At 61.2% G+C, this 55,813-nt stretch carries 52 protein-coding genes and 1 pseudogene (2 of these 53 running past the window's edge); 22 read left to right on the top strand and 31 right to left on the bottom strand.

Annotation, left to right across the window (positions count from 1 at the left end; translation table 11 throughout):
* From LIY45_RS11495 to LIY45_RS11485, 3 genes are all read left to right on the top strand, one after another.
* Positions 1–1,286: the 3' portion of a SidA/IucD/PvdA family monooxygenase gene (locus LIY45_RS11495; protein ID WP_226476390.1), read on the top strand. It extends 52 nt beyond the left edge of the window; 1,286 of the gene's 1,338 nt are visible here — the last part of the coding sequence; its start codon lies off the left edge, out of view; the stop codon is at positions 1,284–1,286.
* A 68-nt stretch (positions 1,287–1,354) separates the two neighbouring features.
* On the top strand, positions 1,355–2,575 hold the full coding sequence (locus tag LIY45_RS11490; RefSeq protein ID WP_017476886.1) for a putative DNA modification/repair radical SAM protein: 1,221 nt from the start codon (positions 1,355–1,357) through the stop codon (positions 2,573–2,575).
* Positions 2,572–3,405, top strand: coding sequence for a TIGR03915 family putative DNA repair protein (locus tag LIY45_RS11485; RefSeq protein ID WP_226476389.1), 834 nt, complete (start codon positions 2,572–2,574; stop codon positions 3,403–3,405). Before LIY45_RS11490 ends, LIY45_RS11485 begins: the two co-directional genes overlap by 4 nt.
* A gap of 117 nt (positions 3,406–3,522) precedes the next feature.
* Here LIY45_RS11485 and LIY45_RS11480 read toward each other — a convergent pair whose 3' ends face one another.
* The 7 genes from LIY45_RS11480 to LIY45_RS11450 form a co-directional block, all read right to left on the bottom strand.
* Entirely contained in the window at positions 3,523–4,020 is a 498-nt protein-coding gene (locus LIY45_RS11480; protein ID WP_003208571.1) for an Lrp/AsnC family transcriptional regulator, read from the bottom strand.
* Positions 4,021–4,032: 12 nt separating this feature from the next.
* Complete coding sequence (locus LIY45_RS11475) at positions 4,033–4,878, bottom strand: ATP-binding cassette domain-containing protein (protein WP_226476388.1); 846 nt, start codon at positions 4,876–4,878, stop codon at positions 4,033–4,035.
* A gap of 3 nt (positions 4,879–4,881) precedes the next feature.
* Positions 4,882–5,595: an ABC transporter permease gene (locus LIY45_RS11470; protein WP_226476387.1), complete on the bottom strand. Its 714-nt coding sequence runs from the start codon at positions 5,593–5,595 to the stop codon at positions 4,882–4,884.
* Positions 5,592–6,293 (bottom strand): ABC transporter permease, encoded by a 702-nt coding sequence (locus LIY45_RS11465; RefSeq protein WP_063028536.1) that lies wholly within the window; start codon positions 6,291–6,293, stop codon positions 5,592–5,594. Before LIY45_RS11465 ends, LIY45_RS11470 begins: the two co-directional genes overlap by 4 nt.
* A 160-nt stretch (positions 6,294–6,453) precedes the next feature.
* Positions 6,454–7,233 (bottom strand): ABC transporter substrate-binding protein, encoded by a 780-nt coding sequence (locus LIY45_RS11460; protein ID WP_226476386.1) that lies wholly within the window; start codon positions 7,231–7,233, stop codon positions 6,454–6,456.
* Positions 7,234–7,607: 374 nt separating this feature from the next.
* The gene (locus LIY45_RS11455) at positions 7,608–8,654 is read right to left on the bottom strand and encodes an ornithine cyclodeaminase (protein WP_226476385.1); all 1,047 of its coding nucleotides are present in this window, start codon (positions 8,652–8,654) and stop codon (positions 7,608–7,610) included.
* An 11-nt stretch (positions 8,655–8,665) separates the two neighbouring features.
* Positions 8,666–9,592 carry an arginine deiminase-related protein gene (locus tag LIY45_RS11450; protein WP_226476384.1) on the bottom strand — a complete coding sequence of 309 codons (927 nt, stop codon included), beginning with the start codon at positions 9,590–9,592 and terminating at the stop codon, positions 8,666–8,668.
* 299 nt (positions 9,593–9,891) lie between these two features.
* Here LIY45_RS11450 and LIY45_RS11445 point away from each other — a divergent pair, with 299 nt between their 5' ends.
* Positions 9,892–10,788 (top strand): GNAT family acetyltransferase, encoded by an 897-nt coding sequence (locus LIY45_RS11445; protein ID WP_226476383.1) that lies wholly within the window; start codon positions 9,892–9,894, stop codon positions 10,786–10,788.
* Positions 10,789–10,927: 139 nt separating this feature from the next.
* On the opposite strand, the gene LIY45_RS11440 is transcribed toward LIY45_RS11445, so the two are convergent.
* From LIY45_RS11440 to LIY45_RS11420, 5 genes are all read right to left on the bottom strand, one after another.
* Entirely contained in the window at positions 10,928–11,947 is a 1,020-nt protein-coding gene (locus tag LIY45_RS11440) for a branched-chain amino acid aminotransferase (protein ID WP_169389183.1), read from the bottom strand.
* Positions 11,948–12,189: 242 nt separating this feature from the next.
* Positions 12,190–13,569 carry a dihydrolipoyl dehydrogenase gene (gene lpdA, locus LIY45_RS11435; RefSeq protein WP_226476382.1) on the bottom strand — a complete coding sequence of 460 codons (1,380 nt, stop codon included), beginning with the start codon at positions 13,567–13,569 and terminating at the stop codon, positions 12,190–12,192.
* 3 nt (positions 13,570–13,572) lie between these two features.
* Positions 13,573–14,856: a dihydrolipoamide acetyltransferase family protein gene (locus tag LIY45_RS11430; protein ID WP_226476381.1), complete on the bottom strand. Its 1,284-nt coding sequence runs from the start codon at positions 14,854–14,856 to the stop codon at positions 13,573–13,575.
* On the bottom strand, positions 14,857–15,915 hold the full coding sequence (locus tag LIY45_RS11425; protein WP_226476380.1) for an alpha-ketoacid dehydrogenase subunit beta: 1,059 nt from the start codon (positions 15,913–15,915) through the stop codon (positions 14,857–14,859).
* Position 15,916: 1 nt separating this feature from the next.
* Positions 15,917–17,152, bottom strand: coding sequence for a 3-methyl-2-oxobutanoate dehydrogenase (2-methylpropanoyl-transferring) subunit alpha (locus tag LIY45_RS11420; protein WP_226476379.1), 1,236 nt, complete (start codon positions 17,150–17,152; stop codon positions 15,917–15,919).
* 195 nt (positions 17,153–17,347) lie between these two features.
* Here LIY45_RS11420 and LIY45_RS11415 point away from each other — a divergent pair, with 195 nt between their 5' ends.
* From LIY45_RS11415 to LIY45_RS11400, 4 genes are all read left to right on the top strand, one after another.
* Positions 17,348–17,830: an Lrp/AsnC family transcriptional regulator gene (locus LIY45_RS11415; protein ID WP_017476898.1), complete on the top strand. Its 483-nt coding sequence runs from the start codon at positions 17,348–17,350 to the stop codon at positions 17,828–17,830.
* Positions 17,831–17,954: 124 nt separating this feature from the next.
* Complete coding sequence (locus LIY45_RS11410) at positions 17,955–18,182, top strand: hypothetical protein (RefSeq protein ID WP_226476378.1); 228 nt, start codon at positions 17,955–17,957, stop codon at positions 18,180–18,182.
* Between the two features lie 178 nt (positions 18,183–18,360).
* On the top strand, positions 18,361–19,986 hold the full coding sequence (locus tag LIY45_RS11405) for a methyl-accepting chemotaxis protein (protein WP_226476377.1): 1,626 nt from the start codon (positions 18,361–18,363) through the stop codon (positions 19,984–19,986).
* 33 nt (positions 19,987–20,019) lie between these two features.
* Entirely contained in the window at positions 20,020–21,234 is a 1,215-nt protein-coding gene (locus tag LIY45_RS11400; protein WP_226476376.1) for an HD-GYP domain-containing protein, read from the top strand.
* 7 nt (positions 21,235–21,241) lie between these two features.
* Here the strand turns inward: LIY45_RS11400 and LIY45_RS11395 are convergent, their stop codons facing one another.
* Positions 21,242–22,105: an MBL fold metallo-hydrolase gene (locus LIY45_RS11395; RefSeq protein ID WP_226476375.1), complete on the bottom strand. Its 864-nt coding sequence runs from the start codon at positions 22,103–22,105 to the stop codon at positions 21,242–21,244.
* Between the two features lie 86 nt (positions 22,106–22,191).
* On the opposite strand from LIY45_RS11395, the gene LIY45_RS11390 reads away from it, so the two are divergent.
* Genes LIY45_RS11390 through LIY45_RS11380 form a run of 3 tightly spaced genes read left to right on the top strand, consistent with a single transcriptional unit; the run spans position 22,192 to position 24,649 of the window.
* Positions 22,192–22,527, top strand: coding sequence for a metalloregulator ArsR/SmtB family transcription factor (locus tag LIY45_RS11390; RefSeq protein WP_010166774.1), 336 nt, complete (start codon positions 22,192–22,194; stop codon positions 22,525–22,527).
* Between the two features lie 52 nt (positions 22,528–22,579).
* Positions 22,580–23,824, top strand: a complete 1,245-nt coding sequence (locus tag LIY45_RS11385) for an FAD/NAD(P)-binding oxidoreductase (protein ID WP_226476374.1) — start codon at positions 22,580–22,582, stop codon at positions 23,822–23,824.
* 9 nt (positions 23,825–23,833) lie between these two features.
* A complete protein-coding gene (locus tag LIY45_RS11380; RefSeq protein WP_226476373.1) occupies positions 23,834–24,649 on the top strand; it encodes a sulfite exporter TauE/SafE family protein in 816 nt (271 codons plus the stop codon).
* 38 nt (positions 24,650–24,687) lie between these two features.
* Here LIY45_RS11380 and LIY45_RS11375 read toward each other — a convergent pair whose 3' ends face one another.
* Positions 24,688–25,353: a response regulator transcription factor gene (locus tag LIY45_RS11375; protein WP_017476905.1), complete on the bottom strand. Its 666-nt coding sequence runs from the start codon at positions 25,351–25,353 to the stop codon at positions 24,688–24,690.
* 237 nt (positions 25,354–25,590) lie between these two features.
* On the opposite strand from LIY45_RS11375, the gene ercA reads away from it, so the two are divergent.
* The 6 genes from ercA (at position 25,591) to LIY45_RS11345 (ending at position 33,248) form a co-directional block, all read left to right on the top strand.
* The gene (ercA, locus tag LIY45_RS11370) at positions 25,591–26,754 is read left to right on the top strand and encodes an alcohol dehydrogenase-like regulatory protein ErcA (RefSeq protein ID WP_003207798.1); all 1,164 of its coding nucleotides are present in this window, start codon (positions 25,591–25,593) and stop codon (positions 26,752–26,754) included.
* Positions 26,738–28,108, top strand: a complete 1,371-nt coding sequence (locus LIY45_RS11365; RefSeq protein ID WP_226476372.1) for a hybrid sensor histidine kinase/response regulator — start codon at positions 26,738–26,740, stop codon at positions 28,106–28,108. Before ercA ends, LIY45_RS11365 begins: the two co-directional genes overlap by 17 nt.
* Positions 28,109–28,187: 79 nt before the next feature.
* A complete protein-coding gene (locus LIY45_RS11360) occupies positions 28,188–29,666 on the top strand; it encodes a DASS family sodium-coupled anion symporter (RefSeq protein WP_226476371.1) in 1,479 nt (492 codons plus the stop codon).
* A gap of 294 nt (positions 29,667–29,960) precedes the next feature.
* The gene (locus LIY45_RS11355; protein WP_226476370.1) at positions 29,961–30,314 is read left to right on the top strand and encodes a hypothetical protein; all 354 of its coding nucleotides are present in this window, start codon (positions 29,961–29,963) and stop codon (positions 30,312–30,314) included.
* A gap of 133 nt (positions 30,315–30,447) precedes the next feature.
* Complete coding sequence (locus tag LIY45_RS11350; protein WP_226476369.1) at positions 30,448–32,106, top strand: MFS transporter; 1,659 nt, start codon at positions 30,448–30,450, stop codon at positions 32,104–32,106.
* Positions 32,103–33,248: an HlyD family secretion protein gene (locus tag LIY45_RS11345; RefSeq protein WP_226476368.1), complete on the top strand. Its 1,146-nt coding sequence runs from the start codon at positions 32,103–32,105 to the stop codon at positions 33,246–33,248. Before LIY45_RS11350 ends, LIY45_RS11345 begins: the two co-directional genes overlap by 4 nt.
* Positions 33,249–33,371: 123 nt before the next feature.
* On the opposite strand, the gene LIY45_RS11340 is transcribed toward LIY45_RS11345, so the two are convergent.
* From LIY45_RS11340 to LIY45_RS11295, 10 genes are all read right to left on the bottom strand, one after another.
* Positions 33,372–34,229 (bottom strand): aldose 1-epimerase, encoded by an 858-nt coding sequence (locus LIY45_RS11340; RefSeq protein WP_226476367.1) that lies wholly within the window; start codon positions 34,227–34,229, stop codon positions 33,372–33,374.
* Between the two features lie 128 nt (positions 34,230–34,357).
* On the bottom strand, positions 34,358–35,638 hold the full coding sequence (locus tag LIY45_RS11335; RefSeq protein WP_017476913.1) for a TRAP transporter large permease: 1,281 nt from the start codon (positions 35,636–35,638) through the stop codon (positions 34,358–34,360).
* A complete protein-coding gene (locus LIY45_RS11330; RefSeq protein WP_226476366.1) occupies positions 35,639–36,166 on the bottom strand; it encodes a TRAP transporter small permease in 528 nt (175 codons plus the stop codon). It abuts the gene before it with no gap.
* 67 nt (positions 36,167–36,233) lie between these two features.
* Positions 36,234–37,205 carry a TRAP transporter substrate-binding protein gene (locus LIY45_RS11325; protein WP_226476365.1) on the bottom strand — a complete coding sequence of 324 codons (972 nt, stop codon included), beginning with the start codon at positions 37,203–37,205 and terminating at the stop codon, positions 36,234–36,236.
* Between the two features lie 51 nt (positions 37,206–37,256).
* Positions 37,257–38,132 (bottom strand): SMP-30/gluconolactonase/LRE family protein, encoded by an 876-nt coding sequence (locus LIY45_RS11320; protein ID WP_226476364.1) that lies wholly within the window; start codon positions 38,130–38,132, stop codon positions 37,257–37,259.
* Between the two features lie 30 nt (positions 38,133–38,162).
* The gene (locus LIY45_RS11315) at positions 38,163–38,984 is read right to left on the bottom strand and encodes an NAD(P)-dependent oxidoreductase (protein WP_226476363.1); all 822 of its coding nucleotides are present in this window, start codon (positions 38,982–38,984) and stop codon (positions 38,163–38,165) included.
* Positions 38,985–39,290: 306 nt separating this feature from the next.
* Positions 39,291–40,559 (bottom strand): OprD family porin, encoded by a 1,269-nt coding sequence (locus LIY45_RS11310; protein ID WP_226476362.1) that lies wholly within the window; start codon positions 40,557–40,559, stop codon positions 39,291–39,293.
* A 148-nt stretch (positions 40,560–40,707) separates the two neighbouring features.
* Positions 40,708–41,565 carry a copper homeostasis membrane protein CopD gene (gene copD / locus LIY45_RS11305; RefSeq protein ID WP_226476361.1) on the bottom strand — a complete coding sequence of 286 codons (858 nt, stop codon included), beginning with the start codon at positions 41,563–41,565 and terminating at the stop codon, positions 40,708–40,710.
* Between the two features lie 3 nt (positions 41,566–41,568).
* Positions 41,569–41,934, bottom strand: a complete 366-nt coding sequence (gene copC / locus LIY45_RS11300; protein ID WP_003207825.1) for a copper homeostasis periplasmic binding protein CopC — start codon at positions 41,932–41,934, stop codon at positions 41,569–41,571.
* A gap of 23 nt (positions 41,935–41,957) precedes the next feature.
* A complete protein-coding gene (locus LIY45_RS11295; RefSeq protein ID WP_226476360.1) occupies positions 41,958–42,401 on the bottom strand; it encodes a GNAT family N-acetyltransferase in 444 nt (147 codons plus the stop codon).
* A gap of 143 nt (positions 42,402–42,544) precedes the next feature.
* On the opposite strand from LIY45_RS11295, the gene LIY45_RS11290 reads away from it, so the two are divergent.
* On the top strand, positions 42,545–43,165 hold the full coding sequence (locus LIY45_RS11290; RefSeq protein ID WP_003207828.1) for a TetR/AcrR family transcriptional regulator: 621 nt from the start codon (positions 42,545–42,547) through the stop codon (positions 43,163–43,165).
* Positions 43,166–43,284: 119 nt separating this feature from the next.
* Here the strand turns inward: LIY45_RS11290 and preA are convergent, their stop codons facing one another.
* From preA to hydA, 3 genes are all read right to left on the bottom strand, one after another.
* Positions 43,285–44,559, bottom strand: coding sequence for an NAD-dependent dihydropyrimidine dehydrogenase subunit PreA (preA, locus tag LIY45_RS11285; protein ID WP_226476359.1), 1,275 nt, complete (start codon positions 44,557–44,559; stop codon positions 43,285–43,287).
* Positions 44,559–45,926 carry an NAD(P)-dependent oxidoreductase gene (locus tag LIY45_RS11280; protein ID WP_226476358.1) on the bottom strand — a complete coding sequence of 456 codons (1,368 nt, stop codon included), beginning with the start codon at positions 45,924–45,926 and terminating at the stop codon, positions 44,559–44,561. The genes preA and LIY45_RS11280 overlap by 1 nt, the downstream gene beginning before the upstream one ends.
* Before the next feature lie 162 nt (positions 45,927–46,088).
* A complete protein-coding gene (gene hydA / locus LIY45_RS11275; protein ID WP_226476357.1) occupies positions 46,089–47,528 on the bottom strand; it encodes a dihydropyrimidinase in 1,440 nt (479 codons plus the stop codon).
* Between the two features lie 601 nt (positions 47,529–48,129).
* Between hydA and LIY45_RS11270 the strand changes: the two genes are divergently transcribed.
* Both LIY45_RS11270 and LIY45_RS11265 read left to right on the top strand, forming a co-directional pair.
* Positions 48,130–49,617 carry an NCS1 family nucleobase:cation symporter-1 gene (locus tag LIY45_RS11270; RefSeq protein ID WP_226476356.1) on the top strand — a complete coding sequence of 496 codons (1,488 nt, stop codon included), beginning with the start codon at positions 48,130–48,132 and terminating at the stop codon, positions 49,615–49,617.
* A gap of 179 nt (positions 49,618–49,796) precedes the next feature.
* Entirely contained in the window at positions 49,797–51,080 is a 1,284-nt protein-coding gene (locus tag LIY45_RS11265; protein WP_226476355.1) for a Zn-dependent hydrolase, read from the top strand.
* A gap of 144 nt (positions 51,081–51,224) precedes the next feature.
* Here the strand turns inward: LIY45_RS11265 and LIY45_RS11260 are convergent.
* A pseudogene (locus LIY45_RS11260) lies at positions 51,225–51,452 on the bottom strand (hypothetical protein); the annotation flags it as partial.
* Between the two features lie 476 nt (positions 51,453–51,928).
* Between LIY45_RS11260 and LIY45_RS11255 the strand changes: the two are divergent.
* Both LIY45_RS11255 and LIY45_RS11250 read left to right on the top strand, forming a co-directional pair.
* On the top strand, positions 51,929–52,267 hold the full coding sequence (locus LIY45_RS11255; RefSeq protein ID WP_226476444.1) for a polymorphic toxin type 44 domain-containing protein: 339 nt from the start codon (positions 51,929–51,931) through the stop codon (positions 52,265–52,267).
* Between the two features lie 109 nt (positions 52,268–52,376).
* Positions 52,377–52,697: a hypothetical protein gene (locus LIY45_RS11250; RefSeq protein WP_226476354.1), complete on the top strand. Its 321-nt coding sequence runs from the start codon at positions 52,377–52,379 to the stop codon at positions 52,695–52,697.
* A gap of 223 nt (positions 52,698–52,920) precedes the next feature.
* Here the strand turns inward: LIY45_RS11250 and LIY45_RS11245 are convergent, their stop codons facing one another.
* The 3 genes in view from LIY45_RS11245 to LIY45_RS11235 are tightly spaced (each overlapping or abutting the next) and all read right to left on the bottom strand, a layout consistent with a single transcriptional unit that may run on beyond the window.
* On the bottom strand, positions 52,921–54,339 hold the full coding sequence (locus LIY45_RS11245; protein WP_226476353.1) for an efflux transporter outer membrane subunit: 1,419 nt from the start codon (positions 54,337–54,339) through the stop codon (positions 52,921–52,923).
* Positions 54,323–55,489 (bottom strand): efflux RND transporter periplasmic adaptor subunit, encoded by a 1,167-nt coding sequence (locus LIY45_RS11240; protein WP_226476352.1) that lies wholly within the window; start codon positions 55,487–55,489, stop codon positions 54,323–54,325. Before LIY45_RS11240 ends, LIY45_RS11245 begins: the two co-directional genes overlap by 17 nt.
* A protein-coding gene (locus LIY45_RS11235) for an efflux RND transporter permease subunit (RefSeq protein ID WP_226476351.1) crosses the window boundary here: on the bottom strand, positions 55,479–55,813 show its end. 2,887 nt of this gene lie beyond the right edge of the window; only the last 335 of its 3,222 coding nucleotides appear in the window; its start codon lies beyond the right edge, outside the window — the gene reads right to left on this strand; it ends in the stop codon at positions 55,479–55,481. The genes LIY45_RS11240 and LIY45_RS11235 overlap by 11 nt, the downstream gene beginning before the upstream one ends.

Raw genomic sequence — 55,813 nt, 5'->3', positions numbered from 1 at the left:
TCGGCCCTTCGAACCTGGCGCTGGCCATTGCCTTGCAAGAGCGCGAGAAAGCCCAGGGCAAGCTGGACGTGCTGTTTCTCGACAAGCAGGCCGACTACCGCTGGCACGGCAACACCCTGGTGGCCCAGAGTGAGTTGCAGATTTCCTTCCTCAAGGATCTGGTGACCCTGCGCAACCCCACCAGCCCATATTCTTTCGTCAATTACCTGAAAGCCCACGGGCGCCTGGTGGACTTCATCAACCTGGGCACCTTCTATCCGTGCCGCATGGAGTACAACGACTACCTGCGCTGGGTCTCCGGGCAGTTCCAGGCGCAAAGCCGTTACGGCGAGGAAGTGCTGGCCATCGAGCCGATCCTGCATCAGCAGCAGGTGGAGGCGCTGCGGGTGATTTCCCGGGATGCCCAGGGTGAACAGCATGTGCGCACCACCCGCTCGGTGGTGGTCAGCGCCGGTGGTACGCCGCGTATTCCGGCGTCGTTCAAGGCGCTCAAGGATGACGGGCGGGTGTTCCATCACTCCCAGTACCTGGCGCGCATGGCCCAGCAGCCGTGTGTCGACGGCAAACCGATGCGCGTCGCGATCATCGGTGGCGGCCAGAGCGCGGCCGAGGCGTTTATCGACCTCAACGACAGTTTCCCTTCGGTGCAGGTGGATATGATCCTGCGCGGTTCGGCGTTAAAACCTGCCGATGACAGCCCGTTCGTCAACGAAGTGTTCTCGCCGGAGTTCACCGACCTGGTGTTCCAGCAGAACGGCAGCGAGCGCGAGCGCCTGGTCAACGAGTACCACAACACCAACTATTCGGTGGTGGACCTGGACCTGATCGAGCGCATCTACGGGATTTTCTATCGGCAGAAAGTCTCCGGCATTGCCCGTCACGCGTTCCGCACCCTGACCACCGTGGAAAAAGCCACGGCCGGGCCGTTGGGCGTCGAGTTGGCATTGCGCAACAACGCCACCGGCGAGACCAGCCTCAACCATTACGACGCCGTGGTGCTGGCCACCGGTTACGAGCGCCAGATGCACCGCCAGTTGCTGGCACCGTTGGCCGAATACATGGGCGACTTCGAAGTCAGCCGTGACTACCGCATTGTCACTGACGAGCGCTGCAAGGCCGGCATCTATATGCAGGGTTTCAGCCAGGCCAGCCATGGTTTGAGCGACACCTTGCTGTCGATCCTGCCGATCCGCGCCGACGAGATTGCCGCGTCGCTGTACGAGCACGACCGCAGCCGCGGCAAGAACCGTTCGGTGCAGGACCGGTTGCTGGCCACCGCCAGCTGACAGGCTGCACTTGAACCGCGGGGGCGGCTGCTGATACTGTACAAAAAACCAGTATCGGTAGAAGCCCCATGCAGTTGATCGAAAAACTCAGCATCCTTGCCGACGCCGCCAAGTACGACGCCTCCTGCGCCAGCAGCGGCGCGCCCAAGCGCAGCTCGGAAGGCAAGGCGGGGCTGGGTTCCACCGATGGCATGGGCATCTGCCACAGCTATACGCCCGACGGTCGCTGCGTGTCCTTGCTCAAGGTATTGCTGACCAACTTCTGTCTCTACGACTGCCAATACTGCGTCAACCGCCGTTCCAGCGACGTGCCCCGTGCACGCTTCAGCCCGGAGGAGGTGGTGACCCTGACCCTCGACTTTTACCGGCGCAATTGCGTCAGCGGGCTGTTTCTCAGCTCCGGCATCATCCGTTCGGCCGACTACACCATGGAGCAGTTGGTGCGGGTCGCCAAGCTCCTGCGGGAAGAGCATGACTTCCGTGGCTATATCCACCTCAAGACCATTCCCGAAGCCGACCCGGCGCTGATTGCCGAAGCGGGGCGGTATGCCGATCGCCTCAGCGTGAATATCGAGTTGCCGACGGACAAGAGCCTGCAAACCCTGGCGCCCGAGAAGCAGATCGTCTCGATCAAGCAGGCGATGCAGACCATCTACACCGGTGAACAGACCGTACTCAACGAACCCCGCGCGCCGCGTTTCGCGCCGGCCGGGCAGAGCACGCAGATGATCGTCGGCGCCGATGACACCGACGACAGCACCATCCTCCACAGCGCCGAGGCCTTGTACGGCAATTTCAAACTGCGCCGGGTGTATTACTCGGCGTTCAGCCCGATTCCCAACAGCCCGAAAAGCGTGCCCCTGGCCGCGCCGCCGTTGATGCGCGAGCACCGCTTGTACCAGGCGGATTTCCTCTTGCGCAGCTACGGGTTCAGCGCCAATGAGCTGTTTGAAGGGCCGGGGGACCTGGCCCTGGACATCGACCCGAAATTGGCCTGGGCCCTGGAGCACCGCGAGGTGTTCCCGCTGGACCTGAACCGCGCCGAGCCGACCCTGATCGCGCGCATTCCCGGGATTGGCCTGCGCACCACCCAACGGCTGGTGGACCTGCGCCGCCAGCGCAAGATCCGCTTCGAAGACCTGGCGCGCATGCGCTGCGTGCTGGCCAAGGCCAAGCCGTTTTTCATCACCAGTGACTACCATCCGCAACAGGCGGAAAGCACCAGCGTGCTGCTGCGCGAACAACTGCGCGACCGTCCGCAGCCGCAGCAAATGGGGCTGTGGGGATGATCAGCCTGGAATGCGACAACCTGTTCAGCACCTGGCGCGAGCAGGCGCGTTGGTTGCTCAGCCATCAGATTGACCCCAGCCACGTGAGTTGGGGCGTGGCCGAGGTGGCGGACCTGTTTGCCACGGACGAGCAGTACCCGGAAGAATGCGGGCCGTTCCAGGCGCGGATTCCCAAGGCGCTGCTGGAGCTGCTGGAGTCTGCCGCGTGTTATCACGGTGAACAGCGCTGGAGCCTGTTGTATGAGGTGTTATGGCGCGTCAGCCATGGGGACCGCACGGCGATGATGTCGGGGGATAAACTGGGCAGTGAGTTGCAGCGGCGGATCAAGCAGGTGCAGCGCGAGGCCCATCATCTGCATGCGTTTGTGCGGTTTATCGCATTGCCCGCAGAGGCGGGGCCGCAGTTACCGGAGTACGTGGCGTGGCATGAGCCGGCCCACGACATCTTGAAGGTGGCCAGTCAGCATTTTGTCGGGCGCATGGGGCGTCATCGCTGGATGATCGCCACGCCCCTGGATGGGGTTTATTACGACGGGGAGCAGTTGATTCATCGGCGGCAATGCCCGGTGGAATGGCAGGCGTTGGCGCAGAATGTCGAGGATCCCCACAGTGCGATGTGGCTGACGTACTACAGCCATATCTTTAACCCGGCGCGGTTGAATCCGAAGGTGATGGAAGGGCATTTGCCGAGCCGGTTCTGGAAGAATCTGCCGGAGGGCAAGTTGATTCCAGGGTTGATCAGCGAAGCGCGTACGGGCAAGCAGCGGGATGGGCAGGCGAAGATGATTGGGGCCAGGCCGGGTAAAAAAATCTCAAGCGGGCATGGTTAATGTGGGAGCTGGCTTGCCTGCGATGCAGACAACTCGGTGTTTCAGTTACACCAAGGTGATGCTATCGCAGGCAAGCCAGCTCCCACATTTGATCTCCAGTGTTTCGGGAAGTGAGGATTAGGCCAGCTCGGTCGCGGTGTTTTTTACGACCGCCAACTCCGGATGCGCCACCAACTTATCGATGTGCAACTCGTCATTGTTCAACCAGGTTTCCGTCAACACCCGATAGTGCTCCATGTCCCGGCAGCGCATGCGCAGGCTGTAGTCGAACGGCCCGCTGATCAACTGGCACTCGAACACTTGCGGGCAGGCTTTGACGCAGGCCTCGAACGCCTTCTGCGCCGAGCGCCCGCTCTGGTTGGAGAGGGCCACCAGTACCAGCAGTGACAGCCCTGGCGAAACCATCTGCACGTCGATGATCGCCCCATAACCCCGGATGACCCCGCGTCGCTCCAGCTTGCGCACCCGCTCCAGGCACGGCCTGGGCGTCAGGTGCACCAGCGACGAGAGTTTTTCGTAGGTGATGCGTCCCTGGTGCCGTAACACGTCGATGATGGCTTCATCGATGCGGTCCAGCACAGGTGAGGCGTTCGGTCCGGTGGCCTTGGTATCCATGGTGTGTGGTGTTCACTTCAATCGGTTGGAAAGAAATTGCTGCAAGCGTTCGCTGTTCGGCTGGTCGAGGATTTCGGCTCCGCCTTGCTCCTCGACGCGGCCCTGGTGCAGGAACAGCACTTGGCTGGACACCTGGCGGGCAAAGCCCATTTCGTGGGTGACCATGAGCATGGTACGACCTTCCTCCGCCAACGTCTGTATGACTTTAAGGACTTCTCCTACAAGTTCAGGGTCGAGGGCCGAGGTGGGTTCGTCGAACAGAATGATCTCCGGTTCCATCGCCAGGGCCCGGGCGATGGCCACGCGCTGTTGCTGACCACCGGAGAGGAAGGCCGGGTATTGATCCGCCACCCGGCCCGGCAGGCCGACCTTGTCGAGGTACAGGCGGGCGCGTTTTTCCGCCTCGGCGGCGCTGACCCCCAGCACCCGGCGCGGGGCCATGGTGATGTTTTCCAGCACGGTCATGTGGCTCCACAGGTTGAAGTGCTGGAACACCATGGCCAGGCGGGTGCGCAGGTTCTGCAATTGCGCCTGGTGCGGCGCGCGGGTGCCGGCGCGGCCTGGCTGCATTTCAATGCTGATGCCATCGAGGGTGATGACCCCGGCGTCCGGCTGTTCGAGGAAGTTGATGCAGCGCAGCATCGTGCTTTTGCCTGAGCCGCTGGCGCCGATCAGGCTGATCACGTCGCCATTGCGCGCGTTCAGCGAGACGCCCTTGAGCACCTCGTGCTCGCCATAGCGTTTGTACAGGCCTTCGACCTGGAGTTTGACGTTGGCATTTTCGGCCACGGCCACCGGCTGGGTAGCGGGGCGTACATCGGTGGGATAAGCGGCCAGGGCCTGCGCGGACTGATTCATGGGTTAGCCTCGGGTAGGAACAAGAAAACGCATCCAGCGACGTTCGGCCAGTCGAAACAGGCCCACCAGTGCAAAGGACAGCAGCATGTACAACAGGGCCGCGATGCCGAAGGCCTGGAACGTCAGGAACGTCTCGGCGTTGGCGTCGCGGGCCACCTTAAGGATGTCGGCGATGGTGGCGGTGAACGCCAGGGAGGTGGCGTGCAGCATCAGGATCATTTCGTTGCTGTAGGCCGGCAATGCACGGCGCAGCGCGGCGGGCACCACCACAAACAGGTTCAGGCGCCAGCCGTGCAGGCCGTAGGCCTTGGCGGCCTCGATTTCGCCGTGGGGAATGTTGCGGATCGCCCCGGCAAAGATTTCCACGGTGTAGGCGCACGTGTTCAGTACAAAGGCCAGCAGCGTGCAGTTCAGCGCATTGCGGAAAAACTGGTTGAGCAGGGCGTTGTCCTGCACCACCTCCAGGCCGTAGAGGCCGGTGTAGCAAATCAGCAACTGGATATACAGCGGCGTGCCGCGAAACAGGTAGGTGTAGACCTCCACCGGCCAGCGAACCCAGAAGTGGTCCGACACCCGCGCGATCGCCAGCGGGATCGACAGGAAGAAGCCCAGCACCACCGAGATAATGAACAGCCACAGGGTCATGGCCACGCCGGAAAAGCCGTTGCCATCGGTGAACAGGTAGGCCAGGCCGTATTGCTGGATCAGTTCGATCATCGCGCCATCCCCTTGATGCCGACGTTGTAGCGCCGTTCCAGGCGTTTGAAGATGCGGTTGGAGAGGGTGGTGATCACCAGGTACACCAGGCCCGCGAGGATCAGGAAATACAGCGGGTCATTGGTGGTCTTGCCGGCATTTTGCGCGGCCTTCACCAGGTCCGACAGGCCGATGATCGACACCAGCGCCGTGGACTTGAGCAGCACCAGCCAGTTATTGCCCAGGCCCGGCAGGGCAAAGCGCATCAGTTGCGGGAACAGCACCAGGCGAAAGCGCTGCCAGCGGCTCAGGCCGTAGGCGGTGGCGGCTTCCAGCTGGCCGGCGGGCACGCTGAGAATCGCCCCGCGAAAGTTCTCGGTGAAATACGCACCGTAGATAAACCCGAGGGTGATGACACCGGCGGTGAACGGGTCGATTTCGAAGTAAGCCCAGCCGAGCATTTCACTCAGGTCGTTGAGCCACAGTTGCAGGCTGTAGAAAATCAGCAGGATCAGTACCAGGTCCGGCACGCTGCGGATCAGCGTGGTGTAGAGCGTGGCCGGGACCCGCAGCAGTTTGACGCTGGAGAGCTTGGCGGCGGCGGCGATCAGTCCCAGGGACAGGCTCAGCAGCAGCGCCAGGAACGCCAGCTTGACCGTCATCCAGGCACCCTGAGCCAGCAACGGGCCGAAGCCTTGCAAGTTGAGGAGTTCATTCACGGGAAGTATCTCGATGGAGCGCAGAGTTTTACTGTGGGAGCGAGCTTGTGTGGGAGCGGGCTTGCTCGCGAAGACAGAGTTTCAGTCAATACATGTGTGACTGACCCACCGCTTTCGCGAGCAAGCCCGCTCCCACACAAGCTCGCTCCCACAGGAGGCGTTACTCGTTGTAGATGTCCTGATCGCCGAAGTATTTCTTCTGGATCTGTGCGTAGGTGCCGTCGGCCTGGACGGCGGCGATGCCTTTGTTGATCAGCTCCACCAGGTCCTTGTCGTTCTTGCGCAGGCCCATGGCGATGTCGAGCGGCAGGGTCGGGTCCTTGAAGGCCGGGCCGGTCTTGAAGTCGGCACCTTCAGGCTTGGACAGGAAGTTGAGCTGGGCTTCGAGCTTGTCGGTCAGGGTGGCGTCGAGGCGACCGTTTTGCAGGTCGGCGTAGTTCTGCTCCTGGGACTGGTACGCCTTGATTTGCGCGCCCAGCTTGGCCAGGTGTGCACGGGCGTAGGTTTCCTGCAGCGAGCCTTGCAGCACGCCGACCTGTTTGCCTTTCAGGGATTCGGGGGTGTCGCCGAAGTCGGCGCTTTTGCGGGTGATCACCGAGGTCGGGCTGAGGAACAGGCGGTCGCTGAAGTCGATGACTTTCTGGCGGGCCGGAGTCACGGCCATGGAGGACATGATGGCGTCGAACTTGCGGGCGCGCAGGGCCGGGATCATGCCGTCGAATTCGTTGTGGACCCACACGCATTTGACTTCCAGCTTGGCGCAGATGGCGTTGCCCAGGTCGATGTCGAAACCTTGCAGGCTGCCGTCGGCGGCGACGGATTCAAACGGTGGGTATTCGGGGAAGACCCCAAAGCGGATTTCTTTCCATTCCTGAGCCTGGGCAGCGGTGGCGGCCAATGGCAGGAGCAGCGCAGCGAAAAATGATCGGAGCGGAGTCATGTGTATTCCCTATATTTTGTAATTGATGTCAGGGCAGTGGAAAACTGAACGCTAAGGTGAAGAGGCTTTTTGTGGTGAGGGAGGTTGCTCCCGCTGGGTTGCGTAGCGGCCTCAAAATCCTGGGAGCGCTACGCACTCCAGCGGGAGCAAGCTCCCTCGCCACATTGTGCTGCCTCACCACATTGGGCTGTTTGTTGTCAGAGAGAATGCTTCAAGATGGTGCGTTTTTTGTGTCGTTTACCCCCGCCGCGGCGCGCGGAATGTGCTGTTAAAACGCGAGCTACAGCGGAAACGGCTGTCGCACCCGCTAAATCGGCTTGTCGGTGAGGTTTTTCCGGCCTGCCGCTCACGCAAAGCAGCAGGCCAGAGCGGTCTCAGGCGCGCTTTTTCTGCTGTGCTGCCGGTGCTTGGGCCAGGCGGGCAAACAGGTCTTTGGGGTCGGCGAGGTCCGGCACCAGTTCCAGTTCGCTGCCCACGTCCAGCGCCTTGGCCACGTCCAGCACGTAACGCAGGGCGGAGTAGTCTTCGATGGCAAAACCCACCGAGTCGAACAGGGTGACCTGGCGCGCATTTTCACGGCCCGGGGCCTGGCCATTGATCACTTGCCACAGTTCGGTGACCGGCGAATCGTCCGGCATGTGCTGGATTTCGCCTTCGATGCGGCTCTGGGGTTCGTACTCGACGATCACACGGGCACGTTCGACGATTCGTCGGTCCAGCTCGGTCTTGCCCGGGCAGTCGCCGCCGACGGCATTAAGGTGCATGCCGGGTTCGATCATCTCGTCGGTGAGGATGGTGGCGAAGGCCTTGTCGGCGGTGACGGTGGTGACGATGTCGGCACCTTTTACGGCTTCGGCGACGCTGCCCGCCAGGACCACCTTGATCGCCGGGAAGGCTTTGAGGTTGGCGGCCAGCTTGGCGGTGGCCTTGGCGTCGATGTCGAACAAGCGGATCTCATTGATACCCAGCATGGCGTGGAAGGCCACGGCCTGGAATTCGCTCTGGGAGCCGTTGCCGATCAACGCCATGCTGCGGCTGTTGTCCCGGGCCAGGTAGCGCGCTACCAGGGCCGAGGTGGCGGCGGTGCGGATCGCGGTGGTCAGGGTCATTTCCGCCAGCAGTACCGGTTTGCCGGTGTCCACATCGCCCAGGGCGCCGAAGGCCATCACCGTAAGCATCCCACTCTGGGTGTTTTTCGGGTGGCCGTTCACGTATTTGAATGCGTACAGCGAGGCGTCGGACACCGGCATCAGCTCGATCACGCCCTCGGGGGAGTGGTTGGCCAGGCGCGCGCATTTTTCAAAGTCCTGCCAGCGCAGGTAGTCGGCGCGAATGTACTCGGCCATCTCGGTGATGCAGGTTTGCAGGCCTTTTTGCGAAACCAGGTAGCTCAAGTCGTTGACGTCGATATAGCGGGTCATGGGAAGACTCCTTATTGAAATGAGGGGCGGGTTGGCAGATGCACTTCGGCCAACATGCAGCGGGCACTGCCGCCGCCGATGCGTTCGATGTTGTCGATGTTCACCACCACCGGCCGGGTGTGGCGCTCCACATGCTGGCGCTGGGCGGGTTGGAGCGAGCCCCAGGCGCTGGCCGACATCACCAGCAGCGGCTGGCCGTCGCGGTCGTGGACTTCCAGCATGTTGCCGGCGAAGGCTTCCAGCTGGTCGAAGTCCAGGGCGACGATGTCTTTGCCGGTGTCCCGCAGGGAGCGTTCCAGGGCCTGGCGCTCGCGGTCATCGGGCAGGGCTTGCAGGCACACTACGGAGAGGTCGCGACCGACACTCATCATCACGTTGCTGTGGTAGATCGGCGCGTGGTGGCGGTCGACGGCGTGGAATACGCAGAGTTGGTAGTCCAGGCGCTCGGCGAACTGGCGCAGGGCGTCCTGATGGGTACGCCCGGAATGGCAGGCGTAGCTGATGCGGTGCTGGCGGTCGAGGACCATGCTGCCGGTGCCTTCGAGGAACATGTTCTGTTGTTCGAGGTGGCTGAAGTCGATGGTGTTTTTGATTGCGAAGCGCTGCTCCAGTACTTGCAGCACGCCCTTGTCGCGCTCCAGTCGTCGGTTCCGGCCTTCCATCGGGTACAGCACCAGGCTGCCGTCGGCGTGGCTGCTCCACCAGTTGTTGGGGAAGATCGAATCCGGGGTGTGGGGCGCAGGGGTGTCTTGTACCACCAGCACTTCCACGCCGTGATGGCGCAGGGTTTCGACGTAGCCGTCGAACTCTTCCAGCGCTTTCTGCTGTGCGGCCAACGGGTCGAGGGGCGCGCGCTGGAAGCGGTTGTTGATCGCGGTGTCCGGGTTGAAGGCGAAGTGCGCCGGGCGGATCATCAGGACGGTGTTGGTGGTTTGCATGGGTGCACGGGTCCATGGGGTTGGGCAGTGAGGCTATTTTGTGCGGTGTGAAGGAAGAATCCCGGCTGAAGTGAGGGGGCGGCCCAGCCGGGAAAGCTGAAAAGTGGGGTGGGGCAGCCGAATCGGCTGTTGGGTGCGATTGAGGTAACAAAGCTGATCAACTGTGGGAGCTGGCTTGCCTGCGATAGCGGTCTGTCAGTCGATACTTGATTGACTGACAGACCGCTATCGCAGGCAAGCCAGCTCCCACATTAGTATGGGGACGCTGCAGGAATTGAGTCCGTCATTAAGGAGTGCCCATGCCCACTGAAGTTCGTCTCGCCCAACCCACCGATGCCGAGGGCATCAGCCAGGTCATTCTGGCGGCCCTGCATGACAGCAATGCCCGGGATTATCCGGCTGATGTGATTGCGCGGGTGGCGAGCAACTTTACCCCCGAGGCGGTGCTGGGGTTGCTCGCGCGCCGAACGGTGCTGGTGGCGACGCAAGATAAAATCATCGTCGCGACAGCGGCCCTCGATGGCAATGTGGTGCGCTCGGTGTTCGTCAATCCGGCGCTGCAAGGGCAGGGCATCGGGCGCTTGCTGATGATTGAACTCGAGTTGCGCGCCCGGGAAGCGGGAGTGACCACGCTGCATGTGCCATCTTCGCTCACGGCCGAGCCGTTCTACACCAAGCTGGGTTTCCACACGGTGCGCGATGTCTACCATGGCAATGAGCGCACGCTGGTGATGGAGAAGGGGTTGTCATCCCGTCATCCCATCGGCGCCTATCGGGACCGTGCGCATCGGGCGCAGGTGGTAGCGCTGTGGCAGGCGGCGTTTGGTTATGACGCGGCGCACAACCTGCCGAGCCTGGCGATCGACAAGAAGCTGGCGGTCAACGATGGGTTGTTCTTCGTGGCCACCGACAAAAAGGCTGTGATCGGCACCATTCTCGCCGGCTACGACGGGCACCGTGGCTGGCTGTATTCGGTGGCGGTGCATAACGACTATCGCCGCCAGGGCCTGGGCGCTTCGCTGGTGCGGCATGCGGAGCAGGCGTTGACGGCGTTGGGCTGCATGAAGATCAACTTGCAGATCACCAGTGGCAATGACGCGGTGATGGGGTTTTATGAGGCGTTGGGTTATGGCGCTGAGCCGCGGATCAGCATGGGCAAGAAGATCCTGGAAAACATCCCGATGGATAAGGCCTGAAGCCCGATTTTCCAAACGCTGAAATCAAATGTGGGAGCGGGCTTGCTCGCGAATGCGGTGGATCAGTCAATAAATCTGTCGACTGACACTCCGTATTCGCGAGCAAGCCCGCTCCCACAGTTTGGTTTTGCAGTGTTGCTTAGACCTTGACGATCCAGCCTGCAGGCGCTTCAACGTCGCCGGACTGCACGCCAGTCAGCTCTTTGTAGAGCTTCTGGGTGACCGGGCCGACTTCTTTTTCGCTGTAGAACACGTGCAGCTTGTCTTTGTACTCGATGCCGCCGATCGGGGTGATCACGGCGGCGGTACCGCAGGCGCCGGCTTCCTTGAAATCCGACAGCTTGTCGATCAGCACGTCGCCTTCAACCACTTCCAGGCCCAGGCGGGATTTGGCCAGTTCGATCAGCGACAGGCGGGTGATGCCTGGCAACACCGACGGCGAGTTCGGGGTGACGAACTTGTTGTCGTGGGTGATCCCGAAGAAGTTGGCCGAGCCGACTTCTTCGATTTTCGAGTGGGTGGCCGGGTCGAGGTAGATGCAGTCGGCGAAGTTGGCTTTTTTCGCCAGGGAACCGGGCATCAGGCTGGCGGCGTAGTTGCCACCGACCTTGGCGGCGCCGGTGCCGTTGGGCGCTGCACGGTCGTAACCGGAGATCAGGAAGTTGTGCGGGGTCAGGCCGCCCTTGAAGTAGGCGCCCACCGGGATGCAGAAGATCGAGAAGATGAACTCTGGCGCGGTGCGCACGCCGATGTTGTCACCGGTGCCGATCACGAACGGGCGCAGGTACAGCGCGCCGCCGGTGCCGTACGGCGGGATGAACCGCTCGTTGGCGCGGACCACTTCCTTACAGGCTTCGATAAAGGCGTCGGTCGGCACTTGTGGCATCAGCAGGCGACCACAGCTGCGCTGCATGCGCGCGGCGTTCTGGTCCGGACGGAACAGGTTGATCGAACCGTCCTTGCAGCGGTAGGCCTTGAGGCCTTCAAAGCATTGCTGGCCGTAGTGCAGGGCGGTGGAGCCCTCGCTGATGTGCAGCACGTTGTCGTCGGTCAGGGTGCCTTTTTGCCACTCGCCGTCTTTCCAGGTCTGGAGGAAACGCTTGTCGGTCTTGATGTAGTCAAAACCCAGCTTGTCCCAATTGATGCTTTCGTTACCCATGACACCCTCTATCTTTTGTCAACCGCCTGGTCGAAGGCAGGCTTATGGTTTATTTCTGGATGGGCGCAACAATACTTCATTCTTGGCTTGTGTGGGAGCGGGGCAGGTGGACCATTCGACATCCTGGTTGGCCGATCCACCGTCATCGCGGGCAAGCCCGGCTCCCACATTCGACCGTGTTGCCCTGTCGAATGCCGATCCCTTGTGGGAGCTGGCTTGCCTGCGATGGCGCCACCGCGGTCTCAAAGATGCAATGCATGCCCCAGGGCCCGCAGCGCCGCTTCCTGTACCGCTTCGCCGAGGGTGGGGTGGGCGTGGATGGTGCCGGCCACGTCTTCCAGGCGTGATCCCATTTCCAGGCTCAGGCCGAAGGCCGTGGACAATTCCGAGACACCCACGCCCACCGCCTGCCAGCCCACGATCAGGTGATTGTCGCGGCGCGCCACTACCCGTACGAAGCCGGTTTTTGACTCCAGGGTCATGGCCCGGCCATTGGCGGCGAACGGGAAGCTCGACACGATGCAGTCCAGCCCGGCGGCCTTGGCCTCGTCCGGGGTCTTGCCGACCACCACCAGTTCCGGGTCGGTGAAGCACACCGCCGGGATTGCGGCCGGGTTGAATTCGCGGGATTTACCGCTGATCAGTTCGGCCACCATTTCGCCCTGGGCCATGGCGCGGTGGGCGAGCATCGGTTCACCGCTGAGGTCGCCAATGGCCCACACGTTGCGCATGCTGGTCTGGCAACGGCTGTCGATCTTAATCGCCGAGCCATTCATGTCCAAGTTCAAGGCATCGAGGTTCCAGCCCTGGGTATTGGGTTTGCGACCAACGGCAACCAGTACCTGGTCGGTTTCCAGCGACAGCGTCTCGCCGCTGGGGTCGCGCACTTGCAGGGTGTTGTTTTCAAAGCCGGTGACGCTGTGTTTCAGGAACACCTTCACCCCCAACTGCTTCAGGGATTCGGCCACCGGTTGGGTCAGTTCGGCGTCGTAGGCCGGCAGGATCCGGTCCTGAGCCTCAACCACACTGACCTCGGCACCAAGCTTGCGATAGGCAATCCCCAGCTCCAGGCCAATGTAGCCGCCACCCACCACGATCAAGCGTTTAGGGATGCGTTTCGGCGCCAGGGCTTCGGCGGAGGAGATGATCGGCCCGCCAATCGGCAGCATCGGCAAGTTGACACTTTTCGAGCCGGTGGCCAGCAGCAGGTGTTCGCACTGGATGCGCTGGTCGCCGACGTCGACGGTCTTGCCATCCACGACCTTGGCCCAGCCATGAATGACCTGAACCTTGTGTTTTTTCAGCAGCGCGGCAACGCCGGTGGTCAGGCGGTCAACGATGCCGTCTTTCCATTCCACGCTTTTGCCGATATCCAGGGTCGGCACATCGACTTCGATGCCCAGCGGCGAGCCCTGGCTGTGGTGCACGGTTTGCTGGAACTGTTCGGCGACATGGATCAGCGCCTTCGACGGAATACAGCCGATATTCAGGCAGGTGCCGCCCAACGCCTGGCCTTCCACCAGAATGGTCGGGATGCCCAGTTGGCCGGCGCGAATCGCCGCCACGTAACCGCCAGGCCCGCCGCCGATAATCAGCAGCGTGGTGTGCAATGTTTGAGACATGGGTTACTCCAGGAACAGGCTGGCGGGTTGTTCGAGCAGGCCACGGATGGCCTGGATGAATTGCGCCGCGTCCATGCCATCGACCACCCGGTGATCGAAGGAGCTGGAGAGGTTCATCATCTTGCGGATCACGATCTGGCCCTTGATCACCATCGGCCGCTCGACGATGCGGTTGACCCCGACGATGGCCACTTCCGGCAGGTTCAGCACCGGCGTGCTGACGATCCCGCCCAATGCGCCCAGGCTGGTCAGGGTAATGCTCGAACCCGACAGCTCATCGCGACTGGCCTTGCCATTGCGCGCCGCATTCGCCAACCGATTGATCTCTTGCGCCGTGCCCCACAGGTTGCGGGCTTCGGCGTGACGTACCACCGGCACCATCAGGCCGACATCGCTCTGGGTGGCGACGCCCACATGCACCGCGCCGAGGCGGGTGATGACCTGGGCTTCGTCGTCATAACGCGCGTTGATCTGCGGGTAGTCGCGCAATGCGACGACCATCGCCCGCACCAGGAACGGCAACAGCGTCAGCTTGCCGCGGGTGGCGCCGTGTTTCTCGTTGAGGTGCACGCGCAACTCGTCGAGGGCGGTGACGTCGATTTCTTCGACGTAGCTGAAATGCGCGGCACGCCGGGTGGCGTCCTGCATGCGCTGGGCGATCTTGCGGCGCATGCCGATCACCGGGATTTGCTGCTCGTCGTTGCGTTCGGCGTACGGGTTGGAGGCACCGGAATTTTTCGCCGGACCCTGAAGCAAGTAAGCGTCCAGATCTTCATGCAGAATCCGGCCGGCCGGGCCGGAGCCCTGGACCAGTCGTAGCTGGATGCCAGCATCCAGCGCATGTTTGCGCACGGCCGGGGAGGCCAGCGGGCGGTCATCGGCCTCGCGGGCCACGGGGGCTTGCGCAGCCGCTACCGCAGGGTTGGCGGCAGGTTTGGTTTCAACCACCGGCGCGGCCTTGGCTTCCACTTTCGGTGCCGGAGCAGGTGCTGGCGCGACCTTTTCAGCCACCGCCGACAGCGCCGACTCCTTGGTATTGCCCGCGCCTTCCACCTCGATACTGATCAAAATACTGCCCACCGCCATGACTTCCCCCGGCTCGCCGCCGAGGGAGATCACCTTGCCGTGCACCGGCGAAGGAATGTCCACCATGGCCTTGTCGGTCATCACGTCCGCCAGCACCTGGTCTTCTACCACCAGGTCGCCGACCTTGACGTGCCATACCGACAATTCAACTTCTGCGATGCCTTCGCCAATGTCCGGCATCTTGATAACGTGCGTGCCCATTCAGACCTCCATAACCCGATGCAAAGCCGCGCCCACTCGGGTCGGGCCAGGGAAATACGCCCACTCTTGCGCGTGCGGATACGGGGTATCCCAGCCGGTAACGCGCTCGATCGGCGCTTCCAGGTAGTGGAAGCAATGCTCCTGCACCAGCGCCACCAGCTCGGCGCCGAACCCGCAGGTACGGGTGGCTTCGTGAACGATCACGCAGCGTCGGGTTTTTTTCACGGAATTGACGATGGTTTCCAGGTCCAGCGGCCACAGGCTGCGCAGGTCGATGACTTCGGCATCAATGCCGGTTTCTTCAGCGGCAACTTGCGACACATACACGGTGGTGCCGTAGGTGAGGATAGTCACGTCCTTGCCCGGGCGGGCAATGGCGGCCACGTCCAGCGGCACGGTGTAGTAACCGTCCGGCACTTGCGCTTGGGGATGCTTCGACCACGGGGTTACCGGGCGGTCGTGGTGGCCGTCGAACGGGCCGTTATACAGGCGCTTGGGTTCGAGGAAGATCACCGGGTCATCGTTTTCGATGGAAGCGATCAACAGGCCCTTGGCGTCGTACGGGTTGGACGGCATCACCGTGCGCAGGCCGCAGACCTGGGTGAACACCGCTTCAATACTCTGGCTGTGGGTCTGGCCGCCGTAGATGCCGCCGCCGCAGGGCATGCGCATGGTCAGCGGTGCAGTGAACTGGCCGGCCGAGCGATAACGCAGGCGGGCCGCTTCGGAAATGATCTGGTCGGTGGCGGGGTACACGTAGTCGGCGAACTGAATCTCGGCCACCGGCCGCAGGCCATAGGCGCCCATGCCGACCGCCACGCCGACGATCCCGCTTTCGGAGATCGGCGCGTCGAACACCCGCGAGGTGCCGTACTTGTTCTGCAAGCCTTCGGTGCAACGGAACACGCCGCCGAAGTAACCGACGTCCTGGCCGAACACCACCACATTGTCGTCTCGCTCAAGCATCACATCCATGGCCGAGCGCAAGGCCTGGATCATGGTCATGGTCGTGGTGGTCATGGCGGTTTCCAGCTGGATAGTGTTGTTGTGATCGTTCATGTCAGATCCCCAACTCTTGACGCTGGCGCTTCAAGTGCTCCGGCATCTCTTTATAAACGTCTTCGAACATGGTCGCGGCGCTCGGAATCTGGCCACCGGCCAGGGTGCCGTACTGTTCGGCTTCTTTCTGGGCCTTGATCACTTCGGCTTCAAGCTCCGCACTGACCGTCGCGTGTTCCTCTTCGGACCACTGGTTGATGCGCATCAGGTGCTGCTTGAGGCGGGCAATCGGGTCGCCCAGCGGGAAGTGGCTCCAGTCGTCGGCGGGACGGTATTTGGACGGGTCATCGGAAGTGGAGTGCGGGCCGGCGCGGTAGGTCACCCACTCGATCAGGGTTGGCCCCAGGTTGCGGCGGGCACGTTCGGCGGCCCAGGCGGAGGCGGCGTACACCGCGACAAAGTCGTTGCCGTCCACCCGCAGGGAGGCGATGCCGCAACCTACGCCGCGTCCGGCAAAGGTCGTGGCTTCACCGCCGGCGATGGCCTGGAAGGTGGAAATCGCCCACTGGTTATTCACTACGTTAAGGATGACCGGCGCCCGGTACACGTGGGCGAAGGTGAGGGCGGTGTGGAAGTCGGACTCAGCGGTGGCGCCGTCGCCGATCCAGGCCGAGGCAATCTTGGTATCGCCCTTGATCGCCGAGGCCATGCCCCAGCCCACGCCCTGTACGAATTGGGTGGCGAGGTTGCCGGAAATCGTGAAGAAGCCGAAGTCTTTTACCGAGTACATGATCGGCAACTGGCGGCCCTTGAGCGGGTCGCGCTCGTTGGACAACAGTTGGCAGATCAGGTCCACCAGCGGCACTTCGCGGGCCATCAGGATGCTTTGCTGGCGGTAGGTGGGGAAGCACATGTCGTCGATGTTCAAGGCCAGGGCCTGGGCGCTGCCGATGGCTTCTTCGCCGAGGCTTTGCATGTAGAACGACATTTTTTTCTGACGCTGGGCGACCACCATGCGGTTGTCGAAGATCCGCGTCTTGAGCATGGCACGCATGCCCTTGCGCAGAATCTCCACCGGCACGCCTTCGGCCCACGGGCCGAGGGCCTGGCCCTGATCGTCGAGCACGCGAATCAGGCCCTTGGCCAGGTCGGCGGTGTCGGCGGGTTCTACGTCAATTGGGGGTTTGCGCACCGTGCCTGCGTCAGTCAGGCGCAGGTAGGTAAAGTCGGTCTTGCAGCCTGGGCGGCCTGAGGGTTCAGGGACGTGCAGGCGCAGTGGTTCATACTGCTGAGTCATGGCTTTCTACGCTCTATCTTGTGAATTTCTTGTAGTGGGCGCGGTAGCTGACAGTCCGTCTTCGGGTAGAAGAAATCTTGTCCTACAACAATCATAGGCTCGCGGCAGGAGAATATTTATCTCTGTTTCGTTGCGTTGCAGATCATTTGGGGATAAAAAAACTGCATAAACATAATAAACAGGTGGTTTTGTCTCATGCGCAAACTGGACCGTATCGATATCGGCATTCTGAACGCCCTTCAGGAGAACGCCCGCATCACCAACGCCGACCTGGCCCGCTCGGTCAACCTGTCGCCCACGCCGTGTTTCAACCGAGTGAAGGCGATGGAGGAACTGGGGCTGATTCGCGACCAGGTGACACTGCTGGACGCCGACCTGCTGGGGTTGCACGTCAACGTGTTCATCCACGTCAGCCTGGAAAAGCAGAACGAGCTGGCGTTGCAGCAATTTGAAGGGGCGATTTCGGATCGTCCCGAAGTGATGGAGTGCTACCTGATGGCTGGCGATCCCGACTATTTGATTCGGGTGCTGGTGCCGACCATCCAGTCTTTGGAGCGCTTCATGATGGATTTTTTGACCAAGGTGCCGGGTGTGGCGAATATCCGGTCGAGCTTCGCGCTCAAGCAAGTGCGCTACAAGACGGCGCTGCCGCTCCCGCCGGGTGGCTTGATGGTCTGACGCGAGGTCTACGGCGGCTGCCCGCGCCGTCTTTTAAGATTGAAGCCTGACAATATAAATTGGTGTTTTATCGGGGGGCTCCAAAGTACCTGCTAAGCTTTCTTTTTAAATAGCGGGACACGTCATGGACAGTCAGCAATTAATGTGCCGCGCGCTCTACGACTTTAATCTAACTCAGCTCTCCATAGTCGCTGCACTGGAGGATATGGCTGCGTTGATCGGAAAAGTAACTGACTTGTCGCCTGAGATCAGAGCTTCGTTAACGCGCCATCTGGAAACCGTGGGGAGGAATTGTGATCGGTCCTGTGATGCGATGTATTCGCTGATGAATGAAAAGGCCCAGGCCGATTGATTCCAGGTATCCCGCGGTGTTCGGGCGGGTGAGTTTGGTTTGTTAGCCAACTAACGTAAAACTTCGGATTTTATTTAGTTGGCCAATAATAAATGGCGATCACATATTTTTCACAGCCGACTAAACACATTAGTAGCCTTAAGCCTCCTAACTAATTTTCTAAAAAAGGTGAATCCCTATGTCGATGAGATCCTTGGGATTAAATCTTCGTACCACTCTTTGTTTTGCAGTGGTTTGCATTCTGCTGCTCATACAAGGGGGGATGACGCTGGTAAAAGTCGATACGGTCTATTCTTCCACGGTCGAGATTGAAGCCAATTGGCTTCCGAGCATCCGGATGGGTGGGAGGATCGATTCCGCCCTGTATAAGCTGCGCCTGGAGTTGCGGCGTTTTTCCGTAGACAGCGCCCGGCATGATCAAAGCTCACGGGATAAAGTCCAAAGCGTTCGATCAGAACTGAACCAGATTGCCGAGCGCTATGCACCCCTGGTGTCCAGCCCTGAGGAGCGGATCCTGTATGACCAGGTGCTCAGCGGTATTCGAAGTTACAACCAGAAGGTCGACGAGTTTCTGGCGCTCTCTGCCACGGCGTCGACCGAGCAGCTCGGAAATTATCTGCGTGATGTCCAAGGTCCGTTAGCCGTCAAGGTGCAGGACTCGGTCAATGAACTGATTACGTTAAACGAGCGTGGGGCCCAGGACGTTGTGAAAACCGCCGACAACGAGTACAAGGCGACTCGCCTGTTTACCTGGGGGTTGATGATCATTTCAGTGCTGTTGACGATCGTAGTGGCCAGCCTGTTTACCCGCAGCATCCTTACACCGGTCCGTGAGCTTCTCGTGTCGACCGCCATGATCGCCAAGGGCGACCTGCGCGTGGCGATTGCCGTTAATGGCAAGGATGAACTGACGGCGCTGCAGCAATCCACCGCTGCCATGCAAGTGAACCTGAAAACTACCTTGCAGCATATTTCCGAAGCCTCCGGGCAGTTGGCCTCGGCGGCGGAAGAAATGAGCTCGATCACCCGTGAGTCTACAGCGGGTATTGAACGCCAGAGTATGGAGACTGATCAGGCGGCGACGGCGGTCAATGAGATGACTGCCGCCGTTGAGGAGGTCGCCCGGAACGCTGTTTCAGCCTCTCAGTCCACTCAGGATTCCCAACGCTCCGCGAAAGTCGGCCAGGAGCGTGTCACTCAAACCATTGCCTCGATTGAAAAGTTGAGCGCCACGGTGCAGCAGACCGGGCTGGAGGTCGAAGGCTTGGCCAGGCAGGCGCAGGATATTGCGAAGGTAGTGGAGGTCATCCGCTCCATTGCCGAGCAAACCAATCTGCTCGCACTGAACGCGGCCATCGAAGCGGCAAGGGCCGGTGAGCAAGGGCGCGGCTTTGCGGTGGTGGCTGACGAAGTCAGGGCGCTGGCCCATCGCACGCAAACGTCCACGCAGGAAATCGAGCAGATGATTGCGAAAATCCAGACCTGCTCCAGCGAGGCGGTGTCGTCCATGGCGCTCAACCGCAGCGAAGCGGTGGACTCCTTGAAAATCGCCCATGAAGCGGGCCTGGCCATTACCCAGATCACCGAGGCCATCTCCGATATCAATGAAAAAAACCTGCTGATTGCGACGGCGTCGGAGGAACAGGCACACGTGGCGCGCTCCGTGGACCAGAACCTGATCAGCATTCGCGACTTGTCCATCCAGAGTTCGTCGGCGGCGGGGCAGACGTCCATCGCCAGTCATGAACTGTCCAAGTTGGCCGTTGACCTCAAGCAGATTGTTTCGAAGTTTTCCGTGAGTTGATCCCGGTAGGTGGCGGTAAAGGGGGCATGGCGTATGTTGAAACGTATTTCTTCGTCGCAAGTAACCCTTGGCATGCATATCCACAAGCTTGATGGCTCATGGCTTGAGCATGTTTTTTGGAAAAGCAGTTTTTTGCTGAATCGCGCAGAAGACCTGGAGCGCTTGCTGGCGTCAGGGGTCGAGGGCATCTGGATTGATACGCTTAAAGGTTGTGATGTAAAGCGCCCGCAGGTGGCTGTGGCTCAGTTGGCGACCAAGCCTCCTGCGCGAGCGCAGAGTGATCCGCCGGTAGACATGCAGACGGAGGTGGCGCGTGCCGCCAAGGTGTGTGCTGTGGCCAAACGCGCGGTCATTGAAATGTTTAGTGATTTGCGTATGGGCAGGGCCGTCGAGCCCATTCAGGTGGTCCGGTTGGTGGAGGAGATTTCTCGCTCAATGCTGCGTCACCCACATGCATTGATCAGCCTGACCCGTTTGAAAACGGCGGATGAATACACCTACATGCATTCTGTCGCCGTGTGTGGGCTGATGATCGCGCTGGCGCGTCAGTTGGACTTGTCACCTTCCATGGTGCAGGACGCGGGGTTGGCGGGGTTGCTTCACGATGTGGGAAAAATGGCCATCCCTGAGTCTATATTGCGCAAACCTGCGGCGTTGACCCAGGCTGAGTTCGACATCGTGCGCAACCATCCTGTGGAGGGCGCCACGATGTTGCGTAATTATCCGCACATCAGTGCATTGGCGTTGGATGTGTGCCTGCATCACCATGAGAAATACGACGGCAGCGGTTATCCCCACGGGCTGGTTCAGGACCAGATCAGCCTGTTCGCGCAAATGGGCGCCGTGTGTGATGTCTATGATGCGATTACGTCGCAGCGCCCTTATAAGCGGGGTTGGGCCCCGGCCGATGCGATACGGAGAATGTCGGAGTGGGTGGGGCATTTTGAACCGCGGGTATTCCAGGCGTTTGTCCGGTGCGTAGGCATTTATCCCACGGGGGCCTTGGTTCGCCTGGAAAGTGGGCGTATTGGCGTGGTGGTCGAACAACATGCCACTTCGTTGCTGACCCCGGTGGTCAAAGTGTTTTTTTCGGCCCGCTCCCGGTTGCCGATTGTCCAGGTACTGGTGAATCTGGATGAACAGCGTGACAAGATCGTTAGCCGGGAAAGCATTGAGGAATGGGGTTTCAAGCATATAGACGAGTTGTGGTCGGGGCTTGCGAAACCCAAGGCGTCCTATTTCGACTAGGCCGCCCTCATAGCTGGTTCAACGGGATCTTCAGATACACCACGCCATTGTCCTCCGCCGGCGGCATCACCCCGGCCCGCACATTCACCTGGATCGCCGGCAGCAACAGCGTCGGCATGCCCAACCCGGCATCCCGAGTGGTGCGCATTTCGACAAACGCCGCCTCATCCACCCCGTCATGCACATGAATATTCCCCGCCCGTTGCTCAGCCACTGTGGTCAGGCACTTGGCGGCGCGTCCCTCAGGCGGATAGTCATGGCACACGTACAACCGGGTCTGCGGCGGGAACGCCAACAACGTGCGCATCGACGCATACAGCTGGCGCGCATCGCCACCGGGAAAATCGCAGCGCGCCGTGCCCACATCCGGCATGAACAGCGTGTCACCCACCAGAATCAACTGGTCATCGATCAGGTACGCCATGTCCGCCGGTGTATGCCCCGGCACGTGCAGCGCCTGGGCCTTCAGGTTGCCGATGTGAAACACCTCATCCGGCGCAAACAGGTGGTCGAACTGCGACCCGTCCACCCGAAACTCCGGCTCCAGGTTGAACAGGTTCTTGAACACCCCCTGTACCTTGCTGATGGACTCGCCAATCGCGATCTTGCCCCCCAGCTGCCGACGCAAATACGGCGCCGCCGACAAGTGATCCGCATGGGCATGGGTTTCCAGCAACCACTGCACCTGCAAGCCATGCTCGCGCACAAACGCGACCACCTTGTCCGCCTGGCCAGTGCCGGTGCGTCCGGAGGCCGGATCGTAATTGAGCACCGAGTCAACGATGGCGCATCGGCCACCGTCCGTTTCATAGACGACGTAGGTGTAGGTCGACGACGCCTCGTCCAGAAAGGATTGAATCAACGCTGGCATGACGGTTGTCCCAAATAAGTAGTTACAATCACTTTACGTTTACACATAATGTTTTGAGCTTAAGTGACAGAGAGAGCCCCACGCAAATGGAATCGAACCTGAGTGAAGGCGAAGTCGCGCAATTGCGTGCTTCCGCGTCCAAGGCCTGCGCCTTGCTCAAGGCCCTGGCCAATGAAGACCGGCTGTTGATTCTCTGCCAGTTGACCCAGGGTGAACGCAACGTCGGCGAGCTGGAAACCATGACCGGCGTGCGCCAGCCAACCCTGTCGCAACAGCTGGGCATCCTGCGGGACGAAGGGCTGGTGGCCACCCGTCGGGAAGGCAAATACATTTTCTACGGGCTGGCCAGCCACGAAGTGATTCAAGTGATGAAGACGCTGTCCGGGCTGTATTGCGGCGCCGTGATAAAAAGCTGGGCGTGACGCCGTACGGCAACGACCCTTGTGTGCATTTTTAAAAGAAAGGCCATAGACCATGAACGACCAACACTGGGGACCTACCATCAGTGGCGATATCGTTGTCATCGGTGGCGGCTCGGCAGGCATCGGCCTGCTGGCCAGCCTGCTCAAGCGCGACCCGCACCTGAATATCATCCTGATCGAACCCAGCGACCACCACTACTACCAACCGGCCTGGACCCTGGTGGGCGGCGGCGCCTATGACGTCAAGAAGACCGTACGCCCCATGGCCGACGTGCTGCCCAACGGCGTCACCTGGATCCAGGCGGCCGTCAGCGAATTACTGCCTGACGCGCACACCCTGGTGCTCGACAGCGGCCAGCGCGTCACCTGGAAAAACCTGATCGTATGCCCGGGCCTGCGCCTGGCCTGGGAAAAAATCGAAGGCTTGCCAGAGACCCTTGGCCAGCATGGCGTTACGTCCAACTACAGCTACGAGCACGCCGCCTACACCTGGCAGCGGGTGCAGCAACTCAAGCATGGCAAGGCGATCTTTACCCAGCCGGCCATGCCGATCAAATGCGCCGGCGCCCCGCAAAAGGCCATGTACCTGTCGTGCGATCACTGGCTCAAGCAGGGTGACCTGAAAAACATCAAGGTCGAATTCAACCTGGCCGGTGCCGCCTTGTTTGGCGTGGCGACCTTCGTCCCGCCACTGATGAAGTACGTTGAAAAGTACGCCGCACAACTGGCGTTCAACTCCAACCTGGTCAAGGTCGACGGCCCCGCGCGCAAGGCCTGGTTCGAGATCAAGGACGCCGAAGGCAATGTGCGCGTCGAAGAGAAAACCTTCGACCTGCTGCACGTCGTCCCGCCGCAGGTCTCCCCGGACTTCATCCGCCAAAGCTCTTTGGCCGACGCCGCCGGCTGGTGCGAAGTCAATCCCCAGAGCCTGCAACACCTGCGCTACCCGCACATCTTCGGCCTGGGCGATGTGTGCTCCACCACCAACGCCAAGACCGCAGCGGCCGTGCGCAAGCAGATCGTGGTGGTGGCGGAAAACCTGCTGGCCCTGCGCAAACAGGCGCCATTGCCCCTCAAGTACGACGGCTATGGCTCCTGCCCGCTGACCGTGGAGAAGGGCAAGGTGGTACTGGCCGAGTTCGGCTATGGCGGCAAGCTGCTGCCGACCTTTCCCCTCGACCCGACTGTGGCACGGCGTTCGGCGTGGTTCCTCAAGGCGAGCTTCCTGCCGTGGTTCTACTGGAACGGCATGCTCAAGGGCCGCGAGTGGCTGACCCGTCTGGCCAAGGTGGATTGAGGCAACCCTATGCTGCTGGCAAGTTTTCTGGGCGTGTTGATGGGGTTGGTCATGGGCCTGACCGGCGCCGGGGGCGGCATTCTGGGCGTCCCGGCGTTGGTATTGGGATTGGGTTTGACCATGACCCAGGCCGCACCCGTGTCGTTGTTCGCGGTGGGTGCCGCCGCCGCCGTGGGGGCTATTGATGGCTTGCGCCATGGCCTGGTGCGTTACCGCGCGGCGCTGCTGATTGCGCTGCTTGGCGCGCTGTTTTCGCCGCTGGGGGTATTCTTCGCCCACCAGATGTCGGAGAACGTCCTTATGGGCCTGTTCAGCGCGCTGATGGTGCTGGTGGCCTGGCGCATGCTGCAACGGGAGAAGTTTGAGGCTGGGCCGAGCGACCACGGCACCGCGTCGTGGGGCCAGAAGAACTGCATGCTCGATCAACAGACCGGACGCTTTTCCTGGACCGCCAAATGCACCGCCACCCTGGCGGCCCTGGGGGCAGTGACCGGTGCGGTCTCGGGCTTGCTCGGGGTGGGCGGTGGCTTTCTGATCGTGCCGGCGTTCAAGCAACTGACCGATGTACAGATGCGCGGCATCGTCGCCACCTCGCTGATGGTGATCAGCCTGATCTCGTTGATCGGCGTGGTCGGTGCGTTTCATGCCGGGATCAGTATCGAGCCGATGGGCTGGGTGTTTATCGGTTCGAGCATTGTCGGCATGTTGGCGGGGCGGCGCCTGTGCTCGGTGATCAAGGCGCGCACCTTGCAGGTGGGTTTTGCCACCCTGTGTGTGCTGGTGGCGGCGGGCATGCTGTTTCGGGCCCTCATTCAGGTGCCTTGAAATGCGGGCTACCTCCCGCTCCTGCGGGTATTGCGGTATCAGCGCCGCAGGTAGGCGCCGAAGTCGATGTCCCCGGCACTGAGAATCGCCTGCACCCGATTGTGCACATTCAATTTGCGCAGGATCGCCGAGACATGGGCCTTCACCGTGGTCTCGGCAATCTCCAGGCTATAGGCAATTTGCTTGTTCGAGTCGCCCTTGGTCATCCGCTCCAGTACCAGCAATTGCTTGCGGGTCAGGGCTTGCAGCAGCTCCGGCGCAAGCCCCAGGCACTCATTCATGCGCCGTTGTCCGCCGATTTTCTGGCTGCGAATAATGTCCGGCGGCAAATACACATTGCCGTTGAGAATCTGTTGGATCGCCTCGGTCATCTGCAGCCTGGGCGAGGACTTGGTGATAAACCCCACCGCGCCATAGGTGATGGCTTGCAGCACGACCTGCTTGTCCTGCTCGGCAGACACGATCACCACCGGAATCGTCGGCGACTCGTTGCGCAGGTTGATCAGGCCATTGAGGCCATGCATGCCGGGCATGTTCAGGTCCAGCAGGATCAGATCCAGGTCATCGTGCTCCTGGCTCAGGGCCAGGGCGCTGTCCAGGTCGCCGGTTTCCATCACTTCGCTGCCCGGGAACCCGTCGCTGATGACGCTGTGGATCGCTTCGCGAAACAGTGGGTGGTCGTCGGCAATCAGAATTTTGTACATGGACGTTCACCTTATTATTTTTGCGTATTCAAGCAGGTCCAATCCATACGCGCATGGGCCCATTACATGCCAGTCTCGATCCCTTGGGAATGCGACGATAGAGAGGGGAATCAGTACCAAAGTAGTAGATCGTGCCGTGCGTCGCGGTTCCAGGGCTACCCATTGGTCTGATTGCATTCAGTGCCGGATGGGTTAGTGTGGAGCGCATCTTCCAGAATAATAAAAACAGGCTTACCAATGAGCCCGAACCTGAGTCTCCTGCGTAAATTCGTTTCCCCTGAAATCATCTTTGGCGCCGGCTGCCGGCACAACGTAGGCAACTACGCCAAGACCTTTGGCGCGCGCAAGGTGCTGGTGGTCAGCGATCCCGGCGTGGTTGCTGTGGGCTGGGTGGCCGATGTCGAGGCCAGCCTGCAAGCCATCGGCATCGACTACTGCCTGTACACCGCCGTTTCGCCCAACCCTCGGGTTGAGGAGGTGATGCTCGGCGCCGAGGTCTACCGTGAGAACCATTGCGACGTGATCGTCGCCGTCGGCGGCGGCAGCCCGATGGACTGCGGCAAGGCCATCGGCATCGTGGTCGCCCATGGCTGCAGCATCCTCGACTTCGAAGGCGTCGACACTATCCGCGTGCCGAGCCCGCCGCTGATCCTGATCCCGACCACGGCTGGCTCCTCGGCGGATGTCTCGCAGTTTGTGATCATTTCCAACCAGCAGGAGCGCATGAAGTTCTCCATCGTCAGCAAGGCGGTGGTGCCCGATGTCTCACTGATCGACCCGGAAACCACGGCGAGCATGGACCCGTTTCTCTCGGCCTGTACCGGCATCGATGCGTTGGTGCATGCCATCGAGGCCTTCGTGTCCACCGGCCATGGCCCGTTGACCGATCCCCACGCGCTGGAGGCCATGCGTCTGATCAATGGCAACCTGGTGCAGATGATCGCCAACCCCGGCGACATCGCCCTGCGGGAGAAGATCATGCTGGGCAGCATGCAGGCCGGGCTGGCGTTTTCCAACGCGATCCTCGGCGCGGTGCATGCCATGTCCCACAGCCTTGGCGGCTTTCTCGACCTGCCCCATGGCCTGTGCAACGCAGTGCTGGTGGAACACGTGGTGGCGTTCAACTACAGCGCGGCGCCGGAGCGTTTCAAGGTGATTGCCGAGACCTTCGGCATTGATTGCCGGGGCCTCAACCACCGGCAAATCTGCGGCCGGCTGGTGGACCATTTGATCGCCTTGAAGCATGCGATCGGCTTCCACGAAACCCTCGGCCTGCATGGGATTCGAGTGGCGGACATTCCCTTTCTGTCGCAGCACGCCATGCACGACCCGTGCATCCTCACCAACCCGCGTGAATCCAGCCAGCGTGACGTCGAGGTCGTCTATGGCGAAGCTCTCTGACGATCAGCAACGGGCACTCGCCGGGCTGCTGGGGCTGGGCAACCACTCGGCGCGCAAGAGCCATTACCCCGAACTGACCGCGCGCCTCGACGAGCTGGAAGCCGAGCGCAAACGCTACATCCGCCTCAACGACGAATTGGAGCAGCGGGTCGCGGCGCGTACCGACGAGTTGCTGGAAGCCAACCGCAACCTGCAACAGCAAATCGCCCAGCGCGAGAAGATCGAACAGGACCTGCGCGATGCTCGGGATGCCGCCCAGGCCGCCAACCGCAGCAAGGACAAATACCTTGCCGCCGCCAGTCATGACCTGCTGCAACCCCTCAACGCCGCGCGCTTGCTGATTTCCACCCTGCGTGAGCGCCACTTGCCCAGCGTCGAACACGTGTTGGTGGAGCGCACCCACCAGGCCTTGGAGGGCGCCGAGGATTTGCTCACCGACCTGCTGGACATTTCCCGGCTCGATCAAGCGGCGGTCAAGCCGGACATCGCCCTGTACCGTCTCGACGAACTGTTCGCACCGCTGGTTTCTGAATTCCAGTCGGTGGCCGCGGCGTCCGGTCTGAACCTGCGGGCGCATACAGGTCGTTACGCAATCAACACCGACCTGCGGCTGGTGACGCGGATCCTGCGCAACTTTCTCAGCAACGCCTGCCGCTACACCAGCGCGGGCACCATCCTGCTGGGCGCCCGCCGCCGAGGTGAGCGGTTGCGCCTGGAGGTGTGGGACACCGGGCGCGGAATTGCGGCGGACCGTCTGGACGCCATCTTCCTGGAGTTCAATCAACTGGACGTGGGCCGCGCCGCCGACCGCAAGGGCGTGGGACTGGGGTTGGCGATTGTCGAGCGTATCGCCGAGGTCCTCGGTTATCCGGTGGCGGTGCGTTCGTGGCCGGGGCGCGGTTCGATGTTCAGCATCGAAGTCCCCATCAGCGAGGACATGCCGCTGCCCATCAGCGTGGTGGCCGCGCAACCGAGCACCGGCAACCCGCTGCCGGGGCGCCGCCTGCTGGTGCTGGATAACGAAGTCAGCATCCTCGACAGCATGAGCGCGCTGCTTGGGCAGTGGGGCTGCGAGGTGGTCACTGCGACCGATCAGGCCGGCGCACTGCTTGCGTTGCAGGGCAGGGCACCGGAGCTGATTCTCGCGGACTATCACCTGGACCATGGCGTGGTGGGCAGTGAGGTGGTGCACCAGTTGCGCGAGCATTTTGGCTGCAGGATTCCGGCAGTGATTATCACCGCCGACCGCACCGACCAATGCCGCCGTGCCTTGCAGCGGCTGGACGCGCCATTGCTCAACAAACCGGTCAAGCCCGGCAAGTTGCGGGCGGTGTTGACCCAGTTATTGGCCTAGCCACTTGATACCCGTCAACACCGGGCGTGACGCGTTGCCTCATGCTGTCGGCCTGATTTAAAGGCCGACGGAGAACCCCATGAGTGCCCCCGCAACAACTGCTGCTTCCTTCAAGTTGCCCTTGGGCCTGGTGGTCGGCGTACTGGTGATGGTCGGCGTGCTGCTGTTGCCGTTGCCGGCCGACTTGCCGGTGGCCGGGCACCGGATGCTGGCGATCCTCGCGTTTGCGGTGGTGGTGTGGATCACCGAAGCGGTCTCTTATGAGGCCAGCGCGATCATGATCACCTCATTGATGGCTTTTTTGCTCGGCACTGCGCCGTCGCTGCAAGACCCGGCGCACCTGATCGGTTCCAGCCCGGCCATCAGCATGGCGTTGACGGGGTTTTCCAACCCGGCATTGGCACTGGTGGCGGGTGCACTGTTTATCGCGGCAGCCATGACCCATACCGGCCTGGACCGGCGCATTGCGTTGGTCACCCTGACCCGCGTGGGTACCAGCACCCGGGGGATTCTCGTCGGGGCAATTGCCGTGACCATCCTCCTGAGCCTGGTGGTGCCCAGCGCCACGGCTCGCAGCGCGTGTGTGGTGCCCATCATGATGGGAGTGATTGCGGCGTTTGGGGTGGATAAGCGTTCGAATATCGCAGTTGGAATCATGATCGTCGTGGCCCAGGGCACGAGCATCTGGAACGTCGGCATTCAGACGGCGGCGGCGCAGAACCTGCTGACGGTTGGCTTTATGGACAAGATGCTGGGGCAGCGGGTGTCGTGGATCGACTGGTTGATCGCCGGGGCGCCGTGGGCGGTGATCATGTCGGCGGTGTTGTTGTTTTTGGTGTTGAAGTTGCTGCCGCCGGAGAGTGACAGCATTCCCGGGGGCAAGGAGGCGGTGGCGCAATCGCTGGTGGATATCGGGCCGATGACGGGGCCGCAGAAGCGCTTGCTGACGGTGTCGGTATTGCTGTTGCTGGCGTGGGCCACCGAGGGACGACTGCACAGCTTTGATACGACTTCGACGACGTATGCCGGGTTGGTGTTTTTGCTGATGCCGGGGATTGGGGTGATGACCTGGAAGGATGTGCAGTCGCGGATTCCGTGGGGCACGGTGATTGTGTTCGGGGTGGGTATCAGCCTGGGTACGGCGTTGCTGACGACCCAGGCGGGGCAGTGGTTGGGGTCGCAGGTGGTGGCGCATACCGGGTTGGATCAGGTGGGGCCGCTGGGGGTGTTTGCGATTCTGGGGGCGTTTTTGATCGTGATTCATTTGGGGTTTGCCAGTGCCACGGCGTTGACCTCGGCGTTGTTGCCAATTTTGATTGCGGTGTTGCAGACATTGCCCGGGGAGTTCAGTCGGCTGGGGATGACGATGCTCCTGGGGTTTGTGATGAGCTACGGGTTTATCCTGCCCATCAATGCGCCACAGAACATGGTGTGTTTGGGGACCGGCACGTTTACCGCGCGGCAGTTTGCCAAGGTCGGGATTTTGGTGACGCTGATTGGGTATGGGTTGATGTTGGTGTTTGCGGCTACGTATTGGAGTTGGTTGGGGTGGGTTTGAAGTGATTGCTGTAGGTGCTGATTAACTCGCTTGTAGCCCTTTTCTGAAAATCAATTTCCATCACCTGATTTTCTGCCGGTTAAGCCATTCCCGATTTTATATTTCGAGCTCTTCTTTTGGAGCAGGAATCAGGGAATGGCGACGGCTTACATCAACCACGAAGGGCACCGGTGCAGTGACCTGCGCAGTGCTCGGCGGTGCTGCTGGTGGCTATACGGGCGGAGCTGTCGCTGGCGGGTATGGCGCTGAGTTGGGTGAATTGCTGTATGTGGGTAAAGAACCGTGGACATAAGTATGGACACGTTAATTACGGTCATGCTGTGTATAGAAGTAATGGTTCTTGGCGGCATTGTGACTTATGTTAATTACAGAAAACTGGACGAGTTGGAGAGTTACTTCAGTGAGAATGAGGTGGTTCAGCGGAACAAGCGCTTTTGGCCCGGAAAAATGCCCTACGACAAAATGATGCGCATGGCTCTACTCGGGTCCCTTTTTATGATCCCTAGATCTTATATAAGAGATGGTGAGATGACCGAAGAGGAGTTCAATTCCGTTCCGTCGCACCTCAAACGCTGGGTTCTGTGGCCTGACTATCTGGGGATCCAGTGGTTGGTGTGCGCAGGCCTGTGGTACTTCCTGAAACCTTAGGCCTATGTTCTAACGGCGCATCATTCAGCGCCGTTTTGCCATCCCGACATGGCAAGATGAACGTTGCTCAGGTTTACTAGTCCCTGAGTAAGCGTTTTGCCGACCTTGCACGTCGGTTCATCAAGGCCACCGAATGGACAAATACACCCCCCACACCTGGCAGCCCCACGAGCGCCCGAGCCTGCCGGGCTCGCCGTCGACGCCGCTGCATTCCACCCGCAAACGCTGGGCCTACGCCTTGGTCGGCGTGCTGGTGGCAATCACCGGCGGCCTCGGCAACTCGCTGGTGATCGCCAATCTGGTGTACCTCCAGGGCGCCCTGGGTGCCACGACGGCCGAGATGGCCTGGCTCCCCGCCGCCTATGTCATGACCAACGTCTCCATGAACCTGCTGCTGGTCAAGTTCCGCCAGCAATTCGGCCTGCGGGCGTTCACCGAAGTGTTCCTGGTGCTCTACGCCCTGGTCACCTTCGGCCACCTGTTCGTCAACGACCTCAGCTCGGCGATTGCCGTACGGGCGGCCCACGGCATGGTCGGCGCCGCCCTCAGTTCCCTGGGCCTGTACTACATGATCCAGGCCTTCCCTGCGAAATGGCGGATGAAGGCCCTGGTCCTCGGCCTGGGCACCGCGCAACTGGCACTGCCCCTGGCTCGGCTGTTCTCCGAAGACCTGCTGCAAATCGCCGAATGGCGCGGCCTGTACCTGTTCGAACTGGGCATGGCCCTGACCTGCCTGGGCTGCGTGTTCCTGCTCAAGTTGCCCCCGGGCGACCGCTTCAAGACCTTCGAAAAACTCGATTTCCTGACCTTCGCCATCCTCGCCACCGGCGTCGCCTTGCTCTGCGCGGTGCTGTCCCTGGGCCGCATCGATTGGTGGCTGGAAGCGCCGTGGATCGGTATCGCCTCGGCCTGCTCGCTGGTGCTGATCATGGCCGGCCTGGCCATCGAACATAACCGCTCCAACCCGTTGCTGATGACCCGCTGGCTGGGCAGCGGGGCGATGATTCGCCTGGCGTTGGCGGTGGTGCTGATTCGCATGGTGCTTTCGGAACAGTCCACTGGCGCCGTGGGGTTCATGCAGATGCTGAACATGAGCAACGAGCAAATGCGCACGCTGTACTGGGTAATGCTGGCGGGGGCGATTGCCGGCCTGGCCGTCAGCGCGTTGACCATCAACCCGGCGCACCTGTTGATGCCGTTGATCATCTCCCTGGCTTTCATGGCCACCGGCTCGGTGATGGACAGTTTCTCCAGCAACCTCACGCGCCCGCAAAACATGTACATCAGCCAGTTCCTGCTAGGCTTTGGCGGCACGTTCTTCCTCGGGCCGACCATGGTATTGGGCACGAAAAACGTGCTGACCAACCCCAGGAACCTGGTGAGTTTCTCGGTGTTGTTCGGTATCTGCCAGAACCTCGGCGGCCTGATCGGCGCGGCATTGCTGGGCACGTTCCAGATCGTGCGGGAAAAATTCCATTCCAGCATGATCGTCGAACACCTGACCTTGCTCGATCCGCGTGTGGCGGCGCGGGTGGCCAGTGGCGGTTCGGCCTATGGCGGGGTGATTGCCGACCCCGAGTTGCGTAACCTGATGGGCATTCGCAGCCTGGCCACCGCAGCCACCCGTGAGGCGAATGTGATGGCCTATAACGATGTGTTCATGCTGATCGCGATCATCGCCATACTCACCATGATCTGGATTTTTATCCGCAGCCTCTGGCTGATGAGTACCACTAAAGCTGCCGCCAGTGCAGCGCCTCCCGTTCAACCCAGCGGCGCACTTTCTTCATGACCGAACCGACGACGACCACCACCAACGCCATCGCTTCCACGCCGGAAGGCACCGCGCCACCGAGCATGCCGGCCACCGAACCGCGCTCCTTGCGGGTGCGCATCATCTCTTCCATGGGCTTTGCCGCGATTGCGATCATCGGCGTGCTGATCGTGCTCTACGCCTGGCAGTTGCCGCCCTTCAGCAGCGCCGTGGAAACCACCGAGAACGCCCTGGTGCGTGGCCAGGTGACGATCATCGGGCCGCAGCTCAGCGGCTACGTGTATGAAGTGCCGGTGACGGACTTCCAGTACGTCAAGGCCGGGGATTTGCTGGTGCGCCTCGATGACCGCATCTACAAGCAGCGGTTGGATCAGGCCCTGGCGCAATTGGCGGTGCAGCAGGCGTCCCTGGCCAATGTGGTGCAGCAACGCAACAGTGCCGAGGCGACCATCAAGCTGCGTCAGGCCGCCTTGGCCGACAGTCAGGCCCAGGCGCGCAAGAGCACCGCTGACTTGCGCCGCAACGAAGAGTTGATCAGCGACGGTTCGGTGTCCAAGCGCGAGCTGGACGTGACCCGTGCCGCCAATGCGCAAACCATCGCAGCCGTGGCCCAGGCCCAGGCCAGCCTGGAAATCGCCCGGCAGGATTTGCAGACAGTGATCATCAATCGCGGTTCGCTGGAGGCGGCGGTGGCCAATGCCGATGCGGCGGTGGAGCTGGCGCGTATCGACCTGTCGAACACCCGCATCATCGCCCCGCGTGACGGGCAACTGGGACAGATTGGCGTGCGCCTCGGGGCCTACGTCAACAGCGGCGCGCAGTTGATGGCGCTGGTGCCGAACCAGTTGTGGGTGATCGCCAATATGAAGGAAACCCAGATGGACAACGTGCAGGTCGGCCAGCCGGTGACCTTCACCGTGGATGCCCTGGACCATCGCAAGTTTCACGGCACAGTGCAGCGTATTTCCCCGGCGACCGGCTCGGAATTCAGTTTGTTGCAGGCGGATAACGCCACTGGCAACTTCGTCAAGATCGCCCAGCGGGTGCCGGTGCGGATCACCGTCGACCCGGGGCAGGAGCAGAGTGAACGGCTGCGGCCGGGGTTGTCGGTGGTGGTGAGTATCGACACGGCGGGGCGCCTCAAGAACACCCCGCCCTAAGACACAATCGAGATCAAAAATGTGGGAGCGGGCTTGCTCGCGAATGCGGAGTGTCAGTCGCAGATGTGTTGACTGATCCACCGCATTCGCGAGCAAGCCCGCTCCCACATTGGTGTTGTGTTGTTAGAGGGTTTTGTATTGCAGGCTGAAACTCAGTTCTGCCGACTGGCCTTGTTCCAATAGCTTCAACCCCGGCCTACCCGGCAGGTGATGGGCATTCACCGGATGACTCACCGGCTCGAAACAGAAAAAATCCAGCCCCGGCGGGCAGTACAGCAGGTAGTAGTCGCTGCCGGTGGCCTGGCATTCCAGGATGTAACCCAACTCTGGCTGTTGGATGACGCAGCGCCCGTCCCATTGGCCAAAACCGTTATCCACCAGCGCCTCGGGCAACGACTTGAGCCGTTGGAAATCCCACTCGGCGGGCACGGCAGCCAGGCCCGTCGGCAATTTCGCCGCATCACTCATCCACACCTGCCCAGCTTTGGCCTGCAATTGTGTGCCAGGCCTGCGGGGCAGATACGGATGCAATCCCAGGCCATGCCACGCTGCGTTTTCTGCCAGGTGCGTGACGCGCAAGGTGATGCTCAACTTGCCGTCCTTCAACTGAACCCGCTGCTCGGCGCGATACGCAAAGGGTGTGCTGCTGTCCAGTTGCAACACCACTTCGTCTGCCGTCTGGCTGACCACCTGCCACACCTGTTGCCAGGCGCTGCCATGAATCGGCAGCGGGTCCAGCGGGCTGTTGGGTTCAAGTCCCAACCACCCAGACGGGTTATCAAAGCCACCTTCGGCCACCCGGTTCGACCAGGGCGCCAGTGGGAAACACCCCAGCTTGCCCGGCAAACCGGTGCCCAGTGCGTGTTGATCAGTAGGGCGCAGCAAGGGTTGGCCGCTGCTGCGCACGGTCCAGTTGACGAGGCTGCCACCCAACGCTGGCGCCAGCGTCAGGTGGGTGAGGTTGTCTTCGAGTTCAAGCATCAGCGCACCCTTGATCGTTCCCACGCTCTGCGTGGGAATTCATCCTGTGACGCTCTGCGTCACGGTTTTAAGAGCGGACGCAGAGCGTCCATGGCGGCGTTCCCCCGCAGAGCGTGGGAACGATCAGTTCATAACACCAGCCCAGGCAACCACAACGACAACGCCGGAATGTAGGTCACGGCCAGCAGCACCAAAAACAGTACGCCATAAAACGGCAGCAGTGCCTTTACGGTCTTCTCGATGCTGACCTTGCCCACCGCCGCCCCCACAAACAGCACTGCGCCCACTGGCGGAGTGATCAGGCCGATGCCGAGGTTCACCAGCATGATCATGCCGAACTGCACCGGGTCGACGCCGATACCGAGAATCACCGGCATCAGGATTGGCGTCAGGATCAAAATCAGCGGCGCCATGTCCATCACCGTGCCCAGCAACAGCAGCATGGCGTTGATGCACATCAGGATCACATAGCGGTTGTCCGACAGGGTCAGGAACATCGTGGTGATTTTCGCCGGGATCTGCATCAGGGTCATGATGTAGCCGAAGCTGGCGGCGAACGCGATCAGGATCATCACGATGGAAATGGTGCGCACCGTGCGGTGCATCAGCTTGGGCAGCTCGCTCCATTTGTAGTCGCGGTAGATGAACATGGTCACGAAGAACGCCCACAGCACCGCAATCGCTGCGGACTCGGTGGCGGTGAAGATGCCCGACAGAATCCCGCCAAGAATGATCACCATGGCCATCAAGCCCCACAGGGCGTCGGCGCAGATTTTCAGTGCCTGTTTCAGGGGGATCACTTCGCCTTTGGGGTAGTTGCGCTTTTTCGCGAAGATCAGGCACAGCACCATCAGGCAGGCGCTCATCAGCAGGCCCGGGACCACGCCAGCCATGAACAGCGAGGCAATGGACACGGTACCGCCGGCCGCCAGGGAGTAGAGCACCGAGTTGTGGCTGGGGGGCGTCAGCAAGGCTTGCACCGAGCCGCTCACGGTGACAGCGGTGGCGAACTCACGGGGATAACCACGGCGCTCCATTTCCGGAATCAGCACCGAACCGACGGACGCCGTATCGGCCACCGACGAACCCGAGATCGCGCCAAAAAACGTCGAGGCCATGATGTTCACCAGGGACAAACCGCCACGCACAAACCCCACCAGCACCCCGGCAAACGCCACCAGGCGCCGGGACATGCCGCCTTCGGCCATGATCGCCCCGGCCAGCACGAAGAACGGAATCGCCATCAGCGAAAACTTGTTCACCCCGCCAGCCACCTGAATCATCAGGGCCTGGAACGGAATGTCGATCCACCACGCGCCGATCAGCGCAGAAAGCCCCAGGGCGTAGGCCACCGGCATGCCAATCAGGATCAAGGCGATAAAGCTGCCCAACAGAATCAACGCGTCCATTCAGGCAGCCCCTTCACTTTCTTCAACCAGGTCGAAGCGCACGACCCGACGGTTGCTCTGGTCACCCAGCAGGAGTTTTTCCAGCACAAAAATCAGCGTCAGCAAACCGCCAATCGGGATCGGCATATAGGTGATGCCCACCCGCAAGGTCGGCATGGCGCTCATGAACTGGTTCCAGGTGGACAGGCACAACTTGCTGCCCCAGATCGCCATGAACAGGCAGATGGTGCCCATCAGCAGTTGCGAGACGATGCCGACGATGTGGCGCTGGCCAGGCGGCAGGCGGTCGGTGACCATGGCCACCGACATATGCGCCCCGGCGCGGTAACTGGCGGCGGCGCCGACAAAGGTGAACACCAGCATCAGCAGGATGGCGGTGGGCTCCGGCCAACTGGAGCCGGTGCCGAGGACGTAGCGGGCGAAGATGCCCCAGGGGATGATCAGCGCGACGCCGAGAACGGCAAGGCCGGCGACCCAGATGCAGCTCATGTAAATGCGGTCGTTGATGCGCAGCAGTAAATTCTTCATGGCGTTCACCGTGACCGGGCGCGTCGATGCCGACCGCGCCGGGCCTTTTCTATGAGAGGCGGTTGGGTTACTCGACGGCTTCGATGCGCTTGATCAGGTCGGCGTAAGGGGCGCCGTACTTGTCACGAATCGAAGCGGTGGCCTCATAGAACGGTTTTTTGTCGATGTCGATGAACTCCACACCGGCGGCCTTGAGCTTGGCTTCACTGCTGGCGGACTTGGCGTCCCACAGCTCGCGCTCCTGGATCTGCGCGGCCTTGGCGGTGTTTTTCACCAGCACCTGTTGCTCGGGGGTGAGCTTGTTCCAGGTGATTTTCGACATCACGATGGGCTCGGGCAGGATCAGGTGGCCGGTGAGGCTGTAGAACTTGGCGTTCTGGTAGTGGTTGTGTTCCAGCAGGGTGGGCGGGTTGTTTTCCGCGCCGTCGATCACCCCGGTCTGCAGGGCGCTGAAGATCTCGCCGGTGTCCATGGCAATGCCGTTGCCGCCCATGGCGTTGATGGTTTCGATGAAGATCGGGTTGCCCTGCACGCGGATCTTCATGCCCTTGAGGTCTTCGATCTTGCGCACCGGTTTCTTGGTGTAGAGGTTGCGCGTGCCGCCGTCCATCCAGGCGAGGGCCACCAGGTTGAATTCGGAGTTGGTGATCTTGGCGAGGATTTCATCACCAATCTCACCGTCGATGACCTTGCGCATGTGCACCTGGTCACGGAACACGAACGGCATGTTGAACACGTTTACGTCCGGCACCACCGGGCCGACGATGCCGAGGCTGACCCGGGCCATCTGGATCGCCCCGACCTGGGCTTGTTCGACCACTTCCTTTTCCGAGCCCAGCACGCCGCCGGGGAACATCTTGAAGGTCAGGCCGCCGTTGCTTTCGGCCACCAGGGTTTTACCCAGCCGTTCTTCGGCGACGACGGTGGGATAGCCGGCGGGGTGAATGTCGGCGAACTTGATTTCCAGTGCGTGGGCGGTGCTGCCGAGGGTGAAAACGAACGGGAGTGCAGCGGCGAGCAAGGTGCGTTTGAAGTCCATGGGGTGTCTCTCCAGTCTTGTTATTGTTTTGTTCAAGGCACAGCGATGCAGCTAGAGGATGAAGTGCGGTTCGGCCATTCCCTGTACGCCAGGGTTGAGGGCGAAGACGCCGCCGGCCAGGGAGTGGGGGCTGTGGTCGTCGCGGATCGAGGTGACGAACAAGGTGTCCAGGCGGCTGCCGCCGAAGGCGCACATGGTGGGTTTTTTGACCGGCACGGCCAGTGAACGGTCGAGGCGACCGTCGGGGGTAAAACGGTGCACCAGCCCGGCGTCGTTGGCACAGATCCAGTAGCAGCCTTCAGCGTCGACGGCGGCCCCGTCGGGGCGGCCGAGGAACTGGTGCATGTCCACAAACAGCCGACGATTGGACGGCGTGCCGCTGTCGATGTCGTAGTCGAAGGCCCAGATTTGCTGCACCAGCGGGTGCGAGTCCGAGAGGTACATCGTGCGCCCGTCGGGGCTGAAGGCCAGGCCGTTGGGGGTGATCAAACCGTTGAGCTCCGTGTGCACGGGTTGGCCGGCTTGATAGCGATAAAGCACACCCTCAGCCGCATTCGCGCCCATGTTCAGCACCATGCTGCCAGCCCAGAACCGGCCCTGGCGATCACAGCGGCCATCGTTCAGCCGCATGTCCGGTCGGGCGTGCTCGACGCTGGCCAACGGCGCGGTGTCGAGCCTGCCGTCATCGTGGGGCGTCAGCTGGAAAAACCCGGTTTCCATGCCCGCGACCCAGTTGCCCGTCGTGGTGGGGGCGATGCAGGCGAGCATCTGCGGGGTTTTCCAGGCTTGCACCTGGCCGCTGGTGGCACTCCAGCGCTGCAGCTCGGCGTTGGGAATGTCCACCCAGTACAGGGCGTTTTCCTCGGGCACCCACACCGGGCATTCACCTACGGCGTTGCGGGCGTCGACAATCAGTTCTGCTTGCATGGCCACTCATTCCCTTGGGTTGGTCTGTGGTCAGTCACCGAACGGGCCGGCGGCACAAAACGCACCGCCCTGGTACACCCGCGCCGGGTCGTCGATGGCGGGCAGCGGCTGGGCTTCCACCTGTTTGCGGAACACCTCGGAGGTGTCCTGCGGGGTGAAGCCCAGGTGGGCGGCAAAGCGGTTGTCCCACCAGACGTCGAGGTTATCCGACATGCCGTAGACCACGGTGTGGCCGACGTTGGGTGTGTACAGCGCGCGTTCGAGCAGTTGGGTGAGGTCGTCGAAGCTCAGCCAGGTGTGCATCATCCGGCGGTTCTGCGGTTCCGGGAACGAGGAGCCGATGCGGATGCTGACGGTCTCGATGCCGTAGCGGTCGAAGTAGAAACTGGCCATGTCCTCGCCGTAGGATTTGGACAGGCCGTAGTAACTGTCCGGACGGCGCGGGGAGTGGGCGTCGAGGACTTCGCCCTGCTTGTAGAAACCGATGACGTGGTTGGAGCTGGCGAAGATGACGCGCTTGACCCCATGGCGGCGGGCGGCTTCATAGATGTGGAAGACCCCGCAGATGTTCGCGCCCAGTACTTCCTCGAACGAGCGCTCCACCGACACGCCGCCGAAATGCAGGATCGCGTCGACGCCTTCCACCAGGTGGTGCACGGCCTGTTTGTCGGAAAGATCGCAAGGCAGCACTTCTTCGCCGTCGTCAGCGGCCGGGGCCATGTCGGCGATGTCCGACAGCCGCAGTACCTTGGCGTAAGGGCGCAGGCGTTCGCGCAAGACTTTACCCAAGCCACCGGCGGCGCCGGTGAGCAGCAAACGGTTGAACGGGGTAGGGGCTGTGGTGGTGGTCATGGTGGTCCCGTTATTGTTGTAGGTTGTCGTATGACTAATCCGAAGTATCGTTAGGCTTTCCTACACTTGTCAACGCGCTATTGGTCGAAGTTGATAGTGGGTCAGCGCTGTCCTGTGGTGAGGGAGCTTGCTGTGGAGAGAGAGCTTGCTGTGGCGAGGGAGCTTGCTCCCGCTGGAGTGCGAAGCGCTCCCAAGATTTTGGGGCCGCTGCGCAGCCCAGCGGGAGCAAGCTCCCTCGCCACAGGGAGCTCTCTCTCCACAGTCAGCTCTCCCGCCACAAAAGCCTTTCCGGTTGTTTGTAAACCGCTATAACAACGACAGTGGGTAACTGATGAATATCCGGTTCTCATCAAACTCGTTGGTACTGAAATCCCGGCGCATTGTCGCGTTGCGCCACCGCACATTCAGGTCCTTCAGCGCGCCGCTCTGCACGGTGTAGGCCAGTTCCGACTCGCGGCCCCATTCCTTGCCGTTGGTGATCGCCCCGGTGTGCACGTTATCGCCGCTGATGTAGCGGTTCATCATGGTCAGCCCGGGAATGCCCAGTACCACGAAGTTGAAGTCGTGCCGCACCTGCCAGGACTTTTCCTTGGCGTTGTCGTAACTGGCGTTGTAGCTGTCGTTGGCCAGGGTGCCGCCGCTGGTGCCGTTGACCCGCATCCAGGCGCTGTCGCCGGTGAGTTTCTGCAGGCCGATATAGAAGCTGTTGCCTTTGTATTTGGCCGAGAGCAGGGCGAACGCGGTTTTGTTGTCGAGGTCGCCGGCCAGGGCCTTGCCGTCCTCCTTGCCGGTGAAGTACCCGAGGTTGGCGCCCAGGGTCCAGTCGCCCACGGGTTGGCTGTGGGTGAGGTTGAAATACTGTTGCTGATAGATGTCGCTCAGCTCGGCGTACCACACGCCCACTTGGGTGCGCTTGTCGTTGAAGGTGTATTCGCCGCCGCCGAAGTTGAAGCGGTCCGAGGTGAACGCAGCTTTGCCGTTGAGGAACAGGTCATCCATGCTCGCGTCGTTGCGCGGGCTGTTGCCGCGGAACTGGCCGCCGTACAGGGTCAGGCCAGTGATTTCGCTGGAAGTGACCTGGCCGCCTCGGAAGGTTTGCGGCAGTGAGCGACCGTCATCCGAACGCAGGATCGGCAGCACCGGCATCCATTCGCCGACTTTCAATTCAGTCTTCGACAACCGGGTTTTCAGCGCCACGCCCAGGCGGCCGAAATTGTCCGCGGGGCGGCCATCGCTGCCGATCGGCAGCAACTGGGTGCCGGCGGTGCCTTTGCCGCCGTCGAGTTTCTGCGAGTACAGGCCCAGCACGTCGAGGCCGAAACCGACGGTGCCTTGGGTGAAGCCGGACCTGGCGTCGAGAATGAAGTTTTGCGTCCACTCCTCGGCCTTGCCCTGGGGGTAGGCGGGGTTGGTGAAGTTGCGGTTGAAGTAGGCGTTGCGCAGGTTGAGCGTGGCGGTGGCGTCGTCGATGAAGCCTTCTGCCGAGGCGGTGACGGGGAGGGTGAGGGCCAGGCTGCTCAAACCGATGGCGGCGAAACGGGTGGTGCAGGAGAAATGGCGGACGTGTTGGCTCACAGTGACGCTCCGTTGTCTTTTTGTTGTTTTTATTTTTTGTTATACGTTGTCGTACAACATTGGTGGCGATATTTGCGAGGTTTTACCGGGTTGTCAATCGAAAGTTATACGATGACCCCCTGTGTGAAGGAAGCCAGTGGAGGAGGGGTTATCCGGCTGCAACCATGGGCGGCAAGGTACCAAGCAGCGAAACGGCGGCTACCGCCGAAACACCTAGTAACCATTCAATCATCACGCTGGCCTTCAACGCAGGCAGTCGCTGCTCACAGTTGTGAATCCGCAGGCGGTTCAACAGTGCCAACGCGAGCATGCCGAACACCAGCAGCACCTTGATCAGCAGGATCAGGGCGAACCCAGTGAACAAGGGTGTCGGCCAGAACTGCCCGGTGAGCACCCGCACGTTGATCAGGCCGGTCACCAGCAATCCCGTCACCAGCCCATAACCGATGCCGCTGAAACCCTTGAGGATCGGTTCCAGTGGATAGCGGGGCGATTGCCTGAGGATCAGCACCAGCAGGAGCAAGCCACCCAGCCAGGCACCGACACACACCAGGTGCACCACCTGATTGAGGATCAGCAGTTGCCCCGCCACGCCATTGAGCATGGCGCCATGGCCTACCGGTGCCAGCGTCGCCAGCAGCAATGCACAGAGCGGCAGGCGCACGGCCTTCCACGGCGTCATCAAGCCGAGCACCAGCAGCACGTTCAGCACCAGGTGCCAGGTCCAGACCTGGCCGAAGAAGGTTTTACCCAGCACCAACCGCACCGTCGACAGCTCCAGCGCGCCCAGCCCGACACCGGCCATGCTCGCACTGATCAACAGCAACCACGCCACCCCCGACACCAATGCCAGCCACGCCAACCCTTGGGTGATGCGCGCCAGTTGGCGGTCCAGCACCGGTTGCGGTCCCGCGCCCAGCAGCCAGGGCCTGAACACACAGGCCCCGAACATCAACAGCACCACGATGAAATGCAGGAAGCGGCACAGCACCAGCAGGGTGGCCATGAATTATTGGCCGACCTTGAAGCTGTATTCACCGTTGCTCTTATGGGTATCCACCGAGACGGCGTTCCACACCACTTTGTAGGTGCCGGCGGCCAGTGGTGCGGCCGGTGTCACCACCAATACTTTCTTGTCGGCGTCCGGGGTTTCCAGGCCTTTGATCGCGACTTCGGTACCGTCCTTGCTCAGGGACACCTTGGTGAAGGTCGCTTCAACGCCTTCGCTGAACGTCAGGCGCAGGTCCTTGGGGGCGGCGACGCTGCTGTCGGCGGCAGGCTCCGAGCTTTTCAGGTGAGCGTGGGCAAACGCGGCCGAGGCGCCCAGCAGGGAAGCCAGCAGGGCGACGGTGGTGAGGGTTTTCTTGATCAACATTGTTCAATACCTTCAGGTGAGAGTCAGTCGTTCGGCAGTGCCATGTGCAACAAGGGAAAGGGCTTGCCTTCGCCATCGACCGGCGAGCGGCCAGTCTGGGTAAAACCATAGTGCAGATAGAAACCCACGGCCTGTGGATTCTGCTCGTTCACGTCGACCCGCAGGGTGTCGTGGCGGGCGCGCACGAAGTCCAGCAACTGGCGGCCGATGCCCTGGCCTCGCCGGCTCGGGTCGATAAACAGCATCTCGACAGTGTTGCCGCCGGTGCCGACGAAGCCGGCAATGCCTTGGGCGTCTTCGTACACCCACACCTCAAGGGCGGGCATGGGCAGGTAGCAGTCGCGCACCAGGGGCAGCAGGCGCTGGATGTCGTCTTCGCTGAGAAAGTCATGGGTGGCGCGCACCGAGCGTTCCCACAGTGCGCCAAGCACCGGGTCGTCGCACGCGTCTCGCAGTCGAATAGTCATGGAGATGATCCTTCGAGGGGATGGCGATGCTAACCAATCCGCTTTCCACGGGGAAGGTGCTTGTACGAAGTTTCACCGTGGCGTGTCGCCGGGACCTAGAGCCGATGGTAGTCTTGAAGCCATGTTGTTGTCAGGGAGCCCTTATGGGCAATCACAAGATCGGTATTCGTCGGGTCAACGTCGAAAAGATTCTGCTGGCGGCGGAAAAGGTTTTCGCCGAGAAGGGCTATGGCAGCACCGCCATGGCCGACATCGCCGAAGAAGTGCAACTGCCGCGCTCCAACCTGCATTACTACTTCAGCACCAAGAGCGAGCTGTACAGCGCGGTGTTGTTCGACCTGCTGGAAGTGTGGAAACAGGACGCCTTGTGCTTCGAGATGTTCGACGACCCGCGGGTGGTGCTCAGCAGCTACATCCGAGCCAAGATGCAACATTCCCGCAGCCGGCCCTATGGTTCGAAAGTCTGGGCGAATGAAATCATCCATGGCGCGCCGACCCTGGGGGAGGCGCTGGATGTGAGCCTGTATGACTGGGCCAAGATGAAGGAAGCGAAGATTCGCCAGTGGGTGGAAGACAAGCGGATCTTGCCGGTGGAGCCGTCGAGCCTGCTGTATATGATCTGGGCGTCGACCCAGCACTATGCCGACTTTGATCACCAGGTGAAGATCCTGAATGACCACCAGCCGTTGTCGGACATGCAGTTTGAGCGGGCGGTGCAGACAGTGACGAGTGTGATTTTACGGGGGATTGGGTTGGAGCCGTAGATCGTTCCCACGCTCCGCGTGGGAATGCCGCTCTGGACGCTCTGCGTCCGCTCTTAAGGTCGTGACGCGGAGCGTCAACGGATGCATTCCCACGCGGAGCGTGGGAACGATCATTCAGGCTACACCGCCTCGCGGTAGGGATTGCGCGGATCCTGCGTCCAGTTCAAAAACGGCTTCCCGGTCTCCACCGGCACCATCTCGATACAGTCCGCCACTGGGCAGGTGATCTGGCACAGGTTGCACCCCACGCACTCGTCATCAATCACCTCGTACTTATGCGTCCCGTCCGCCTGCTTCAAGCTGGCAATCGCCTGGTGCGACGTATCTTCGCAGGCAATATGGCAACGCCCACAGCCAATACACGCCTGCTGATCAATCTTGGCGATCACCTGGTAATTGATATCCAGGTACTTCCAATCCGTCGTATTGCCCACCGCCCGCCCGGAAAACGCCTGCAGGCTGCTGTAGCCCTGGCTGTCCATCCACCGCGACAGCCCGTCCTTCATCTCTTCGACAATCCGAAACCCATGCAGCATTGCCGCCGTGCACACCTGCACCGCGCCGCAGCCCAGCGCCACGAATTCCGCCGCATCGCGCCAGTTGCCAATCCCGCCAATCCCGCAGATCGGCAAGCCTTGTGTCTGAGGGTCCCGGGCAATCTCCGCCACCATGTTCAACGCAATTGGCTTTACCGCCGAGCCGCAGTAACCACCGTGAGTGCTTTGGGTGCCCACCATCGGCAGGGCGACCATGCGCTCCAGGTCGACACTGGTGATGGAGTTGATGGTGTTGATCAGCGACACCGCATCCGCGCCACCGCGATAGGCCGCCCGCGCTGCTACGCGAATGTCGGTGATGTTCGGTGTGAGCTTGACGATCACCGGCAGCGAACAATAGGTCTTGCACCAGCGGGTCACCTGTTCCACGTACTCCGGCACCTGGCCCACCGCCGCGCCCATGCCGCGTTCCGGCATGCCGTGGGGGCAGCCGAAGTTCAGCTCGATGCCGTCGCAGCCGGTGGCTTCCACCAGCGGCAGGATGTTTTTCCACGACGCTTCTACACACGGCACCATCAGCGACACGATCAGTGCGCGGTCGGGCCAGTCTTTTTTCACCTGGGTGATTTCTCGCAGGTTGATCTCCAGGGAACGGTCGGTAATCAGCTCGATATTGTTGATGCCGAGCACTTCACGGTTGGCACCAAAGTGCGCGGAGTAGCGCGATGAGACGTTGACCGCGGCCGGGTCTTCGCCGAGGGTTTTCCAGACGACGCCGCCCCAGCCGGCTTCAAAGGCGCGGACCACGTTGTAGGCCTTGTCGGTAGGCGGCGCGGAGGCCAGCCAGAAGGGATTGGGGGCTTTGATGCCGGCGAACACAATCGAGAGATCGGCCATTACGCAGCCTCCACATTCAGCGTGAGTTGGGCGTGCATGGCTTGCGCGGCCAGCTTGCCGTGTTGCACGGCCTGGACGGTGAGGTCCTGGCCGAGGCTGACGCAATCGCCACCGGCATACACACCGGGGATGCTGGTGCGCAGCTGTTCGTTGACGAAGATACGATCGCCCTGGCGTTGCAACTGGTGGGCCAGCGGGTCGTGCAGCGCCGCGTCGTCGAACCCTTGGCCGATGGCCTTGAAGATGGCGTCGGCGGCCAGTTCGAAGGTTTCGCCGGTGGCTTGCAGGCGACCATCGACCATGCGGGTACGGGCGAAACGCATGCCGCGCACATGGCCCTGGTCGTCGAGCAGCACCTCTTCGGGCTGGGCCCAGGTCAGCAGGCGTACCTGGTTGGCCTTGGCGATGTCCTGCTCGTGGCCGGTGGCGCCCATTTCACTCAGGCCCCGGCGGTACACCAGGTTGACGTCACGGGCACCGAGGCGGGCCATTTGCACGGCCATGTCGATGGCCGTGTTGCCAGCGCCGAGGACAATGCAGCGGTCGGCCAGGGGCAGTTGGCTGAGGTCATCGGCCTGGCGCAGTTCACGGATATAGTCGGTGGCGGCGAGCAGGCCGGGGGCATCCTCGTGAGGCAGGCCGAGCTGTTTGCTGGCGGCCAGGCCGAGGCCGAGGAACACCGCATCGAATTGCTGGTGCAGCTCGCTCAAGGTCAGGTTGTCGCCCAGGCGCTGGCCGTGACGGATCTCGATGCCGCCGATTTGCAGGAGGAAATCCAGTTCCTTTTGCGCGAAGTCATCCACCAGTTTGTACTTGGCGATCCCGTATTCATTCAGGCCGCCGGCTTTTTCCCGGGCTTCGAAAATCACCACGTCATGGCCGTGCAGGGCGCTGCGATGGGCGCAGGACAAGCCCGCAGGCCCGGCGCCGACCACCGCGATGCGTTTGCCGGTGGGCGCGGCGCGCTGGAACGGGTGTTCGCTGAAGTGCGCGTTGTCCACCGCGTAACGCTGCAACAGGCCGATCAGCACCGGGGCACATTCCTCGGCGTTGTTGCGCACGCAGGCTTGCTGGCAAAGAATTTCTGTCGGGCAGACCCGGGCGCAACTGCCGCCGAGGATATTCGCCGAGAGAATCTTCTGCGCGGCGCCCTGGACGTTTTCCGTGTGGATATTGCGGATGAACGAGGGGATATCGATTTCGCTGGGGCACGCGTTGACGCACGGCGCGTCGTAGCAGTAGAGGCAGCGCGACGCTTCCAGTCGGGCTTGCCGGGCGTTGAGCGGCGGCGCCAGGTCGGTGAAATGCGCGGCGAGGGCTGCCGCATCTTCATGAGGGTGGGGAAGATGGTTCAGGGTCTGGATCACGGTATTGGCCTCACGGTTTTTGAGGTGCTGCCTCTGGTGGGCAGTGGTTTTTTTGTTGCCTGTACCGGCCTCATCGCAGGCAAGCCAGCTCCCACATTTGAATGTATTCACCGCTCAAAAATGTGGGAGCCGGGCTTACCCGCGATAGGCCGAAGGCCGCTTTCAGCGTTTCACAGCAACCGGCCTGGAACGCTCCGCCCGCTTGCTCAACTGCTCAAACACCGGCGGATACGTCGGCCGTTCGATATACCGTCCCGCACCTCGCTCGGCGCGCAAATCCCCATCCGCCCAGACCAGCTTGCCCTGGCTGACGGTGTGGCTCGGCACGCCGCGCACGGTCTTGCCTTCGAAGATGTTGAAGTCGACTTTCTGGTGGTGAGTCTTTGCAGAAATGGTCCGTGTGCCTTGCGGGTCCCACAGCACCAGGTCAGCATCGGCTCCCACGCGGATCGCCCCTTTGCGCGGGTACAGGTTGAAGATCTTCGCGGTGTTGGTGGAGGTCAGCGCGACAAACTCCTGCATCGACAAGCGCCCGGTGTTCACGCCTTCATCCCACAACAGCGCCATGCGATCTTCGATACCGGCGGTGCCATTGGGGATCTTGCTGAAGTCATCCCGCCCGGCAGCTTTTTGTTCGGCGCAGAAGCAGCAATGGTCGGTGGCGGTGGTGTGCAGGTTGCCTGACTGCAGGCCATGCCACAGCGCCTCCTGATGCCCGCGTGGGCGGAAGGGCGGGCTCATCACGTAGCCGGCCGCAGTCTGCCAGTCGGGGTGTTGATACACGCTGTCGTCCAGCAGCAGATGCCCGGCCAAGACTTCGCCGTACACCGGCTGGCCCTTGCTGCGGGCGTAGGTGATTTCATCCAGCGCTTCCTGGGTGGACACGTGCACCAGGTACAGCGGGGTGCCGATGGTTTCGGCAATCCGGATCGCCCGGCTGGCGGCTTCGCCTTCCACCTGCGAAGGCCGCGACAACGGATGCGCTTCAGGCCCGGTAATGCCCTGGGCCATCAGCTTGCGTTGCAGGTGATACACCAGCTCGCCGTTTTCGGCATGCACCGTCGGCACCGCGCCCAGTTCCAGGCAGCGTTCGAAGCTCGCCACCAACGTATCGTCGGCGGCCATGATCGCGTTCTTGTACGCCATGAAGTGCTTGAAGCTGTTGATGCCGTGGTGGCTGACCAGCTCGGCCATTTCCTCGCGGACCTGCTCGCTCCACCAGGTAATGGCCACGTGAAAACCGTAGTCCGACGCCGACTTCTCGGCCCAGCCGCGCCACTGGTGAAAGGCTTCCAACAGGGATTGCTGTGGGTTGGGAATCACAAAGTCGATGATCGACGTGGTGCCGCCCGCCAACCCGGCGGCCGTGCCGCTGAAAAAGTCTTCACTGGCCACGGTGCCCATGAAGGGCAATTGCATATGGGTATGGGGATCGATGCCGCCGGGCATCAGGTATTGACCGCTGCCATCGAGTATCTCGGTGCCGGCGGGAATATCCAGATCAGTGCCAATGGCGCGGATTAGACCGTCTGCGCATAAAACATCAGCTCGGTAACTTTCATCATGGGTAATAACGGTAGCGCCACGGATCAACAGCGACATGTCGAGTTCCTCACAGGCTTGACCGGCTTGTGCCAGTTCTAAGTGTTGTCATGCATCGCGCCGCTGGAGAATTAATTCCTGTCAGCGGTGACAGGAATAGAAACTAGCCCGAGTTTTTCGAATGAGCAAGAATATTTTTTATAAGCTTATATAGATATTAAGTAATTGAATTTTAACGATAAAAAATAAAAATCACCAAAATGTAGCGGCCTCTCACCATTTTGACGCACTTGACAGGTTCTCAATATGAGCAACATTTCCTATTGCAAATCAGACGCTTGAGACATGCCTCTTGACGGGGCCGGTAAATAAAAATAATTGTGTTGCACCAGATTGAGTCCTGAGGGTTCGGACAACTTCTGCGTTATTTGGCCTGAGTAACGCTGAAAGTAACGAGAGGCTCTTCGGTCGAGACAATAAAGCTGATAAACATCAGCAAGTTATACAAGCGGTGCGGGCAGGTTGACGGTTTACGGCACGGTTATTGAGTGCGGTGGCGGTTGGCCGGGTCCCGGATGTCATGTTGTCAACGCGGTACTCCGGCCATCCCGTGCACGTCACGGGGTGAGCAAAAATAATTCGAAAAAACCGTGGAGCGGCCATGCAACAGAACAGATCGCAAGTCATTGAACGCAACGGCCTGTACGAACTCGACGCCGGCCCCGACGTCCTCGACAGCCCCCGTTACAACCACGACATGGCACCGACCAAGGTGCGCGAACGCACCTGGAACAAGTGGCACATCACCGCGCTGTGGATCGGCATGTCGGTGTGTGTGCCGACCTACACCCTGGGTGGCGTGCTCACCGCGTACTTCGGGTTGTCGGTGGGCGAGGCGCTGATGGCGATCCTGCTGGCCAATATCGTGGTGTTGATCCCGCTGACCCTCAACGCCTTCCCCGGTACCAAGTACGGCATCCCGTTTCCGGTGTTGCTGCGCTCGTCCTTCGGCGTGCTCGGTTCCAACGTGCCGTGCCTGATTCGCGCCCTGGTGGCGTGTGGTTGGTTCGGCATCCAGACGATGTTTGGCGGCCTGGCGATTCACCTGTTTCTCGGCTCAGTGTTTGAGGGCTGGAAATCCCTTGGCGGCACCGGTGAAGTGATCGGTTTCATGATTTTCTGGACCCTGAACCTGTGGGTGGTATTGCGTGGCGCCGAGTCGATCAAATGGCTGGAAACCCTGTCGGCACCGCTGCTGGTGGCGGTGGGAATCGGGCTGCTGGTGTGGGCGCTGCCGAATGTCTCGCTGAGCGAATTGATGGCGATCCCGCCCAAGCGTCCCGAAGGCGCGAGCCTCACCGGCTACTTCATGGCGGGCCTGACGGCGATGGTAGGTTTCTGGGCCACCTTGTCATTGAACATTCCCGACTTCAGCCGCTACGCCAAGAGCCAGAAAGACCAGATCCTCGGGCAGATTTTCGGTCTGCCGCTGACCATGTTCCTGTTCGCCGCCCTCGGCGTGATCATGACCGCCGCCTCGGTGAAACTGGTGGGTGTCAGCGTCTCCGACCCGGTTACCCTGATCGGCCACATCCAGAGCCCGATATGGGTGGCCGTGGCCATGGCGCTGATCATCATCGCCACCTTGTCCACCAACACCGCGGCGAACATCGTCTCGCCCACCAACGACTTCCAGAACATCGCGCCCAAGCTGATCAACCGCACCACGGCGGTGGTCCTCACCGGCCTGGTGGGCCTGGCGCTGATGGCCCACGAACTGCTGAAAAAGCTTGGGCTGATCATCTCCGACGTGAGCCTGGAAACCGTCTACTCCAACTGGCTGCTGGGTTACTCAAGCCTGTTGGGGCCGATTGCCGGGATCATGGTGGTGGACTATTTCATCATCAAGAAACAGCAACTGGACCTTGCCGGCTTGTACCGCGATGACGTGTACCCGGCGTGGAACTGGCATGGCTTCCTGGCCTTCGGCGTGCCGGTGGTGCTGACGCTGTTGTCCCTGGGCAGCGATGCCTTCAGCTGGTTCTACAGCTATGGCTGGTTCACCGGCTCGGCGTTGGGCGGGTTGTTGTATTACGCCCTGTGCATGAAGCGCGGCGCCCGCGTAGTCGCCGTAAAAACACCGCTTTAATCGATGTGGAATGCAATCCAATGTGGGAGCGGGCTTGCTCGCGAAGGCGGTGATTCAGCTAACACATCGGGCGACTGGCACACCGTATTCGCGAGCAAGCCCGCTCCCACATTTTTGATCGCAGTCTGCCAGTGAGAGTCTGGTCAAATTCATAAGAACTACTGCCTGAGGAGACCCCCATGAACGCTGCCATAGACGTTCTGCAATCCACCCATCAGCACATCAACCGCGATCGTCTGTGGCTGTCCCTGATGGAACTTGCCAAGCTCGGCGCCACGCCCAAGGGCGGCGTCTGCCGCCTGGCCCTGACCGACCTCGATCGCCAGGCCCGCGACCTGTTTGTGAAGTGGTGCGAGGACGCGGGCTGTACCGTGACCATCGATGGCGTCGGCAATATCTTCGCCCGCCGGCCAGGGCGTAATCCCCAGTTGCCGCCGGTGATGACCGGCAGCCATATCGACACCCAGCCCACCGGCGGCAAGTTTGATGGCTGTTTTGGTGTACTGGCAGGCGTTGAGGTGTTGCGCACCCTCAATGACCTGAAAGTGGAAACCGAGGCGCCGCTGGAAGTGGTGGTGTGGACCAACGAAGAAGGCTCGCGCTTTCCGCCCTGCATGATGGGCTCCGGGGTGTTTGCCGAAAAATTCACCCTGGCCGATACGCTGGCGAAGACGGATGCGGACGGCGTGACCGTGGGCGACGCGCTGAATGCCATTGGTTATGCCGGTACGCGGCCAGTGAGCGGGCACAAGGTCGGCGCATATTTCGAAGCGCATATCGAGCAAGGCCCGATTCTTGAGGATGAAAAGAAAACCATCGGCGTCGTGCTGGGCGCCCTTGGCCAGAAATGGTTCGACCTGAAACTGCGGGGTGTCGAGGCGCATGCGGGGCCGACCCCGATGCACCTGCGCAAGGATGCCCTGGTAGGTGCCGCTGCCGTGGTGGCTGCAGTTAACGCCGCTGCGCTGGGCCATCAGCCTCACGCCTGTGGCACCGTCGGCTGCCTGCAAGCGTATCCGGGTTCGCGCAACGTCATTCCTGGCGAAGTGCGCATGACCCTGGACTTCCGTCATCTGGAACCGGCGCGACTGGACTCAATGATTGCCCAGGTGCGCAAGGTGATCGACGAGACCTGCGCCAAGCACGGCCTGACGTTCGAGATGCCCCCCACTGCTGACTTCCCGCCGCTGTATTTCGACAAGGGCTGCGTGGATGCCGTGCGTGACGCGGCCAATGGCCTGGGACTGTCGAACATGGACATTGTGAGCGGGGCAGGGCATGACGCGATTTTTGTCGCGGAGCTGGGGCCGGCGGGGATGATCTTTGTGCCGTGCGAAGGCGGCATCAGCCATAACGAAATCGAGAATGCCGCGCCGGATGATCTGGCGGCGGGCTGTGCGGTGTTGTTGCGGGCGATGGTGGCGGCTTCGGTGGCGATTGCCAGCGGCAAACTGGCCGCCTGAGTCCGCAGGCTTCACTCCTCTCCAATGTGGGAGCCGGGCTTGCCCGCGATAGCGGTGTTTTAGACACAGTTGCAGTGCCTGACACTCCGCTATCGCAGGCAAGCCAGCTCCCACATTTATGGGGCAGCTAACGGCTACCATCGCATCCACCACCCGATCTACAAGCAACTGCACGCCCTCCAGCATCCGACACATCCCCAGCACCACACTGCGCTGTGAACCATCAACCTCAAAGGCCAAGTGCGCGGCGATGGCATTGATAGATTCCAGATCCTGAGAGGCATTAAGCAGTAGGGTTTCGGTATCGAGACCAGGGCGGAGGGTGAAGAGCAGGTTTGAATCGGAAGAAGGATTTGGACTGTCTTTGATCATGATGTAGTTCCTGGAGAGTTAGAGACTACCACCAGGTTTTTCTCACGAACGAAGGTGGCAGCTGTACGCGGAGTGAGAAAACCAAGACCCCAGGAGCTTGGCCACGCCGAAGCGTGCCCGCGCACAGCCGCCATAACAGCGAGCACAGAAAAAGCGCCTGCACTGTATACGGCGGGCGCTTTTGCGCCAATGGAGTCGTTCGGATTTCTCACGTCCGGTCGCTGAATTGGCAGCGACTGGCGAAGACTAGTGGTGCCCGTTCCGACCAGCAACCCGAAAGAAACGTAGGAAATATGTCGCTTCGAGGATGGGTTGTAAGGCATGTCCTGCTCCTTTGTACGAAGTCTCTTTTGTTCTTCGTGCCGCTCATTATTTCGGGCTTCCAATGTTAGGTTCCGACACGCAAAAACCTAATGCAGAGGAAGCATTTGATGGCGAACCCTATGCCACCACCCGGCGTATCGCTCGACGAAAATATGGCCGCCGCGTTCCACAAAAAGAATGTGCTGAAGGCTGGTTCCGCGTTTATGTACTCTTGGTTTTATACTCAGGTCCGCAATCGCGGTCCTTGGGACTACAAGAAGATTTCCAAAGAATATGAAGCCTTTGGAAACTTTCATTATGGCGCGGTGGGGACAGCTGCTGGTTTCAGCGAAGAAGTGCTTTTGCGCGCAGCGGGGCTTGCTCAAAGCAGAGCGGGCACGGATAAACCCGAGTTCGGTCGTTGGTGGGGAGAGGCACCTTTCGGTGATGATCCGGTCGACCAATATTGGATCAAGGAAGGAATCAGGTATGCCAGGTTCAGGAACTACTAGAAAGCCGGTTTACTCAGTTGTCACTACGATCCTATTGGCGTTTTGCTTGGTGTATATCGGTGGTAATTGGCTGCTATCGCCGGGGCACCCGCAATTGACAGAAGTTGTAATGAGAGTGCCACTTGGCACTGACGGGGCCGTCTATGGCGTCAAGGATGACCGTGGAGGGGCAACTGTTCCGTTCAGCTATCGATATTACGTTTACCGCGCCTTGGAGGACGACAGTGAAGTATTGGCTGCGTTGAGGGATGCCAGCCCATTTCTAATTACGCGTGACGCATCGGCAAAAGTTGATGTTCAGGGCCGTACGATCAATGTGTCGGTGGCGGGGGATGTATCCGACTATCACAGCAGTACGCTGTATCGACATGCCAATGGCAGCGATTACACAGCAGTGAGTGTTTTTCTGAATAGTCGGCCGGAAGATTGAAATTGGCGATGGCTCAGTCTAGAGATGTTTGACGTGACCCACGTCGGTAGCGATTGCCAGCGGCAAACTGGCTGCCTGAGTCCGCAGGCTTCACTCCTCTCCAATGTGGGAGCCGGGCTTGCCCGTGATAGCGGTGTTTCAGACACAGTTGCAGTGCCTGACACTCCGCTATCGCAGGCAAGCCAGCTCCCACATTTGATCCAGGGTGGGCTCGAGATTTGTATCAGGCGTCGGGCTTCCAGCCTCCGCCCAGCGCCGTCACCAACCCCACACTTGCCTGCAACTGCCGCGTTTGCACCGCTTGCAACGTTCGCTGCGCCTGCAACGCTGCGGTCTGCGCCGTCACCACATCCAGATAGCTCACAGCCCCCGCCTGATAACTGTTCATCGCCAGCGCCTGGGTGTGCTCCGCAGCATTCGCGGCGGCTTGTTCATCCATTGCTTCCTGCTGCAAATCACGCAGTTGACCAAGGTTGTCTTCCACCTCACGCACGGCTCTCAATACCTGGCTGCGATAGTGCGCCGAAGCCTCTTCAAACTCCGCCTTGGCCTGGCGCTCATTGGCGCTCAACCGCCCGCCATCAAAGATCGGCAGATTCACCAGCGGCCCCAGCGCCCAGTACCGATTGGCTGCCGAGAACAAGTTGCCCACACCTTGGGTCTGCCCGCCAATCAAGCCGGTCAAACTGAAATCCGGGTACCACGCCGCCTTGGCCACGCCGATATTCGCGTTGGCTGCAAACACCCGCCGCTCCGCCGCCGCAATATCCGGCCGACGTTGCAGCAACTGGCTCGGCAACTGCTGTGGAATTCCCGGCAAGGCGATCAGTTGCTGGCTCGGCGGCAGCTGGAACTCACTGGCCGACACGCCCACCAGTTCCCCAATCGCATGCTCGGTGAGATTGCGCTGACCGCGTACATCGTCAAGCTGGGCCTCGGCTTCAGCCAGCTGATTCTGCGCGCGGGTCAGGTCCAGTTCCGAGGCGATCTGGCCTTCGTACCGGCTGCGGGTCAGTTTCAGTGCCTGGCCAAAATCATCCAGCGAGCTGCTGAGAATCCGGCTCTGGGCATCCAGCCCGTTGAGCTGCACGTACAGCGTCGCCAACTGATGCTGCAGGCTCAGGCGCGCCACCGCCAAGTCATCTCCGGAGGCTTGGGCCTGTGCATCACCCGCCGCCACCTGGTTGCGGATTTTGCCCCACAGATCCAGATCAAAGCTCAGCGCAAACCCCGCCGTGTTGCTGTTGTACACCGACGGCTGGGTATCGCCCCGCAGCGGCCGGGAATCCGATTGGCGCTGACGCAACGGCTGTGCGCTGGCGGTGATTTGCGGGAACAACCCGGCATGCAACTGGCTGGCATACGCCTGGGACGCATCGAAATGCGCCAGCGCCGCCGCCAGGTCCGGGTTGGCCTTGAGCAGTTGTTCCTGCAGGTCGTTCAAGCGCTGGTCTTGGTAAAGCTGCCACCACTTCGGCGCCAGTTGGTCCGACGGTTGTGCGCTGTGCCACGGGCCATCGCTGGTCTGTTCGCGGTATTTGGCCGGCAGGTCAAGGGTCGGTGCCTTGTAGGTGGGCGCCAGCGAGCAACCGTGCAGCGCCATCAACACCAAGGCGGCAAGGGGTTTAAGCCTTGGGCGCATGGACACCTCCGGCATCGGCCAGTTGCACGGCGTCGCCTTCGCGCAGGGCGTCGGGTGGGTTGTCGACTACGCGATCGGCGGGTTTCAGGCCTTGATCGATGACCAGGCGTTCGCCGAGGTCGAGGCCGATGTGGATGTCTTGCAGGTGCACGTGGTTCTTGGCGTCCAGTACCGCGACCTGGGTGCCTTGGGCGCGGAAGATCAGGGCGCTGGCCGGGATGCTCACGCCATGGGTGTCCGCCGGAATCGCCAGGGTGGCCTCGGCATAGTCGCCGGGCAGCAGCTTGCCGTCCGGATTGTCGGCCACGAACTGTGCGAGCAGGGTGCCGGAGCGGCGGTCGATGGCGGTGGAGTCGCCCATCAGCTTCGCGCTGAAGTGCTCGCCGGGATGCTCGGGTACCGTCAGTTGGGCGGCCAACCCGGGATGAATCACCGCCGCATAGTTCTGCGGCACCGGCACGTAGAGGCGCAGTTGGTGGGTGTCGGCGATGTCGAACAGCTCGGGATCGCTGTCGCTGTCGGCCTTGATCAACTGGCCGATGTCAGTGTTGCGCGCGGTGATCACACCGGCGAATGGCGCGCGAATGGTCTTGTAGTCTTCCAGGGCCGAGAGCCGCGCATAGTCCGCCTCGGCGGCCTGGGCGTTGGCCTTGGCCGCCAGCGCGTTGGAGGTTTTTTCATCGGCCTCCTGGCGCGATACCGAATGGCTGTCCAGCAGGTTTTTCCAGCGGGTGGCGGTGGTTTCCGCCAGGCGTGCGTTGGCCTGTTCCTGCACCATGCGGGCGTGGGTTTGCGCCACTTGCTGGTCGAGGTCGGGGCTGTCGATCTCGGCGAGGATTTGCCCGGCCTTGACTTGGCTGCCGATGTCGACTTTCCAGTCTTTCAGGTAGCCGCTGACCCGCGCATGAATCGGTGCCTTGCTCCAGGCTTCCAGGTGCGCGGGCAGGCGCAGGGTGTCGCCGGCCGCGTTCTGCTTCGGCTGGAACACCAGCACCTGCGGCACGGCGGCGGTTTCGGTCCAGGCGGTGACGGATTTTTCATGCATCGTACGGGCGTGCAGGCCGTTGGCGACCAACAGTGCAGCCAGTGTCAGGCCGCCGACACCCATGAGCATCAGACGCTTGCGCGAGGGTTTGTGATCAGACGACATGTGAAGTTTCTCCAGCAGCAGCGCGAGTAGGGTGACGACCGTGGACCAGGCTGAAGACCACGGGTACAAACAGCAAAGTGGCAGTGGTGGCGAGGATCAGGCCGCCGATCACGGCACGTCCCAGCGGCGCGTTTTGTTCTTCGGACAGGGCCAGCGGCAACATGCCGATGATCATCGCGAGGGCGGTCATGCAGACCGGGCGGAAACGGGTGTAGCCGGCTTCCAGTGCGGCCTTGAGGGCGTCGCCATGTTCCGCCAGGCGCTCTCGGCAGAAGCTCACCACCAGGATCGAGTTGGCGGTGGCCACGCCCATACACAGGATGG

The sequence above is a fragment of the Pseudomonas sp. MWU16-30323 genome (assembly GCF_020515595.1).
GTDB classification, from domain to species: domain Bacteria; phylum Pseudomonadota; class Gammaproteobacteria; order Pseudomonadales; family Pseudomonadaceae; genus Aquipseudomonas; species Aquipseudomonas yamanorum.
Note: the sequence above shows the minus strand (reverse complement) of the source record. Positions and strands in the feature narration are given on the sequence as shown.

Bases quoted from the DNA above. Each gene is read 5' to 3' on its own strand.
- LIY45_RS11385 (WP_226476374.1), top strand. From the start codon at position 22,580: ATGAACGACCAACACTGGGGACCTACCATCAGTGGCGATATCGTTGTC.
- LIY45_RS11460 (WP_226476386.1), bottom strand. From the start codon at position 7,233: ATGACTCCGCTCCGATCATTTTTCGCTGCGCTGCTCCTGCCATTGGCC.
- LIY45_RS11455 (WP_226476385.1), bottom strand. From the start codon at position 8,654: ATGACCCGCTATATCGACGTCAACGACTTGAGCTACCTGGTTTCGCAA.
- LIY45_RS11410 (WP_226476378.1), top strand. From the start codon at position 17,955: ATGGACAGTCAGCAATTAATGTGCCGCGCGCTCTACGACTTTAATCTA.
- LIY45_RS11320 (WP_226476364.1), bottom strand. From the start codon at position 38,132: ATGCAAGCAGAACTGATTGTCGACGCCCGCAACGCCGTAGGTGAATGC.
- LIY45_RS11440 (WP_169389183.1), bottom strand. From the start codon at position 11,947: ATGGGTAACGAAAGCATCAATTGGGACAAGCTGGGTTTTGACTACATC.
- LIY45_RS11445 (WP_226476383.1), top strand. From the start codon at position 9,892: ATGCCCACTGAAGTTCGTCTCGCCCAACCCACCGATGCCGAGGGCATC.
- LIY45_RS11360 (WP_226476371.1), top strand. From the start codon at position 28,188: ATGAGTGCCCCCGCAACAACTGCTGCTTCCTTCAAGTTGCCCTTGGGC.
- LIY45_RS11345 (WP_226476368.1), top strand. From the start codon at position 32,103: ATGACCGAACCGACGACGACCACCACCAACGCCATCGCTTCCACGCCG.
- LIY45_RS11390 (WP_010166774.1), top strand. From the start codon at position 22,192: ATGGAATCGAACCTGAGTGAAGGCGAAGTCGCGCAATTGCGTGCTTCC.
- LIY45_RS11265 (WP_226476355.1), top strand. From the start codon at position 49,797: ATGAACGCTGCCATAGACGTTCTGCAATCCACCCATCAGCACATCAAC.
- LIY45_RS11290 (WP_003207828.1), top strand. From the start codon at position 42,545: ATGGGCAATCACAAGATCGGTATTCGTCGGGTCAACGTCGAAAAGATT.
- LIY45_RS11405 (WP_226476377.1), top strand. From the start codon at position 18,361: ATGTCGATGAGATCCTTGGGATTAAATCTTCGTACCACTCTTTGTTTT.
- LIY45_RS11400 (WP_226476376.1), top strand. From the start codon at position 20,020: ATGTTGAAACGTATTTCTTCGTCGCAAGTAACCCTTGGCATGCATATC.
- LIY45_RS11365 (WP_226476372.1), top strand. From the start codon at position 26,738: ATGGCGAAGCTCTCTGACGATCAGCAACGGGCACTCGCCGGGCTGCTG.
- copC (WP_003207825.1), bottom strand. From the start codon at position 41,934: ATGTTGATCAAGAAAACCCTCACCACCGTCGCCCTGCTGGCTTCCCTG.
- LIY45_RS11380 (WP_226476373.1), top strand. From the start codon at position 23,834: ATGCTGCTGGCAAGTTTTCTGGGCGTGTTGATGGGGTTGGTCATGGGC.
- LIY45_RS11340 (WP_226476367.1), bottom strand. From the start codon at position 34,229: ATGCTTGAACTCGAAGACAACCTCACCCACCTGACGCTGGCGCCAGCG.
- ercA (WP_003207798.1), top strand. From the start codon at position 25,591: ATGAGCCCGAACCTGAGTCTCCTGCGTAAATTCGTTTCCCCTGAAATC.
- LIY45_RS11255 (WP_226476444.1), top strand. From the start codon at position 51,929: ATGGCCGCCGCGTTCCACAAAAAGAATGTGCTGAAGGCTGGTTCCGCG.
- LIY45_RS11295 (WP_226476360.1), bottom strand. From the start codon at position 42,401: ATGACTATTCGACTGCGAGACGCGTGCGACGACCCGGTGCTTGGCGCA.
- copD (WP_226476361.1), bottom strand. From the start codon at position 41,565: ATGGCCACCCTGCTGGTGCTGTGCCGCTTCCTGCATTTCATCGTGGTG.
- LIY45_RS11240 (WP_226476352.1), bottom strand. From the start codon at position 55,489: ATGTCGTCTGATCACAAACCCTCGCGCAAGCGTCTGATGCTCATGGGT.
- LIY45_RS11490 (WP_017476886.1), top strand. From the start codon at position 1,355: ATGCAGTTGATCGAAAAACTCAGCATCCTTGCCGACGCCGCCAAGTAC.
- LIY45_RS11325 (WP_226476365.1), bottom strand. From the start codon at position 37,205: ATGGACTTCAAACGCACCTTGCTCGCCGCTGCACTCCCGTTCGTTTTC.
- LIY45_RS11250 (WP_226476354.1), top strand. From the start codon at position 52,377: ATGAGAGTGCCACTTGGCACTGACGGGGCCGTCTATGGCGTCAAGGAT.
- LIY45_RS11315 (WP_226476363.1), bottom strand. From the start codon at position 38,984: ATGACCACCACCACAGCCCCTACCCCGTTCAACCGTTTGCTGCTCACC.
- LIY45_RS11470 (WP_226476387.1), bottom strand. From the start codon at position 5,595: ATGATCGAACTGATCCAGCAATACGGCCTGGCCTACCTGTTCACCGAT.
- LIY45_RS11480 (WP_003208571.1), bottom strand. From the start codon at position 4,020: ATGGATACCAAGGCCACCGGACCGAACGCCTCACCTGTGCTGGACCGC.
- LIY45_RS11420 (WP_226476379.1), bottom strand. From the start codon at position 17,152: ATGACTCAGCAGTATGAACCACTGCGCCTGCACGTCCCTGAACCCTCA.
- LIY45_RS11330 (WP_226476366.1), bottom strand. From the start codon at position 36,166: ATGAAGAATTTACTGCTGCGCATCAACGACCGCATTTACATGAGCTGC.
- LIY45_RS11415 (WP_017476898.1), top strand. From the start codon at position 17,348: ATGCGCAAACTGGACCGTATCGATATCGGCATTCTGAACGCCCTTCAG.
- LIY45_RS11475 (WP_226476388.1), bottom strand. From the start codon at position 4,878: ATGAATCAGTCCGCGCAGGCCCTGGCCGCTTATCCCACCGATGTACGC.
- LIY45_RS11245 (WP_226476353.1), bottom strand. From the start codon at position 54,339: ATGCGCCCAAGGCTTAAACCCCTTGCCGCCTTGGTGTTGATGGCGCTG.
- LIY45_RS11485 (WP_226476389.1), top strand. From the start codon at position 2,572: ATGATCAGCCTGGAATGCGACAACCTGTTCAGCACCTGGCGCGAGCAG.
- lpdA (WP_226476382.1), bottom strand. From the start codon at position 13,569: ATGTCTCAAACATTGCACACCACGCTGCTGATTATCGGCGGCGGGCCT.
- LIY45_RS11335 (WP_017476913.1), bottom strand. From the start codon at position 35,638: ATGGACGCGTTGATTCTGTTGGGCAGCTTTATCGCCTTGATCCTGATT.
- hydA (WP_226476357.1), bottom strand. From the start codon at position 47,528: ATGTCGCTGTTGATCCGTGGCGCTACCGTTATTACCCATGATGAAAGT.
- LIY45_RS11355 (WP_226476370.1), top strand. From the start codon at position 29,961: ATGGACACGTTAATTACGGTCATGCTGTGTATAGAAGTAATGGTTCTT.
- LIY45_RS11350 (WP_226476369.1), top strand. From the start codon at position 30,448: ATGGACAAATACACCCCCCACACCTGGCAGCCCCACGAGCGCCCGAGC.
- preA (WP_226476359.1), bottom strand. From the start codon at position 44,559: ATGGCCGATCTCTCGATTGTGTTCGCCGGCATCAAAGCCCCCAATCCC.
- LIY45_RS11395 (WP_226476375.1), bottom strand. From the start codon at position 22,105: ATGCCAGCGTTGATTCAATCCTTTCTGGACGAGGCGTCGTCGACCTAC.
- LIY45_RS11375 (WP_017476905.1), bottom strand. From the start codon at position 25,353: ATGTACAAAATTCTGATTGCCGACGACCACCCACTGTTTCGCGAAGCG.
- LIY45_RS11430 (WP_226476381.1), bottom strand. From the start codon at position 14,856: ATGGGCACGCACGTTATCAAGATGCCGGACATTGGCGAAGGCATCGCA.
- LIY45_RS11425 (WP_226476380.1), bottom strand. From the start codon at position 15,915: ATGAACGATCACAACAACACTATCCAGCTGGAAACCGCCATGACCACC.
- LIY45_RS11270 (WP_226476356.1), top strand. From the start codon at position 48,130: ATGCAACAGAACAGATCGCAAGTCATTGAACGCAACGGCCTGTACGAA.
- LIY45_RS11450 (WP_226476384.1), bottom strand. From the start codon at position 9,592: ATGCAAACCACCAACACCGTCCTGATGATCCGCCCGGCGCACTTCGCC.